Below are 57,039 nucleotides of genomic sequence, written 5' to 3' on the forward strand. Positions count from 1 at the left end.
AGCTTCTCATCCTTCCCCGTGGGGGATCTGGAAGAGTGTGCCTTAACGCCGAACCAACATACGTTGGAAATGGTGGTGCTGAACTCTGCTTCAGTGCAGGAAGGATTCACGTCGCTGCGCTCCGTGCCCTTCGGGTCAAACCTTCGAGGTCGAAGCTTCTCATCCTTCCCCGTGGGGGATCTGGAAGAGTGTGCCTTAACGCCGAACCAACATACGTTGGAAATGGTGGTGGGGGAAGGATTCGAACCTTCGAAGTCGATGACGGCAGATTTACAGTCTGCTCCCTTTGGCCGCTCGGGAACCCCACCACTGGCCTTACTGCTGCTTGCTAAAGCGGGGCGCATCATACCAAATGCTGGCACGCTGTAAAGCCCGGATTTATTGATTGCGGCGCGTTTGCCGCTTTTTTATTCTGACTGCTGCTTTGTCCGGCAAAACAGCAGTCTGTAGCGCTTACAGAATAATAGTGCGGTTGCCGTAAACAAACACGCGCTGCGCCAGCACCTGATAAAGCGCCCGACTCAACACGTTTTTCTCTACGTCGCGTCCTGCGCGCATCATATCTTCCGCCGTATAAGTATGATCCACGTGAATCACGTCCTGCATGATAATCGGGCCTTCGTCCAGATTGTCATTCACGTAGTGTGCGGTAGCGCCAATGATCTTCACGCCGCGTTCATAGGCCTGATGATAAGGGCGCGCGCCAATAAAGGCCGGCAGGAAGGAGTGATGGATGTTGATAATCTGATTCGGGTAACGCTGCACGAATGCCGGCGTCAGCACGCGCATATATTTGGCCAGCACCACATAGTCAGGCTGGAAGCGGTCAATCTCCGCCGCCATATTGTTATCGTGCTCTTCCCGCGTCAGGCCTTCGTGACTGACCAGCATAAACGGAATGTCAAAACGCTCGACCAGCGTCCGCAGCGTTTCGTGATTGCCGATCACGGCAGCGATTTCTACATCCAGCCCGCCGTAGGTGCTCTTCATCAGCAGGTCGCCCAGGCAATGGGCTTCTTTGGTGACCAGAATAACGACGCGACGGCGGCCGGCGGCGTTCAGCTCTCTGAACAAACCGGCAGGCAGAGCGCCATCCAGATCGGCCAGCAGCGTAGCGTCGTTGAAAATCCCTTCCAGCTCGGTACGCATAAAGAAGCGGCCGGTACGATGATCGACGAACTCATTGTTCTGAACAATATTCAGTTCGTGCTTGTAGCAGATGTTGGTGATTTTCGCGATCAGACCTTTGGCGTCCGGGCAGATGGTACGTAAAACTTTTCGTTGCAGTGTTTGCGCTTGCATTGCGATGGTAATCCTGTCAAAGCAATTCTGAGGAGGTGCGGAAGACCATTACTGGCCACAGCATTTTTTAAATTTTTTGCCGGAGCCGCAAGGACACCGATCGTTTCGCCCTGTTTCAGGGAAAGTTCCGTCGACATAATACCAGCGTTGCGCCAGTCGAAGAAAGCGTGAACGTTCATGAATAAAGCCGTTGCGCTGATTTTCAGAGTAACGAGCGAAGAAAGTGACGTAGCCTTCTGCATTATCTCCTGGTGCATCCGCCTCAACTATATGTAAACTAAGCCATCTGGTGACGGCGAAACTCTGTTCCAGGCTTTCGCGAAAGCGTGCGGCATCGCAGTCGGGATGCCAGGTGGCGATCAGATAGTCGGCGTCGCTTTTGGCATAGGCGGTATAGCGCGAGCGCATCAGGGCTTCTGGTGTGGGAGGTATACCTTCGCCGTTAAGCCAGGGTTGGCAACATAAGCTATACTGCAATCCGCTACAGCATGGACAGGGTTCAGACACGTTGTCTCCAGTGAAAATAGAAAGGAAGAATGAGTGTTGGGCGTCATGGTAACCGAGCCGCGTGTATGGCGCCATTGGTTCGTTAAGCAAACACCAGAGGTGGAATGAGACAGGTCAAGATTGGGCTGGCGCTGGGATCGGGCGCAGCTAAAGGGTGGGCTCATATCGGCGTGATTGAGGCGCTGGAACGAGCCGGCATCAGGATTGATGTGGTGGCAGGTTGCTCCGTGGGAGCGCTTGTCGGCGCCGCTTATGCCAGTCGTCGTCTTCACCTTCTTGCCAACTGGGTACAGGGATTCAGCTATTGGGACGTGCTTCGCCTGATGGATCTTTCCTGGCGGCGCGGCGGCCTGTTGCGCGGTGAGCGCGTATTCAATCACGTCCGTCGGCTGCTGCCGCATACCCATATAGAAGAGTGCGCTATGCCGTTCGGCGCCGTCGCCACTAATCTCAGCACCGGGCGCGAGCTCTGGCTGACGCAGGGCGATCTTCATCAGGCCATACGGGCCTCCTGCAGTATGCCAGGTTTACTTTCGCCGGTGGACTGGAACGGCTACTGGCTGGTCGACGGCGCGGTCGTCAACCCTGTCCCGGTTTCTCTGACTCGCGCGCTGGGCGCCGATATCGTGATTGCCGTCGATCTGCAGCATGACGCCCATCTGATGCAGCAAAACCTGCTTTCCGTTACGCCGCAAAGCGTCAGGTTGCCTGCCGAAGCCGACGGCTGGCGCGGCAGATTGCGGCAGAAGCTGAGCGGAGCAGGCATCAGGAAAACCAAACAAACGCCGGGAGCGATGGAAATTATGACCACCTCTATTCAGGTGTTGGAAAACAGAATCAAGCTTACCCGGATGGCAGGCGATCCGCCGGATGTGCTGATCCAGCCTTTCTGTCCGCAAATCTCCACGCTGGATTTTCATCGGGCGGAAGAGGCCATTGGGGCAGGCAGGCTTGCCGTTGAGAAAAAGATGGATGAATTGCTACCGCTGGTCCGTCAGTACGCGTTGCCGGAAGAACGATGACACGGCTTCAGGCAAATTCGAGAGGCGCAATTGTGGTTTTTGAGCCACTATTGTCTTATCTGGCGCACAAGGGGGGATAATGGAGAAACCATTAAGCGGAAAACAGATCCTGATAGTTGAAGACGAAGTCGTTTTCCGTTCTCTGCTGGATAATTATCTGAGCTCGCTGGGTGCTGCGGTGACGCTGGCCGACGACGGTATTCAGGCTCTGGAAAAGATGCGGCATCTGGCGTGCGATCTGATGATCTGCGATCTGGCTATGCCGCGTATGAACGGGATTAAACTGGTTGAACACCTTCGCAGTAGCGGCAACAGCGTACCGGTACTGGTTATTTCTGCCACAGAGAACATGTCTGATATCGCGCACGTGCTGCGTCTGGGCGTGCAGGATGTCCTGCTAAAACCATTAAAAGATCTGGAAAGGCTGCGCGAGGCGGTGTACGAATGCCTCTATCCTTCTATGTTTACCTCTAAAGTAGAAGAAGATGAGCAGCTCTTTCAGGACTGGGACGCACTGGTGCGCGATCCACAGGCGGCCGCCAAGCTGCTGAAGCAGCTGCAGCCGCCGGTTCAGCAGGAGATCGCCAACTGCCGCATCAACTATCGTCAGCTGACGATGGCGGAACAGCCTGGGCTGGTACTCGACGTTGCGGCGCTTTCCGATAAGGATCTGGCTTTTTATTGTCTGGACGTCACCCGAGCGGGCGATAATGGCGTGTTGGCCGCGCTGTTACTAAGGGCATTATTTAACGGTCTGCTTCAGGATCAACTTTCTGGCCAGGCGCAACGTCTGCCGGAGTTAAATAGTTTATTGAAGCAGGTTAATTTGCTTTTACGCCAGGCGAACCTGCAGGGGCAATTTCCTTTGCTGGTCGGCTATTATCACCAGGGATTAAAAAACCTTATCCTCGTCTCTGCTGGTTTAAACGCCACTTTGAATATTCACTCACATCAAATACAGCTAAGTAATGGCGTTCCTCTTGGTACTTTGGGCAGCACGCATCTTAATCAGATCAGCCAGCGCTGCGACGCCTGGCAGTGCCAGGTATGGGGCGCTGGCGGCAGGCTGCGCCTGATGTTGTCCACCGAATAATTGTCCCGCCTTTTTTATCGCTGCGCGCTGACGACAGGGCCAGCGATAAGCTTTACACTTAGGTAATAGTCTTAAATTGCGTGGAAATGAATGAACCAGGATAAATCCATCCGGGTTCAACTGATATACTCACTTCGTTTTTTAACTCGACATATCAAGTAATAACTTGAACGGCCCAAAGAGAGGTACTTAGATGTCTGCCTATAAGTCCAAAGTAAAAAAAGCGGTTATCCCTGTTGCTGGTCTGGGAACCCGTATGTTACCTGCCACCAAAGCTATTCCTAAAGAGATGCTGCCGCTGGTTGATAAGCCGTTAATTCAGTATGTCGTTAACGAATGTATCGCTGCCGGTATCAACGAGATCGTGCTGGTAACGCACTCATCTAAAAACTCTATCGAAAACCACTTTGATACCAGTTTCGAGCTGGAAGCGATGCTGGAAAAACGCGTTAAGCGTCAGCTGCTGGAAGAGATTCAGTCAATTTGCCCGCCTCACGTTACCATTATGCAGGTGCGTCAGGGTCTGGCGAAAGGTCTGGGCCATGCCGTCATGTGCGCTCACCCGGTGGTCGGCAATGAGCCGGTCGCGGTAATCCTGCCGGACGTGATCATCGACGAATACGAATCAAACCTGGCTCAGGAAAACCTGGCCGATATGATCCGTCGCTTTGAAGAAACCGGCCACAGCCAGATCATGGTTGAGCCAGTAGAAGACGTGACCGCTTATGGCGTGGTGGATTGCCAGGGCGCGGAACTGAAAGCGGGCGAAAGCGCGCCAATGGTCGGTGTGGTTGAGAAGCCTAAAGCGGACAAAGCGCCATCCAACCTGGCGGTAGTGGGTCGTTACGTGCTTTCTGCGGATATCTGGCCACTGCTGGCGAAAACGCCTCCGGGCGCAGGTGACGAGATTCAGCTGACCGACTCTATCGCTATGCTGATGGACAAAGAAACCGTTGAAGCTTACCACCTGAAAGGCGTGAGCCACGACTGCGGTAATAAACTGGGCTATATGCAGGCTTTCGTCGAGTACGGCGTGCGTCACAATACGCTGGGTGCGGATTTCAAAGCATGGCTTGAAAGCACCGTTGGCAATGAGAAATAAGATTAATTTTTTAACCGGGACAATTCAATGAAAGTCACCGTATTTGGTATCGGCTATGTTGGTCTGGTTCAGGCTGCTGTTCTGGCCGAAGTCGGACATGACGTTCTTTGTATCGATGTCGACGAAAAGAAAGTCGAGAATCTGAAGAAAGGGATCATTCCAATTTTTGAACCGGGCCTGACGCCGCTGGTGATGCAGAACTACGAGGCTGGCCGCCTCAAGTTCTCCACCAACGCGGAAGAGGGCGTTAACCACGGCATTATGCAGTTTATCGCCGTGGGTACGCCGCCGGATGAAGACGGCTCTGCGGATCTGAAATACGTTACCGCAGTAGCGCGCACTATTGCGCAGCACATGAACGATCACAAAGTCGTGATCGATAAGTCAACCGTTCCTGTTGGTACGGCTGACCGCGTGCGTAGCGTGATGGCGGAAACGCTGAAAGCTCGCGGCAAAGAGATCGAGTTCGACGTGGTCTCCAACCCGGAATTCCTTAAGGAAGGTGCAGCGGTCAACGACTGCATGCGTCCTGAGCGAATTGTGGTGGGTACCGACAACGACGCGGTTGTGGAACTGCTGCGCGAGCTGTATGAGCCGTTTAACCGTAATCACGATCGTATGATCCTGATGGATATCCGCAGCGCCGAGCTGACCAAGTATGCGGCTAACTGCATGCTGGCCACCAAGATCAGCTTTATGAACGAGATCTCTAACCTGGCGGAACGTCTGGGCGCGGATGTCGAGAAGGTTCGCCAGGGTATCGGTTCCGATTCCCGTATCGGCTACTCCTTCATCTATCCTGGCTGCGGCTACGGCGGCTCCTGCTTCCCGAAAGATGTGCAGGCGCTGATCCGTACCGCAGAGCAGATTGGCTATAAGCCACGTCTGCTGCAGGCGGTGGAAGACGTCAACGATTCGCAGAAGCACAAGCTGCCGGACTTCATTAAACGTCACTTCGGCGACAATCTGCAGGGCAAAACTTTTGCGCTGTGGGGACTCTCGTTCAAGCCGAACACAGACGATATGCGTGAAGCCTCCAGCCGTGTGCTGATGGAAGCGCTGTGGCAGGCGGGCGCCTCGGTTCAGGCTTTCGATCCGGAAGCGATGGACGAAGCGCAGCGTATCTACGGTCACCGCAGCGATCTTAAGCTGATGGGTACCAAAGAAGCGGCGCTGCAGGGTGCAGACGGGCTGGTGATCTGTACCGAATGGCAGAACTTCCGCGCGCCGGATTTTGACGTTATTAAAAATGCCCTGAAAGAACCCGTGATTTTTGATGGTCGTAACCTGTATGATCCAGAAAGAATCAGCAAACGCGGTTTCGTTTATTATGCAATCGGCCGCGGAGCTTCTATTCAAATTGCATAATTAAACGAGGGCAGTATGAAATATCTGGTTACCGGCGCAGCAGGATTTATAGGTTTTCACGTTGCACAACGCCTGCTAGGCGCCGGTCACCAGGTTGTCGGTCTCGACAACCTGAATGACTACTACGACGTTAAACTCAAACTTGCCCGTCTGGATTTACTTAAACCCCTCAGCAATTTCTCTTTTGTCCAGCTCGACCTTGCCGACAGAAAAGGCATGGCCGATCTCTTTGCCGCAGAGCGCTTTGACCGGGTTATCCATCTTGCCGCTCAGGCAGGCGTGCGCTACTCGCTGGAAAATCCGCTGGCCTACGCTGACGCTAACTTAATTGGGCATTTAAATATCCTGCAAGGGTGTCGACATAATAAAGTCGGTCATTTGCTTTATGCTTCCTCCAGCTCGGTTTATGGTCTGAATCGTAAAATGCCGTTCTCCACGGATGATTCGGTAGACCATCCGGTTTCCCTCTATGCGGCCACTAAAAAAGCCAACGAGCTGATGTCTCATACCTATTCCCATCTTTATGGTATTCCGACTACCGGCCTGCGCTTTTTTACCGTCTACGGCCCCTGGGGGCGTCCTGATATGGCGCTGTTTAAATTTACCCGGGCGATGATTGCGGGTGAAAAAATAGACGTTTATAACAACGGACAGATGCGTCGCGATTTTACCTATATCGACGATATAGCCGAGGCCATTATGCGTCTGCAGGATGTTATTCCTCAGCCGCAGGCTGACTGGACGGTGGAAACCGGCAGCCCGGCTAGCAGCTCGGCGCCGTATCGCGTATATAATATCGGCAACAGCAGTCCGGTGACGCTGATGGCCTATATTGAAGCGCTGGAAAAAGCGCTGGGAATGACTGCCGATAAAAATATGCTGCCGATGCAGCCGGGTGACGTGCTGGAAACCAGCGCTGATACCAGCGCGCTCTACAACGCTATTGAATTTAAGCCGCAAACCGGCGTGGAGGAGGGCGTGGCGCGTTTCGTCAGTTGGTATCGCGAGTTTTATCAGGTATAACAGCCATTAAAAAAGGAAGCGAAAGCTTCCTTTTTTATCACGCCTTTTAGCTGGCGTCGCGTCGGGGCAATTACAGCATAAAGTCTTCGAGCTTTTTACCCTGCTCTTCGATAGCTTTCTTAATTACCGCTGGCGTACGGCCCTGGCCAGTCCAGGTTTTGGTTTCGCCGTTTTCGTCCACGTATTTATACTTGGCAGGACGTGCCGCACGCTTGGTTTTGCCGGTGCTTTTCGCTGCATTCTGCGTGGAAAGAAGTTCATTAGGATCGATGCCGTCAGCAATCAGCATTTCACGATACTGCTGCAGTTTACGGGTGCGCTCTTCGATTTCCGCGCGAGCGTGACTTTCTTCTTCACGACGTTCGTGTACAACAACTTCCAGTTTCTCAAGCATCTCTTCCAGAGTTTCCAAAGAGCATTCTCTGGCCTGCGCACGCAGAGTACGGATGTTGTTCAAAATTTTAAGTGCTTCGCTCATTGTCCTGATCTCAAAAATTATAATGGGTGAATGTTCTGCCTGATAATAATAGAGCGCGTTATAATGAACTGCAATAGCTAATTTTGTAAGAAAAGGAAATGGGTTAATGTTCTACTGTTCAGAATGCATTATTAATGCCCGCGGCAAAATATTACCTGCTGAATAAAAGCGTGGCGTACCGGAACAGATAACAGCATCAGCTAACACCTGATTTCTGATTTTATAATCAGAGTTAAACTATTATCTGCGAAAGGTACGGCAGGCTAACTTGCAGAAAACGCAGTAAATAATAGCAGGAAGATCGAATTTTCTTTAATCCTTAAATGCGCTAAAAATGGCGAAAGAAACAAATCAGAGGCACAAAAAAGCGGCGGACGCGCCTGTTCCTTAGTACAGTCAGTGCTCTGGTTGCCGTGGCGGCGGGGCAGGAAAAGCCAGGCGGTTAACGCGCCTGATCCCTGTCGATATGGTACAATAATCCAAACTCATTAAACTTTAATTCGGAGCAAGGCCCGATGGCTCAGCTTTATTTTTATTATTCCGTCATGAATGCAGGTAAATCTACTGCGCTGTTACAGTCCTCTTATAACTATCATGAGCGGGGGATGCGTACGCTTGTTTATACAGCGGAAATTGACAATCGGTTTGGTACGGGCAAGGTGAGTTCACGCATTGGCCTTTCTTCTCCTGCAAAATTGTATAATAACGACACGGCACTTTTTGACGAAATTAAATCGCACCAGCAAATGGAACCGGTTCACTGCGTGCTGATTGATGAGTCGCAATTTTTGACAAGGACACAGGTAAAAGAGCTTTCTGACGTCGTCGATAATTTGGATATACCCGTACTTTGTTATGGTCTGCGTACCGATTTTCGCGGCGAATTATTTAGCGGCAGTCATTATCTGCTTGCCTGGGCTGATAAGCTGGTGGAGCTGAAAACCGTTTGCCACTGCGGCAGGAAAGCGGGAATGGTGCTGCGGGTGGATGAAAACGGCGAGCCCTATAACGAAGGCGAACAGGTCGTTATCGGCGGTAATGAGCGCTACGTTTCCGTCTGCCGTAAACACTACAAGGCGGCTATTGAGCAGCACTCTCTGGAAGCAGTCTATGGCAAAAAGGGCCGTAAGCCAGCCTGAGAAGGGCAGCAGAGCCATTTAGCCGCTGAGGGCTGCCGGTACATTAGGCCGGCTTACGGATAAAAAAAACCCGCCTTGCGGCGGGTTCTGTTTGGGACTCTATTTTTTCACTTTTTTGCGCGTATCAACCGGTTGTGCCGTTACCGCTTCGGCTACGGAAGCAAAAGGTTCTGCGTAGTCGCGGCCGTAGAAGCTGTCTAACATAATCTGTTTCAGCTCGGCAATCAGCGGATAGCGCGGGTTAGCGCCGGTACACTGGTCGTCGAAGGCATCTTCCGCCAGCTTGTCTACTTTCGCCAGGAAATCTGCTTCCTGTACGCCAGCCTCACGAATCGATTTAGGAATGCCCAGTTCGGCTTTCATGCTCTCCAGCCAGGCAAGCAGCTTCTCAATCTTCTGCGCGGTACGGTCGCCAGGCGCGCTAAGGCGCAGATGATCGGCGACTTCGGCATAGCGACGACGGGCCTGCGGACGGTCGTACTGGCTGAATGCCGTCTGCTTGGTTGGATTATCGTTGGCGTTATAGCGGATAACGTTGCTGATAAGCAGGGCATTAGCCAGACCGTGTGGAATATGGAACTCCGAACCCAGCTTGTGCGCCATTGAGTGACAGACGCCGAGGAAGGCGTTGGCAAAGGCGATACCGGCGATGGTGGCGGCATTGTGCACACGTTCACGCGCAACCGGGTTCTTCGCGCCGTCGCGATAGCTGGCTGGCAGATTCTCCTGTAGCAGCTTCAGCGCCTGCAGCGCCTGACCATCGGAATATTCATTGGCCAGCACGGAGACATAGGCTTCCAGCGCGTGAGTAACGGCGTCAAGACCACCGAAGGCGCACAGCGACTTAGGCATATTCATCACCAGGTTGGCGTCCACAATAGCCATATCCGGCGTCAGCGCATAGTCGGCCAGCGGATATTTCTGACCGGTGGCGTCATCGGTCACCACCGCGAAAGGCGTGACTTCTGAACCGGTGCCGGAGGTAGTGGTGATCGCGATCATCTTCGCTTTCACGCCCATTTTCGGGAACTTATAGATACGTTTACGGATATCCATAAAGCGCAGCGCCAGCTCTTCGAAATGGGTTTCAGGATGCTCGTACATCACCCACATAATTTTGGCCGCATCCATTGGCGAACCGCCGCCCAGCGCGATAATTACGTCCGGCTTAAAGGAGTGCATCTGCTCAGCGCCTTTGCGCACGATGCTCAGCGTAGGATCCGCTTCCACCTCGAAGAACACTTCGGTTTCCAGACCGTGAGACTTCAGCACTGAAACCACCTGATCCGCATAGCCGTTGTTGAACAGGTAGCGGTCGGTAACGATAAAGGCGCGTTTGGCCCCGTCAGTCGCTACCTCTTCCATGGCAATAGGCAGAGAACCGCGGCGGAAGTAGATAGACTTGGGAAGTTTATGCCACAACATATTTTCTGCTCGCTTAGCCACGGTTTTCTTGTTGATCAGATGTTTCGGCCCTACGTTTTCCGAGATAGAGTTGCCGCCCCAGGAGCCGCAGCCCAGCGTCAGCGATGGCGCCAGCTTAAAGTTGTAAAGGTCGCCGATACCGCCCTGTGATGCTGGCGTATTGATCAAGATACGCGCGGTTTTCATTCTGTCGCCGAAATAGTTGACGCGCTCGCGTTCGTTGTCCTGATCGGTATAGAGGCAGGATGTGTGGCCGATACCGCCCATCGCCACCAGTTTTTCCGCTTTGCTAACCGCTTCTTCAAAATCTTTTGCGCGGTACATGGCGAGCGTAGGGGAGAGTTTTTCGTGCGCGAACGGCTCGGACTCATCCACCAGTTTCACTTCGCCAATCAGAATTTTGGTGTTAGCCGGGACGCTGATACCCGCCATTTCGGCAATTTTAACCGCAGGCTGACCTACAATAGCCGCGTTCAAACCGCCATTTTTCAGGATGATATCCTGGACAGCCTTCAGCTCTTTGCCCTGCAGCAGATAGCCGCCGTGGCTGGCGAAGCGTTCGCGGACGGCTTCGTAAACGGAATCGACTACGATAACCGACTGTTCGGAAGCGCAAATGACGCCGTTATCAAAAGTTTTAGACATCAGAATTGACGCCACCGCGCGCTTAATATCCGCCGTTTCGTCAATCACCACTGGCGTATTGCCTGCGCCGACGCCGATAGCTGGCTTGCCAGAGCTGTAAGCGGCCTTAACCATGCCGGGGCCGCCGGTAGCAAGGATCAGGTTGATGTCGGGATGGTGCATCAGCTGGTTAGAAAGTTCGACGGAAGGCGCATCGATCCAGCCGATAATATCTTTTGGCGCACCTGCAGCAATGGCAGCCTGCAACACGATATCCGCCGCTTTATTGGTGGCGTCTTTCGCGCGAGGATGTGGAGAGAAAATAATGCCGTTACGGGTTTTCAGGCTAATCAGCGCTTTGAAAATTGCGGTAGAAGTCGGGTTTGTAGTAGGGACAATGCCGCAGATCAGGCCGGTAGGTTCAGCGATAGTGATAGTGCCGAAGGTATCGTCGGTTTCGAGAATACCGCAGGTTTTCTCATCTTTATAGGCGTTGTAAATATATTCAGAAGCGAAGTGGTTTTTGATGACTTTATCTTCAACAATACCCATTCCCGATTCCGCTACGGCCATTTTAGCCAGTGGAATACGGGCATCGGCGGCAGCCAGAGCGGCAGCGCGGAAAATTTTGTCGACCTGTTCCTGGGTAAAGTTAGCGTACTCTCGCTGGGCTTTTTTTACACGTTCAACCAGTGCGTTAAGCTCAGCAACGTTAGTAACGGCCATAATGCTCTCCTGATGAAAGTTAAACTCTATTAGTAAACAAGCCAGAACTGACAATTATAGACAAGCATGGTCAGGTGTTGCCGAAACGCGCTTGCTAACGTTCTACAGGTTTACTAAAAGAGTCTACGCATCGTTGCCGCTATCCTTAGCGTGTCTGCGATGAAAAGCCCGTCAACTGCCGACATAGTACGCACTGGTGCGGCAATTGATTTTGATTTAGATCAAGGTTCATCCATGCTGACACCTTTCAGCAGCGCTGTTTCGGCGGATATGCAGGATTTTCAATAGCCTGTATTTTTACGACAGGATAAATTATTAGCGCTATAGTTTGCTTATGACGTATTTATTAGCGTAATTAACTGCTTTTTATGCTCTTTAGGGACGTTTCTGAACTGCTGTCCGGCAGAAATCCTGCGGCGCCAGCAGCCTGTTTTCGATAAATTTTTTGGAGAAAAGCGTGAACCCGACCATCCTTGATCTTTCAGGCTACGTGAAATTCTTTGTCGGGCTTTTTGCGCTGGTCAACCCGGTTGGCATCATTCCGGTGTTTATCAGCATGACCAGCTACCAGCTGCCGGCGGCGCGTAACAAAACCAATCTGACCGCCAGCCTTTCCGTCGCCATTATTCTCTGGACTTCATTGTTTCTGGGCGACGCTATTCTTCATATCTTCGGCATCTCTATCGACTCTTTCCGCATCGCCGGCGGCATACTGGTGGTGACCATCGCTATGTCGATGATCAGCGGCAAGCTGGGCGAGGATAAACAGAACAAGCAGGAGAAAACGGAAACGGCGATTCGTGAAAGCGTCGGCGTAGTGCCGCTGGCGCTGCCGCTGATGGCCGGGCCAGGAGCGATCAGCTCAACCATTGTGTGGAGTACTCGTTATCACAGCTGGCAGAATTTGCTGGGTTTTAGCCTTGCCATCGCGCTTTTCGCTCTTTGCTGCTGGCTACTGTTCCGTGCTGCACCACTGATGGTCAGGGCGCTGGGGCAGACAGGCATCAACGTTATTACCCGTATCATGGGACTGTTGCTGATGGCATTAGGCATTGAATTTATTGTAACCGGCGTCAGGGCGCTGTTTCCGGGGCTGAGCGGATAACGGTTCACTGCGAAACAGGGATTCAGGCGCATAATCTGCGCTTATTTTATTCCGCTACTAAAAAGGCGCCCTAAAAAAGAGCAAATTGCGACTATTGTGCACTCTTTTGGGGCGTTTATTTCTGCTACTTAACAGAGAGGCGTCATTATTAATGTAATTACTGAAAACTACGCCTTTTTTATCAGTGTGATAGTAAATGTGAGAAAAATAACATTTAAAATCACTGTTTTGTGACTGATAACGAAAATAAAATGCTTAATTGTGAATAAAAATCCTCATATTCTGCTGCCTGAAATGGTTTACGGCACAGCAGCTGCTGTAAACAAAGAAAATGTTCGTTAAAAAGTAGTCAAAAAGGAAATTTCCAATAAAAACGATTTATATCAAAGAGTTGATCTTTATTTTTCTGTTAAAATAAGTGGCTTGCAGCGCGTTCAGTAACGAATAAAAGAGAATTGGTTAACATTTCCGTTAATTTACCTTGGCGCGAAAAGTCGGCTTCTGATAGGTTTTGCTGCAGCGGATAAAACTGGCATCAGATGTGCAAAGCCTGTCAGGCAACGCTTTTCGTCAGACATTTCGTACAGAGGTAGAAATCCTTTCATGAGAATAGTGCAGAGTTTGCCTCTGAAGCTGGCCGCCGTCACCTCGATAGCGTTAACCGCATCCAGCCTGGCCGCAGCGCCTGTCGGCGTCGAGCTGGCCCCGCAGCAGAGCATCACCATTAATAACGGTGGCGAAGTTTCAACGCTCGATCCGCAAAAAATTGAAGGCGTACCGGAAAGCAACGTGGTCATCAACCTGCTGGAAGGGCTTGTCGCTACCGACAATAACGGGCGTATTGTGCCTGGCATCGCGGAGAGCTGGCACAGCGAAGCCGATAAAGTCTGGACCTTTACGCTGCGCAAAGCGACCTGGAGCAACGGCGATCCGGTCACGGCCAGCGATTTCGTCTACAGCTGGCGGCGATTGGCCGATCCCAAAACCGCCTCGCCCTACGCGAGCTATCTGCAGTACGCGCATATTGAAAATATCGACGAGATACTGAGCGGGAAAAAGCCGCCTTCGGATCTCGGCATCCGCGCCCTTGATGAAAATCATCTGCAGGTCACGCTAAGCGAGCCGGTACCTTACTTTACTGCGCTGGCGGTCAACGCTGCGCTGAAGCCAGTAAACCGCAAAGCCGTGGAGCAGTGGGGCGACAGCTGGACGCAGCCGGCACACTACGTCAGCAACGGCGCCTATACCCTGAGCGACTGGGTGATTAACGAAAAAATCGTGCTGAAACGCAACCCAACCTACTGGAATAACGCGGGCACCACGATTGAAACGGCAACCTTTTTGCCCATCACCTCTGAAACTAGCGATGTTAATCGCTATCGCAGCGGCGAAATTGATATGACCAACAGCGTGTTGCCGCCAGAGCTGTTTCCCACGCTGAAAAAAACGCTGGGTTCGCAGGTGCGCGTCAGCCCGTTGCTGTGCACTTTTTACTATGAGCTTAACAATAAGCGACCGCCGTTCAACGATGCGCGCGTGCGCACGGCGGTAAAGCTGACGCTGGATCGCGACATTATCGCCGACAAAATCATGGGGCAGGGACAGATTCCGGCGGGCGGCTTCACGCCACCTTATATTGACGGCGCGAAGCTGCCGCCGCCGGAATGGATGAAGCTTAGCCAGCCACAGCGCAACGAGCTGGCGAAAAAGCTGCTGAACGAGGCGGGCTACAGCGCAGAGAAACCGCTGCAATTTAAGCTGCTCTACAACACCTCTGATTTAAATAAAAAGCAGGCTATTGCCGCGGCCTCCATGTGGCAAAAAAACCTGGGCGCGCGGGTCACTCTGGATAATCAGGAGTGGAAAACTATGTTGGATACCCGTCATCAGGGCGATTTCGACGTCGCTCGCGCAACCTGGTGCGCCGACTACAACGAACCTTCCACCTTCCTGAACACGATGCAAAGCCGCTCTTCCAGCAACACCGCTTTCTATCACAGCGAAAAATTTGATGCGCTGCTGGCGCAAGCGCTGGCGACATCCGATGCCGGGCAGCGCGCCGCGCTCTACCAGCAGGCGGAACAGCAGCTCGATCGTGATTCCGCCATCGTGCCGGTCTATTACCGCGTTAGCGCCAGGCTGGTAAAACCCTGGGTTGGCGGTTTTACCGGCAAAGACCCGCAGGATCAGCCGGATATAAAATATTTCTGGATTACAAAGCATTGATTTGTGAAGAAGGTAGTAACTAAAAGAGTGATAGCCGCAGGGTAAAAAAACGGCCGTAGCGCGTTCGTTCCGTGCTATGAGCCTGGGCCCGGCAAACAGGGGTAGCTAAAGCGTCCCGGTAATAATAAAAACTGGAGTAGCACAATGACCAACATCACGAAAAAGCGCCTGCTGGCGCTGGGCATCCTCAGCGCGCTGACCGGTATGGCTTCGGCGGCGACGGTGCCCGCTGGCGTGCAGCTTGCCGCTAAGCAGGAGCTGATTAAAGGCAATGGCGACGAAGTGCAGTCGCTGGATCCGCACAAAATCGAAGGTGTGCCCGAGTCCAACGTCAGTTATGACCTGTTAGAAGGGTTACTGATCAATGATGCTAACGGCCATCCGATAGCGGGCGTGGCGGAAAGCTGGGACAACAAGGATGGCAAGGTCTGGACATTCCATCTGCGCACCAACGCCAAATGGTCGAACGGCGAGCCGGTGACCGCGCAGGATTTCGTTTACAGCTGGCAGCGTCTGGCCGATCCCAAAACCGCATCGCCTTACGCCAGCTATCTGCAATATGGTCATCTGGAAAATATTGACGACATTATCGCCGGCAAGAAAAAATCCAGTGAGCTGGGCGTTAAAGCGATTGACGAGCATACGCTGCAGGTGACGCTAAGCGAGTCCGTGCCTTATTTCTATAAGCTGCTGATCCATCCTTCGATGTCGCCGGTATATAAACCCGCTATCGAAAAATTCGGCGAAAAGTGGACTCAGCCGGAAAACTGGGTTGGCAACGGCGCTTACAAGCTGCAGGAACACATTATCAACGAGCGTATCGTTGTGGTGCGCAACCCGCAGTATTGGGACAACGCCCATACCGTGCTGGAGAAAGTGACCTTTCTGCCCATTCCGTCCGAAGTTAACGACGTTAACCGCTACTTCAGCAGCAACGGCAGCGATATGACCTACACCAATCTGCCGATTGAGCTGTTTAAAAAGCTGCAAAAAGAGAACCCGAAAGAGCTGCGCGTCGATCCCTATCTCTGCACCTACTATTACGAAATCAATAACCAGAAAGCGCCTTTCAACGATCCTCGCGTGCGTACCGCGCTGAAGCTGGGGCTGGACCGCGACATTATGGTCAACAAGGTGCTGGCGCAGGGCCAGCAGCCAGCCTGGAGCTATACGCCGCCGGCGATTGATGGCGCCAGCCTGGTGAAGCCGGAATGGACGAGCTGGACGCAGGAAAAACGTAACGAAGAGGCAAAAAAACTGCTGGCGGAAGCGGGCTACAGCGCCGATAAGCCGCTGACCTTCGAACTGCTCTACAATACTTCCGACCTGCATAAAAAGCTGGCGATCGCCGCTGCCTCGATCTGGAAGAAGAACCTGGGCGTCAATATCAAACTCAATAACCAGGAGTGGAAAACCTTCCTGGATACCCGTCATCAGGGCAACTTTGATATTGCCCGTGCGGCCTGGTGCGCGGACTATAACGAACCGACTTCTTTCCTGAACACCATGCTCTCCGGCAGTAGCAATAACACTTCGCACTACAAATCGCCAGCCTTCGACAAAATTATGGCCTCGGCCACGGCGGCCAGCGACGAGGCGGCCCGCAGCAAAGCCTACACCGAGGCCGAGCAGCAGCTGGATAAAGATTCGGTTATCGCGCCGGTGTTCTACTACGCCAATACCCGTCTGGTGAAGCCTTACGTCGGCGGCTATACCGGCAAAGATCCGCTGAATTACCTGTACGATAAAAATCTCTACATCATTAAACATTAAAAAAACGGGGGAAGCATGCTTCCCCCTGAAACTCTTTTGAGCAGTGCTGAAGCACAGGCCAGCAGGTACGGGCAATGTTAAAATTTATTTTTCGTCGTTTTCTGGAAGCGATTCCGACGCTACTAATCCTGATTACTATCTCCTTCTTTATGATGCGTCTGGCGCCGGGCAGTCCCTTTACCGGCGAGCGCACGCTGTCGCCGGAAGTCATGGCGAATATTGAAGCCAAATATCATCTGAACGATCCGATCTGGAAACAGTATCTGGATTATCTCGGGCAGCTGGCACGCGGCGACTTCGGGCCATCGTTTAAATACAAAGACTATTCGGTTAACTATCTGGTTGGCCACGCCTTCCCGGTTTCCGCCAAACTCGGCCTGGCCGCTTTTATCCTGGCGATTGTGCTGGGCGTGACGGCAGGCGTGATCTCGGCATTAAAGCAGAACAGCAAATGGGACTTTCTGGTGATGGGGTTCGCCATGACCGGCGTCGTAATCCCCAGCTTTGTGGTCGCGCCGCTACTGGTGCTGGTGTTCGCGATCTCCCTGAAATGGCTGCCGGGCGGCGGCTGGAACGGCGGCGCGCTGCCGTACATGATCCTGCCGATGGTGGCGCTGTCGCTGGCCTATATCGCCAGCATCGCCCGAATCACGCGCGGCTCGATGATCGAGGTGCTGCACGCCAACTTTATTCGCACGGCGCGCGCCAAAGGGCTGCCGATGCGCCGCATTATCCTGCGTCACGCGCTGAAGCCCGCGATGCTGCCGGTGCTTTCCTATCTCGGGCCCGCTTTTGTCGGCATTATCACCGGCTCGATGGTTATCGAAACCATCTACGGTTTGCCCGGCATCGGCCAGCTGTTCGTCAACGGCGCGCTGAACCGCGACTACTCGCTGGTGCTCAGCCTGACCATTCTGGTTGGCGTGCTGACTATTCTCTTTAACGCGATCGTCGACGTGCTGTATGCGGTTATCGATCCAAAAATTCGTTACTGATTGCGGAGCTCGCCATGATACTGAGTAAGAAAAACAGCGAAGCTCTTGATACCTTCAGCGAAAAGCTGGAGATCGAAGGGCGCAGCTTATGGCAGGACGCGCGTCGTCGCTTTATTCATAACCGCGCGGCGCTGGCCAGCCTGGCCGTGCTGGTGCTGATTGCGCTGTTTGTGATCTTTGCGCCCATGCTTTCCTCGTTCACCTACGACGACACCGACTGGGGCATGATGTCGAATGCGCCGGATTTCGCTTCAAAGCACTATTTCGGCACCGACTCATCAGGACGCGACTTGCTGGTGCGCGTGGCGATCGGCGGGCGTATTTCGCTGATGGTTGGCATCGCCTCCGCGCTGGTAGCGGTGCTGGTCGGCACGCTTTACGGCTCGCTGGCAGGCTATCTGGGCGGCAAGGTCGATTCGGTGATGATGCGTCTGCTGGAGATCCTCAACTCCTTCCCCTTTATGTTCTTCGTGATCCTGCTGGTAACCTTCTTTGGCCGTAATATCCTGCTGATTTTCGTGGCGATCGGCCTGGTTTCCTGGCTGGATATGGCGCGTATCGTGCGCGGTCAGACGCTGAGCCTCAAACGCAAAGAGTTTATCGAGGCGGCCCACGTGGGCGGCGTGTCAACCGCCAGCATCGTGCTGCGTCATATCGTACCCAACGTGCTGGGCGTGGTGGTGGTTTACGCTTCGCTGCTGGTGCCGAGCATGATCCTGTTTGAATCTTTCCTCAGCTTTCTGGGGCTGGGCACTCAGGAGCCCTTGAGCAGCTGGGGCGCGCTGCTCAGCGACGGCGCCAATTCGATGGAAGTGTCGCCGTGGCTGCTGCTGTTCCCGGCCGGTTTTCTGGTCGTTACGCTGTTTTGTTTCAACTTTATCGGCGACGGCCTGCGCGACGCCCTCGACCCGAAAGATCGTTAAGGAGTTAGCCGATGAACGTCACAACACTACAGCCAGCGATGGCGAAACAGGCGGGAAGCGAACTGCTGCTGTCGGTGAAAGATCTGCGCGTCACCTTTAAAACGCCGGACGGCGACGTCACCGCGGTCAACGATCTCAATTTCGATCTGCGTGCGGGCGAAACGCTGGGCATTGTCGGCGAGTCCGGTTCCGGCAAGTCGCAAACGGCCTTTGCGCTGATGGGCCTGCTGGCCAGCAACGGCCGCATCGGCGGTTCAGCGCGCTTTCGCGGCAGTGAGATCCTCAACCTGCCTGAAAAGCAGCTTAACCGCCTGCGGGCGGAAGAGATTGCGATGATTTTTCAGGATCCGATGACCTCGCTGAATCCCTATATGCGCGTCGGCGAGCAGCTGATGGAAGTGTTACAGCTGCATAAAGGGATGAGCAGCGCGCAGGCTTTTGAAGAGTCTGTACGGATGCTTGACGCGGTGAAAATGCCCGAGGCGCGTAAGCGGATGAAGATGTATCCGCACGAATTTTCTGGCGGGATGCGCCAGCGCGTAATGATTGCCATGGCGCTGCTCTGTCGGCCTAAACTGCTGATCGCCGACGAGCCGACCACGGCGCTGGATGTGACCGTCCAGGCGCAGATAATGACGCTGCTCAACGATCTGAAAAGAGAATTCAACACCGCTATCATCATGATCACCCACGATTTAGGCGTAGTGGCGGGGATTTGCGATCGCGTGCTGGTGATGTACGCTGGCCGCACGATGGAGTATGGCAAAGCCCGCGACATCTTCTATCAGCCGACGCATCCTTATTCCATCGGCCTGTTGAACGCCGTACCGCGACTGGATGCGGAAGGCGATTCATTAACCACTATTCCCGGCAACCCGCCTAATTTGCTGCGATTGCCGAAAGGCTGTCCTTTCCAGCCGCGCTGTCCGCACGCGATGGAGATTTGCGCCACCATGCCGCCGCTGGAGCCGTTTGGTCAGGAGCGGCTGCGTGCCTGTTTTAAACCTGCGGAGGAGCTGGTATGAGCACGGCTGAAAAAAACGTTCTGTTGGAAATCGCCGATCTGAAAGTGCACTTCGCGATTAAGGATAGCGGCCAGTGGTTCTGGCAGCCGCCGAAAACCCTGAAGGCAGTGGACGGCGTCAGCCTGCGTCTCTACGAAGGGGAAACGCTGGGCGTGGTTGGCGAGTCCGGCTGCGGCAAATCGACGCTGGCCCGCGCTATTATCGGCCTGGTAAAAGCGACCCACGGTCGCGTAGCCTGGCTGGGCCGCGATCTGCTAGGACAAAGCGAAGAGGAGTGGCGTAAGGCGCGCAGCGATATCCAGATGATTTTCCAGGATCCGTTGGCCTCGCTGAACCCGCGCATGACTATCGGCGATATCATTGCTGAACCGCTGCGTACCTATCATCCCAACATGGCGCGTCAGGAGGTCAAAGAGCGGGTCAAGAATATGATGATGAAGGTGGGATTATTGCCCAACCTGATCAACCGCTATCCGCACGAATTCTCTGGCGGCCAGTGCCAGCGCATCGGCATCGCGCGGGCGCTGATTCTGGAACCTAAGCTGATTATCTGCGACGAACCGGTTTCCGCGCTGGACGTTTCCATTCAGGCGCAGGTGGTCAATCTGCTGCAACAGCTGCAGCGCGAGATGGGGCTTTCGCTGATCTTTATCGCGCACGATCTGGCGGTGGTGAAGCATATTTCCGATCGCGTGCTGGTGATGTATCTGGGCCATGCGGTAGAGCTGGGCACCTATGATGAGGTTTATCATAATCCGCAGCATCCTTACACCAGAGCGCTGATGTCGGCAGTGCCGATCCCCGATCCGGATCTGGAAAAAAACAAGGTGATACAGCTGCTGGAAGGGGAACTGCCTTCGCCGATCGATCCGCCTTCAGGCTGCGTGTTCCGCACCCGCTGCCCGATAGCCGGGCCGGAGTGCGCCAAAACCCGTCCGCTGCTGGAGGGCAGCTTCCGCCATGCGGTTTCCTGTCTGAAGGTCGATCCGTTATAGTCGCGAGAAAACCGCAGCCGGGCGCTGCGGTTTATTCAGCTATTCACGCCACAGGATATGGCAGAGCTTGTGGTCTTTTTCACGACACAGCAGCACGCGGGCGAAAATATCGGTAACCGGATCTTCCTCGCTTTCACCCAGGCCGATGACAACCTCGGCGAAGAAATCGGGATTCAGATCGAAATCCACATGCTCCGCCCAGTCTTCTGCCGGATCATGCAGCTCCGCACCGCCGCGCTCTTCGAACTGCAGATTGAACAGCAGGATATCGGCCGGATCGAGATTATCACCCGCCAGCTCCAGAAAAATATCGTAGGCCTGCTCCAGGGTTTCATCTTCGGTAAGGCGGTTATTCAAATCCATAAAATTTCCCATAATGCGCGCATAATCCCGCCCGTTTTACAGCAACGGACTGAAGAAGTAAAACAGTCGTTCAACAATCCGCTGCCACCAGGCGCGACGCGACCACTGGCGGGCATCCAGCAGCCGCGAACGGGCGATATAGTCGTCCTGTACGTGCGCCAGGTCGCTGCCGAAACCGTCGTCGTCAATCACCAGTGTGATTTCAAAATTCAGCCACAGGCTGCGCATATCCAGATTCACCGTGCCGACCAGGCTAAGCTGCCCGTCCACCAGCACGCTTTTGGTATGCAGCAGGCCGCCTTCAAACTGGTAAATTCTGACGCCCGCTTGCAGCAGCTCCGCGAAAAAGGCGCGGCTCGCCCAGCCTACCAGCAGCGAATCATTGTGTCTTGGCACGATAATACTGACTTCGACGCCGCGCTGCGCCGCCGTGCAAATCGCATGCAGCAAATCGTCGCTGGGCACGAAATAGGGCGTGGTCATAATCAGCTGCTCGCGCGCTGAGTAAACGGCGGTCAGCAGCGCCTGGTGGATCAAATCCTCCGGAAAGCCCGGCCCTGAAGCGATCACCTGAATGGTATGGCCGCTCTCCTGCTCAAAGGGCATGATGGTGCCGTCCGGCGGCGGCGGAAGAATGCGCTTGCCGGTTTCAATCTCCCAGTCGCAGGAGTAGATAATGCCCATGGTGGTCGCCACCGGGCCTTCCATGCGCGCCATGAGATCGACCCACTGACCAACGCCCGCATCCTGCTTGAAATAGCGGGGATCGACCAGGTTCATGCTGCCGGTATAGGCGATATAGTTGTCGATCAGTACCACTTTGCGATGCTGGCGCAGATCCATCCGCCGCAAAAATACGCGCAGCAGGCTGACCTTTAACGACTCCACCACGTCGATACCGGCGTTACGCATCATTGCAGGCCAGTCGCTACGGAAAAACTGCACGCTGCCGGCGGAATCCAGCATCAGCCGACAGTGAACGCCGCGCCGCGCCGCCGCCATCAGCACTTCCGCTACTTCATCCGCCATGCCGCCAGGCTGCCAGATATAGAACACCATCTCGATATTATGACGGGCCAGCTGAATATCGCGGATCAGCGCCTGCATCGTGTCGTCCGTGGAGGTCAGCAGCTGCAGCTGATTGCCTTTTACGCCAGCGATGCCCTGACGGTTTTCACAAAGCTGAAACAGTGAACGCGCCACGTCGCTATTATCGTGGGCGAAAATGGCGTGGCAGGATTTGAGATCGTTCAGCCATTTGGCGGTGGAAGGCCACATGGTGCGGGCGCGCTCGGCGCGACGTTTCCCCAAATGCAGCTCGCCAAAAGAGAGATAGGCAACGATACCCACCAGAGGCAGAATATAAATAATCAGCAGCCAGGCCATCGCGGAAGGCACCGCGCGCCGCTTCATCAGAATGCGCAGCGTGATCCCGGCAATCAGTAACCAGTAACCGAACAGCAGCAACCAGCTAATTAAAGTATAAAAAGTCGTCATAAGAGCGAAAGTCTCGTTCACCTCTGATTACAAGAGTTTACGTGCAGAACGGAGCGGGCGAAACCTTTTCCTCAAGTCATCGGACTTGGCGTGAGGGGAGAAATCTCTATAATGCGGCGCGAGTTTTGGCAAGCAAAGAGGGTAGTATGAGACGGAGTAGAAATGAAGTCGCACGCTGGCGCATGTCGCGTCAAATTCAGCGCCGCCGCGCGCGCTGGCTGGAAGGTCAGGGCAGACGTTATGGGCGTATGCACGCTATCCGCCATCAGCTGAGCCAGCAGCAGCGCCGTTCTATTCTGTTTATTACCCAACAGGTTTAAGCCAGTTAATAAAATACCCGGTCTGACGCCGGGTATTTTTTTACCGCTTTTCAGGGCGTTATGGCTCAGGCTCCCGGCATCCATGCGCCGCTGGCGATAAACCAGACCAGCAGCGTGGCGCCCGCTATGCCGACCGCAGCCGGGAAAAGATAGCCAATTTTCATCAGATTTCCGGAAACGGGATTAAAAGGTTCGTTTAAAGGGCTTAACTGCGACCTGCTTATAAACGCCAGCGGCGATATAAGGATCGTCCTGCGCCCAAGACTGCGCCTCTTCCAGCGACGGAAATTCGGCGATAATGGTGGAGCCGGAAAAGCCCGCCGCGCCGGGTTCATTGCTGTCAACCGCCGGCATCGGCCCGGCGACGATCAGACGACCCTCATCCTGCAACAGCTGCAAACGCGCCACGTGCGCGGGCCGCACCGACTGACGCTTTTCCAGTGAATCCGCGTTATCTTCTGCATAAATTACGTAGAGCACGTTAACTCCTGTCGATCGCTAATAGTTGGCGATCACGTTAAGTCATCGTTGAATTTTCTGCAAATGAAAGATGCCTGGGCGGTCATCATCCGTTTTCTGACAAAATCCTGTCGGAAAGGAGGCGAGTTGTTGAAACTGATTGCTATTTGCATTTAAACTTACGCCTCAACTTTTATCGCAGAAAGATTATGACGACGCTGACAGAAACTTCTCTTCCTCGCCGAATTTCGCTCCCGACCTTACTCTCTGTAGGGCTGCACGCCGTGGCGATCGGCGGGATACTGTATGCCTCTTTTCACCAAAGAGTGGAAGTGCCGAAAGCGTCACAGCCGATCAGCGTCTCTCTGGTCGCGCCGGAAGTGCAGCCTGAGCCACAGGCCGTAGCGCAACCCGCGCCGGAGCCGGTGGCGCAACCAGAGCCGGAACCGGAACCCGTTCCGGCGCCTGAGCCGCCGAAGGCAGAGCCGGTGCCGATTCCAAAACCCGTGCCGAAGCCAAAGCCCAAACCTAAGCCGAAAAAGGAAGTGGTCAAGCCGAAGAAAGAGGTGAAGCCTCGCGAGGAACCGCGTCAGGCCGCGCCGCTGAATAACGATCGCACGGCGACGGCCGCAAAATCTTCCACCGCGCCAAAAACCTCTTCCGCGCCGTCAACAGCTGTGTCAACAGGGCCGAAAGCGCTGAGCATAGGTAAGCCGGGCTATCCTGCTCGTGCGCAGGCTTTACGCATTGAAGGCCACGTTCGTATTCAGTTTGATATCGACGCCACAGGCAAGGTGGATAATCTGCGCATTATCGAAGCTGAACCGCGCAATATGTTTGAACGCGAGGTAAAAACCGCCGTGCGCAAATGGCGATACGAGGCGGGCAAGCCAGGGAAGCATTTGAAGATGAACATCGTCTTTAAAATCAATGGCGGCAGCAGCATCGAATAAAAAAACGGGAGCGATTATGCTCCCGTTTGTCTGCCTGCTTAGGCTTCGCTGAAATGACTTTTCTCTGGCGGAAGCGGGCGCGCTTTGCCTTCGCTGTCCACGGCAACGTAGATAAAGACCGCTTCCGTAGTGCAGTAGCGCTGGCCAATCGGCTCTGAAGAAACCTTTTTAATCCAGACTTCCACATTAATCGTGATTGAGCTGCTGCCGGTGCGAATACAGCGAGCGTGACAGCTGACCACGTCGCCAACCGCGACCGGTTTCAGAAAGGTCATGCCGTCCACTCTGACCGTTACCACACGGCCGCCGGCGATCTCTTTCGCCAGAATGGCGCCACCCATATCCATTTGCGACATCAGCCAGCCGCCGAAAATATCGCCGTTGGCGTTGGTATCCGCAGGCATAGCCAGAGTACGCAGCACCATCTCGCCCTGCGGGAGGCGTTGTTCATCGCTCATTGTTTTGCTTCCAGAATAAAAAGGTCATGATCGTATCGGGCGCTGAATTATTTCTCTTCCTGCGGCATCAGGCGATAGATATAGACGCCGCTAAGCAGGGTAAACACCAGCGTCAGGCCGGTCAGGCCGAACACCTTAAAGTTAACCCAGATATCCTGCGGCAGCCAAAACGCAACATAAATATTGGCCAGGCCGCAGGCAAGAAAGAAGATCGCCCAGGCAACGTTCAGCCGGCGCCAGGCGGCTCCCGGCAGCGTCAGCTCTTTGCCCAACATGCTCTGGATTAGCGTCTGCTTCATCCAGAACTGGCTGTAGAGCAGCGCCGCAGCGAACAGCGTGTAGATTACCGTGACTTTCCATTTGATAAATTCATCGTTATGGAAAACCAGCGTCAGCGTGCCGAAAACGGCCACCAGCACAAAAGTGACGATAGTCATCTTCTCCAGCTTGCGGTACAGCAGCCAGCTGGCGACCATTGCCAGCGCGGTGGCGACGATCAGCGCGCCGGAAGCGACGAAAATATCGTACAGCTTGTAGAAAACGAAAAAGACCACGAGAGGAAGGAAATCGAGTAACTGCTTCATAAAGGCTTCCGGTTATCAGAACAAAATATCGGCTGCGCGCCGACAGGGCGCGCAGCGGCTGATTAACGTAACAGCATATACAGGCGGCTAAGATAGATGATCAGCAGCGCCGAAACGATATTGCTCAGCGCGTTCAGCAGCACGGAGGTGACATTGGCGGGCAGGACGGTCAGCGAAGAAGCCATCAGCACCACCAGCAGTTTAGCCAGTAACCAAACCACGATAGCGGGCGCCACGACTTTGACGTGTCCCCAGACCAGCCGCGCACTGGCGCGCATTGAGGCGAAAATGCCGACTTTTTCCGAGGTGAGAATCATCGGCGACAGCGACAGAACAATCGCGAAAATAATGCCGGGCGCCATCAGCGCCATAAAGCCTAGCTGGATAATCAGCGTCAGGAAAAACACCAGCGGCAGCAGACGCAGCAGCAGCGGCGCGGAAACGCCGATAGCGCGCAGGGCGCTCACGCGTTCGCCTGCGGAAACCATCGGGATCAGGCTGAGCATCGCACCAAGCAGCAGCGTATTGCCGACCAGCGAAGCCAGCGTGCCGGCGGCGGAAGCGTGCAGCAGGACCTGCTGCTGTTCCGGCGTCATGGTGCGGATCCACTCCATCAGGCTCATGGAGCCGCTATTGCCGTCTGCCAGCGCAGAGATATCGGGCGTCAGCGCATGGCCGATCAGCACCGTAATAAAAGAGGTCAACAGCGCGATCAGAACGATAGTCATGAACTGATGGCGAAAGAAATTTCCCGTGTCACGGTATAACGAAGCCGCCGTGAATGACATGTACACTCCTTGAGAGCCGAATTTAGCGATCCGGCGATTGTACATGGTCTTAAGCCAACCTGGCACCCTGGCTTACACAACTTTCGCTTTGCCCGCTGGTCGCTTTGCACCGGTCGTTACGGCAGTGGTCGACCCATACTCTTTTTTGTGTAAAAAAAACGCAGCAGATCAATTTTAATCGTTATTTTTCTTAATGAAATAATTACTAAATTGATTTAGATCAAGTTTAAGTCAACTTACGCTTTTTCCCGTTCCGGTTTAGATGATCTTTATGAATATAAAGGTAAAATCAACGCGTTAAAAATATTGTTAACAATTTTGCGCATCTTTCTGTGGACAAAGGAGTGGTTATGAAAATTTCAGTATTGGCCTTGCTGGTTGCGGCCTGCGCGCCAGTTGTCGCTTCAGCTCATCAGGCCGGCGATTTTTTTATGCGCGCGGGATCCGCGACCGTTCGCCCAACCGGCGGCTCGGATAACGTATTAGGGTTAGGCGAATTCGACGTCAGCAATAACACACAGCTGGGGCTGACCTTTACCTATATGCTGACCGATCACGTCGGCGTTGAGCTGCTTGGCGCCACGCCGTTTCGTCATAAAGTCGGCCTGGCTTCTACCGGCACGCTGGCTACCGTACGTCAGCTGCCGCCAACGCTGATGGCGCAGTGGTACTTTATGGGTAACAACAGCAAGCTACAGCCTTATGCCGGCATTGGCGTCAATTACACCATGTTTTACGATACCGATTTCAATCAGACCGGGCGCGACGCCGGCCTGAGCAACCTGAGCGTGAAAAACAGCTGGGGCGTGGCGGGTCAGGTGGGGCTGGACTATCAGCTGACGCCGGAGTGGATGCTGAACGCCTCGCTGTGGTACATGGATATCAATACCAAAGTGCGCTTCGATGCCGCGGGTGCAGGTCGCCAGAGCATCGACACCCATATTAATCCATTCGTCTTCTTCTTCGGCGCAGGCTACCGCTTCTGATAGCCAGAATCCGGACAGCAAAAAGGCGCATCATCTGCGCCTTTTTGTCGGTAAAACAGCGGGCGTTATTTAATCTGCATATTATTCACTACCGACTTCACGCCTTTCACGCTGCGGGTCACCTGCACGGCACGGCTCGCCATCTGCGCGGAGCTGACAAAACCACTCAGCTGCACACGACCTTTAAAGGTTTCTACGTTGATTTCACGCGATTTCAGCGCTTCGTCATTCAGCAGCTGTGTTTTAACCTTCGTGGTAATAACGGTGTCATCAATATAGCCGCCAGTACCTTCCTGCTTCGCCGTCGGCGCGCACGCGCTGACTGACACAGCCACAACGGCTGCGATAACCATACCCGCCAGCATTTTAAACAGCTTCATGATCGATCTCCCTGTGATTTGCAAATGGCCTGAGCCGTGATTACAGATTCGCTCTGTAAAAGAAGCGTAGCTTTAGGCGGTGAATTTGCCACAAAGAGGCTGAAAAAGAGCAGCTTACTTATTTCGACGTGCGTCCAAAGCGCACGGGATCAGGCACCGGCCCTGACGCCGCGCTTTAGCGACAGCCCATAGCCAATAAGGGCACAGGCGGCGATCAGCCAGGGAATTAGCTTAACGCCTTCAGCATCGCTGCCGCTCAGCGATTGCAGGTTATTAATCACTAAAATAATAGTCACGCCCATGCAAAACATGGAGGCCAGCGGCGCCCAGAATACCCGGAACTGGCTGCTGCACGCCTGCTGGCGGCGGAAGAAAAAGATAACCGCGGCGGAAACGCCCAGCTGCAGAATCAAAATGCACAGCGTGGCAACAGCGGAGCCGATGGCGAAAATATGTGTCATCGGATCCAGCCCGGCGCTGCCCAGGCCTGCCAGCAGCAGAAGCGTAATGACGCTGTGAAGATGACTGGCATTATGCGGCGTGCCGTTGGTAGGATGGGTTTTACACAGCTCTTTCCAGATAAGCCCGTCGCGACTGATGCTGAAGAGATAGCGTGAAATATTGTTGTGAAAAGCCAGCGTCGCGGCAAACAGGCTGGTGATCAGCAACACGGACATCGTTTCCACCGCCCATTGACCGACATATTGACGGGTGAGGGTAAAGACGAAATTACCAGGATCTGCGCTGGCGATAGCCACAATGCGATCGAAACCGTATGCCTGCACCAGCGCCCAGCTGGTAAAGCAGAAAAAGCCGGCGATCAGCAGCAGCGCGCAGATCGTGGCGCGAGGTACGGTCTTATGCGGATCGCGGCACTCCTCAGCATAGATGGCGGTAGACTCAAAGCCGATAAAAGCGGCGATAGTAAAAATAAAAGCGATGCCGAGGTTGCCCTGCGTAAACAGCGCGGGATCGAAAGAGTGAAAATTATAGGGGCCAGCTTTTTTAATCAGCAGCATGACGTCCGTCAACAGCACGATGGCTACCTCCGCCACCATCAGCACGCCAAGCACTTTGCCGCCAACCTCGACGCGTTTAATACTCAGTATCCAGGCGGCCAGCGCAAACAGCATGCTCAGCGCCCACCAGGGCACAGCAACCTGCAGATGCGCCGTAAGGAAAAGCTGCGTAAAAAAACCGAGCATTGCAATAATCGCGATCTGGATCGCAAAGTAGGCCGTCAGCGCCACCACGGAGGCCGATGCGCCCCAGTTTTCGCCCAGTCCGGCGGAAATATAGGTATAGAAAGCGCCAGCGTTGCTGACGTAGCGGCTCATGGCGATAAATCCCACCGCAAACAGCAGCAGGATGGCGCAGCTCAACAGATAAAATACGGGGATACCGCCGCCGTTGCCGGAAATAATCGCCACCGGCAGACCGCCGACCACGCCGGTAAGCGGCGAAGCGGCGGCGACCACGAAGAAGATCAGAGAAAACAAGCCCAGACTATTTTTACGCAAACCGGTTTCATCATTCATCGCCAGCACCTTACCAGAAGAGTGAAGAAGCTCGGGGGAGAGCCCGAGCGGGTAGCGGCATCATTTCCCGGCGGGGCGACGGCGGATAGAAAAAATCGGACAGGGCAGCGGTGCAGCGGTGCACCGCGCTGGTGCTCAGTGATAGCGCAGCCGATGGGACCAGGCGTCATGGGCGAGGCGCCGCTGGAAGTCACAGGGCGTGGTGCTGACAAAACGTTTGAACTCCCGCAGAAAATGGGACTGATCGCTAAAGCCCAAATCGAAAGCCAGATCGCTGGAAGAGCAGCCGCTGCGGTGCATGGCGCCAAGCGCGGACTGGCAGCGCAGGATCCGGCTGAAAGCCTTCGGCGAAAGCCCGGTATCCTGGCGAAACTGCCGCTGAAGGGTGCGGCAGGTATAGCCGGTCAGCGCCGCCAGCTGGTCGACGCGAATATTGCCTTTGCGCTGCCGCATGGCGTGGATCGACAGCTGTGTCGCCGGCGAGGCTTTTCGCGCCAGCCGCATGGTAAAAGCGGCGTTAAACAGCGCGATCCGGCGAGGAAAAGTCTCCGCCTGCACAATCTGCTCGAAGGCCAGCCGGGCTCCGGGCACGGCCTCCAGAAAGCTGAATTCCCGATCGGGGATCTCTTCAGCCATAACATCGAGAAAATCAGGCACGACGCCCGGCGCGAAGCGCACGCCGAAATAGTGATGATTGTGCAGCATATCCGCGCCGCGCGCTTCCAGCGTGGTGCCGCAGACACGCGCCCGAGGGTTAAGCGGATCGCAGTCAAACACGATATCCACGCAGCCGTCAGGAATGGCCAGCGTCATCTCGGCGGAAGAGGCCACTTCAAAGCTGTAAAAGTGTGAAATCGCCGGATTTTCTGAAGCGATAAGCGAGTAGTGCTTCGCCGCGTTAAGCACAAACCAGGGCTGTTCCGGCTGCAAACGGGTTATTTCAGACATAGCGGGCTCCGCAAACCAATCAGGATGAAAAGGGCAATGCAAAGCCTGTGCCACGGCGCGTGTCGCAAATCTTCAATACAGCCAACTGCGGCGCGGGCTATTTCTGTTAGCGACGGCGCGGGCTGACGCTTTAGCGCTTCTCCTGATAACTGAAAGGGGCATCACGATGACTGAGAACACCCGGATCGATTTTCTCTATCTTTCCGAGCCGGACATGATCCGCGCTGGCGTAACCGATATGGCCGCCTGCGTCGACACGATGGAGGAGATGTTTGGCCTGCTCTGGCACGGTGATTACCGTATGGCAGGCGCCAATAACGACTCGCACGGCGCGATGGTGACCTTCCCGGAAAACTCGCCGTTCCCGGCCATGCCCAAACCCACCGCCGATCGTCGGCTGATGGCAATGCCCGCTTACCTTGGCGGCAGCTTTCGCACGGCGGGCGTGAAGTGGTACGGCTCCAATATCGCCAATCGCGAAAAAGGCCTGCCGCGCTCCATTTTGATGTTCACGCTCAACGATGCCGACAGCGGCGCGCCGCTGGCCCATATGTCCGCCAATCTCCTTTCGGCCTACCGCACGGGCGCGGTGCCTGGCGTGGGTGCCCGTCATCTGGCGCGCAAGGATTCGCGCGTGGTTGGCCTGTTGGGGCCGGGCGTCATGGGCAAAACGGCGCTGGCGGCTTTTATGGCCGTCTGCCCGCAAATCGATACGCTTCAGGTAAAAGGACGCGGCCAGCGTAGCCTGGACCAGTTTCTGACCTGGGTGCAGGAAACTCTGCCGCAAATCACACGCATCAGGGTTGTGGAAAGTCTGGAAGAGGTGGTGCGCGGCGCCGATATCGTCACCTATTGCAGCTCTGGCGAAGTGGGCGATCCGCAGGCTTATCCGCTGGTAAAACGCGAATGGGTGAAGCCCGGCGCTTTTCTGGCTATGCCAGCGGCATGCAGCCTCGACGCGGGAATGGAGCGGAACGACGTGCGCAAGGTGCTGGATAACACAGGCCTTTATCAGGCGTGGTTCGAGGAAGTGCCTAAACCGGCCCACCGCACTATTCCGGTTATTGGCGTGCGCTTTATGGACATGGTCGCCGAAGGCAAACTTGCGGCGAGCCAGCTGGAGGATATCGGCAAAATCGTGGCGGGTGAGGCACCGGGTCGTCAACATGACGATGAAATCATCATTATGTCTGTCGGCGGCATGCCGGTGGAAGACGTCGCCTGGGGCACCGTGATTTATCGCAACGCGCTGAAACAAGGCATTGGGCTGAACCTTAATCTGTGGGAAGCACCCGCGCTTAGCTAGTCAACTGCACAAGGAAAAGAGATGACCACTTTGATCAAGGTAAAAACCGGCTCGCCTTTTGAAGAGCAGGCCAGCTACTCGCGGCTGGTGGCGATCGACAACTGGATTTTTGTTTCGAACACCGCAGGCCGTAATCCGCAGACAAAGGCCATTCCGGGAGATCTTCGTGAGCAGATGCTACAGGTCTTCAGCAATATTGCCGCAGCGCTGGCCGCCGTCGACGCCTCGCTGCAGGACGTGGTGTGCTCGCGTGTTTTTATCCAGTCGCCTGAGGATGTGCCGACGGTGATGGCGATTATCGGCGAAAAGTTTCGCGGCGTGGATCCGGCTTCTACCGTCACCTGTCCGCCGCTTGGCTCTATGGCCTACAAGGTGGAACTGGAAGTGACGGCCTACCGCGGCGCAGGCAAAGCCGAAGTGCAAACCCTTAACGTTGCGCTATAGTCCGGGAGCAAAAGATGGCACCAGTTATTACAGCGGTTCACACGTCAGCAGAGAGGCCGTCGGCCACCACGGTGGTGATTATCGGCGGCGGGATTGTCGGGCTGACCGCCGCCTTGACGCTGGCGGAACGCAATATTCCGGTCGTGCTGCTGGAAAAAGGCCGACTCGCGGGCGAGCAATCTTCACGCAACCTCGGTTGGGTCAGGAAGACCAGCCGCGCGGCCGAGGATCTTCCGCTGGCCCAGGCAGCGGATCGGCTATGGGCGGGCATGGCCAGGCGGGTCGGTAGCGAGGTTGGCTATCGACAGGCTGGCATCATGTTCGTCGCCCGCAGCGAGGCGCAGATGGCGCAGCATGAAAGCTGGCTGAACGGCGTCAGCGCGAGCGGACTGGATACGCGCCTGCTGAGTCATACCGAAATCGGCCGTCTGGCGCCGGGCGGAGAAGGAAAGTGGGCAGGCGGCATCTATACGCCATCGGATGGCCGCGCCGAGCCGACGCTTGCCGCCAGCGCCATTGCCAAAGCCGCAATAGCGAAAGGCGCGGTGATTATTGAACGGTGCGCGGTGCGAGGCGTAACGACCCGCAATGGCAGAATCGACGGCGTGGTGACCGAATGCGGCGAAATTCGCTGCGAACAGGTGCTGCTGGCGGCGGGCGCCTGGTCGCGCCGTTTTCTGGGAAACCTGAATATAAAGCTGCCAACGCTGCCGCTGATTTGCTCGGTGCTGCGCACCAAACCGATGAACGGGCCGACGGAGGTCGCCGTGGGCGCGCCGGATTTTTCGTTCCGCAAGCATCAGGACGGCGGCTTTATCGTCACGCAGCGGGGCGCGCTGGACGCGCCGCTGACGCTGGATCATCTGCTAATTGGCGCAGGCTATTTGCCGCAGCTGCGCCACGCGCGCGACAACCTGCGAATCTCGATAGGCCGCTATTTTATACAGGATCTGGCGCTATCCCGGCGCTGGCGGACAACGCAGAAAACGCCCTTTGAACGCGTGCGCACGCTCGATCCGCAAGCCAACCCGACGCTGAACAACGAGGCGCTCGGCAACCTGCGCGCCGCCTGGCCCGTCTTTAATCAGGCGGAAGTGGCGGAAGCCTGGGCGGGCATTATTGACGTTACACCGGACTCGATGCCGGTTATCGGGCCGGTTGAAGCGCTGCCGGGCCTGATGCTGGCGACGGGATTTTCCGGACATGGTTTCGGCACTTCGCCCGCGGCTGGCGAACTGGCGGCGGATCTGCTTTGCGGTAGCACGCCGCTTGTCGATCCGACCCCCTGGCGATTTTCGCGTTTTTAGAACCCTGCCGGAACGGCAGGGCTTCAGGATGGAGAATTAACGCGTGGCGGCCTTCAGCTTCGCCACGAAAGCTTCCAGCTCGGCCAGCATAGTGGCCGGTTCATTATGGTGGCGCTCAATGATTTTCACGATAGCGGAGCCGGAAATTGCGCCGGCTGCGCCAGCCGCCAGCGCTTCTTTCACCTGGGCTGGTTCCGAGATGCCAAAGCCCTGCAGCGACGGTACGGCGTGATATTCGGTCAGCTTTTCGACCAGATGCTGCAGCGAGTGGCTGACGCCGCGGCTTTCCGTGCCGGTCACGCCTGCGCGGGAAAGCAGATAGATATAGCCGCGCCCGTGCGAGGCCAGCTCACGGAGCAGATCGTCGCTGGCGTTAGGCGGACAGATAAAAATCGGCGCGACGTTATGACGCATCGCCGACTGGCGGAACGGAGCGGACTCTTCCACCGGCACGTCCGCTACCAGGACAGAATCGACGCCCGCTTCCTGACAGCGCGCGTAGAAGTCATCGATGCCGTTGGAAAAGACCAGATTGGCGTACATCAACAGGCCGATCGGGATTTCCGGGTACTTCTGGCGCACGGCGGCCAGCAGCTCGAAGCAGTGCGCGGGCGTTACGCCAGCGGCAAAGGCGCGCAGCGTGGCGTTCTGAATGGTCGGGCCATCCGCCAGCGGATCGGAGAAAGGAATACCTAACTCCAGCGCGTCGGCACCGCCCGCGATCAGCGCATCAATAATCTGCAGGGAAAGCTCCGGCGTGGGATCGCCCAGCGTAACGAAAGGAACAAAAGCGCCTTCGTTACGCGCTTTCAGGCGCTGAAAAAGCTGGTCATAGCGTTCCATCAGATCTCTCCCTTAGCTGTCAGAATATCGTGAACGGTAAAAATATCTTTATCGCCGCGGCCGGAAAGGTTGACCACCAGCAGCTGCTCTTTATCCGGCGCGGCGCGCATCATTTTCAGCGCGTGTGCCAGCGCGTGGGAGGATTCCAGCGCGGGAATAATGCCTTCGCTGCGGCAGAGCGTTTTAAAGGCTTCCATCGCTTCGTCATCGGTGATGGAAACATAGTCGGCGCGGCCGATGCTGTTAAGGTGCGCATGCTGCGGCCCCACTGAAGGGAAATCCAGCCCGGCGGAAATTGAGTAGGACTCCTCGATCTGACCGTCTTCCGTCTGCATCATCGGCGCTTTCATACCGAAGTAGATGCCGACGCGACCATGTTTAAGCGGCGCGCCGTGCTCGCCGGTTTCAATGCCGTGCCCGGCAGGCTCGACGCCGATCAGACCCACGGAGGCTTCATCAATAAAGTCGGCGAACATGCCGATGGCGTTGGAGCCGCCGCCCACGCAGGCGATAACGGCGTCCGGCAGACGACCTTCCTGCTCCTGAATCTGCACTTTAGTCTCTTCGCCGATCATGCGCTGGAACTCACGCACTATGGTCGGGAAAGGATGCGGGCCTGCAGCCGTGCCCAACATATAGTGGGCGTTCTCGTAGCTGCCTGACCAGTCGCGCAGCGCCTCGTTACAGGCATCTTTCAGCGTGGCGGAGCCGCTGTGCACGGGAATCACTTCCGCGCCCATCAGCTTCATACGGAAAACGTTCGGCGACTGGCGCTCAATATCCTTTGCGCCCATATAGATGCGGCACTTCAGGCCGAGCAGGGCGCTGGCGAGCGCCGAAGCGACGCCGTGCTGGCCCGCGCCGGTTTCCGCGATGATTTCAGTTTTGCCCATACGCTTAGCCAGCAGCGCCTGGCCCAGCACCTGGTTGGTTTTGTGCGCGCCGCCGTGCAGCAGATCCTCACGCTTGAGATAGAGTTTGGTTTTGGTGCCTTTAGTGAGGTTTTTGCACAGCGTCAGCGCCGTAGGACGGCCAGCGTAGTTTTTCAGCAGGCCGATAAACTCCGCCTGGAATTCGGGATCGCGCTGGGCGCTGACGAAAGCTTCTTCCAGCTGCTGCAGCGCAGGCATCAGGATCTGCGGCACATACATACCGCCAAATTCGCCAAAATAGGGATTCAATAAGGTCATATCGCTTCTCTTTTCGCAATTGCGCCGCCGCGGCGACGCCAGAAGATCAGTAGGCTCTCAGGGTACGGAACACTGAGGCAATCTTGTCCGCGTCTTTCACGCCGGGCGCGCTTTCCACGCCGGAATTAAAGTCCAGACCGGCGCAGCCGAGCTGAGCGGCGCTGACGCAGTTGTCGGCGCCCAGGCCGCCTGCCAGCAGGACATTATCCAGCTGTTGGTCTTTCAGCAGCGACCAGTCAAACTGGACACCGCTGCCACCGTTGCCGCTGTCGAAGACATAGCGATCGACATGTGGCCAGTCGCGCGCGGGCAGCGCGGATTGAATGCTGAACGCCTTCCAGATTTTCACTTCCTCAGGCAGCTGGCGGCGTAACTCAGCTACATACTCTTTATCTTCGTCGCCGTGCAGCTGAACGGCATAAAGCCCCAGCTTATTACTAAGCGTGACAACGTCACTGATGGCGCTGTTGCGGAACACGCCAACATACTTTAGCGCAGCACCGGCCATTACCACTTTTGCCTGTTCAGCGCTGACTTTACGCGGCGAACCTTCGGCGAATATCAGCCCGCCGTAAACTGCGCCTGCCAGCAACGCGCTCTGCGCATCTTCGGCGCGGGTTAGTCCGCACACCTTGTTATCGCCAATCACCACGCGGCGTACGGCGGCGGAAAGATCCGCTTCCGACATCAGCGCGGAACCAATCAGAAAGCCGTTGGCGAAATGGCTCAGCTCGCGCACCTGGGCGTAGCTGTTGATGCCGGACTCGCTGATGACCGTTACGCCATGCGCCACCTTCGGCGCCAGGCGACGAGTGCGGTCGAGATCGATAGAGAGATCGCGCAGATCGCGGTTATTGATACCGATCACCTTCGCGCCCAGCGCGGTGGCGCGCTCCAGCTCTTCATCGCTGATCACTTCAGTCAGCACGCCCATATTCAGGCTGTGCGCTACCGCGGCCAGCTGGCGATACTGCTCGTCGTTCACCACCGAAAGCATCAGCAGGATAGCGTCCGCCTGATAGTAGCGCGCCAGATAGATCTGATAGGGATCGATAATAAAATCTTTGCACAGCACAGGCTGGGTAATGGCCGCGCTGACGATGGGCAGGAAATCGAAGCTGCCCTGAAAATATTTCTCATCGGTTAACACCGATACGGCGGAAGCGTGATCTTTATAGACGCCTGCGATGGTAGCCGGATCGAAATCTTCCCGAATCAGCCCTTTGGAGGGCGAAGCCTTTTTGCATTCCAGAATAAATACGGTTCTGGCGCCCGACAGCGCGTGATAAAAGCTGCGGCTGGCCGGCTCGATCTGGTTCTGAAACGAAGCCAGCGGCTGCTGCTGCTGACGTTCTGCCAGCCAGATCGCCTTGTCCTCAACGATTTTGCTCAGTACGGTTTCCATATTATCCTCTTGCTGCCAGCGCAACGACGCGCTCATAAGCCTGGCCGCTGCGGATGGCGTTCAGCGCCGTTTGGGCGTTCTCGCGTAAATCCTCATGGCCGAAAATCTTCAGCAGCAGCGCGACGTTAACGGCGACTGCCTCTTCGTGCGCCTGCTCGCCTTTACCCTGGAGCAATCGCGTCAGAATGTCACGGTTTTCTTCCGGCGAGCCGCCCGCCAGGGCTTCCTGAGGATGGAAGCTCAGACCGAAATCCTCCGGCGTCAGCTGATAGCTGGTAATTTCACCGTCCCGCAGCTCCGCCACATGCGTCGCGCTGTGCAGCGCCACCTCATCCATTCCGCCGCCATGCACTACCGCCGCGCGCTGGTAGCCCAGTACTTTCAGCGTCTGCGCAATCGGCAGCACCAGCTCAGGGCTGTAAACGCCAATCACCGCCAGCGGCGGCCGCGCCGGGTTGATCAGCGGGCCGAGCACGTTAAACAGCGTGCGGGTTTTCAGCTGCTGACGAACAGGCATCGCGTGACGAAAACCGGTATGGTACTGCGGCGCAAACAGGAAGCAGACGTTGAGATCGTCCAGCGCCTGGCGTGCCTCTTCAGCGGGCATATCCAGATTGATGCCAAAAGCTGCCAGCAGATCGGACGAACCGGATTTACTGGAAACGCTGCGGTTGCCGTGCTTGGCGACTTTCAGTCCGCAGGCCGCCGCCACAAAGGCGCTGGCGGTGGAAATATTGATGCTGTTGCTGCCGTCGCCGCCGGTGCCCACGATATCGGCAAAGGCATAGTCGGGGCGCGGAAAAGGTTTGGCGTCCGCCAGCAGCGCCGTCGCGGCGCCGGCAATCTCTTCAGGGCGTTCGCCGCGGATCTTCATGGCGATCAGCGCGCCCGCCAGCTGCGTCGGTTCCAGCTGGCCGGTAACGATAGCGGAGAAAAGCTGATGGCTCTCTTCGCGGCTCAGGGTCTGTGCCTGGTAAAGTTTTTCCAGTATAGCGTTCATGATGCTCTCCTTATTTCGCCAGTGCCCAGGCCAGAGTTTGTTCGAGCAGGCGCGCGCCCTGCGTGGTCAGAATCGATTCCGGATGAAACTGGTAGCCGCAGACGCGGTCGGCGTCGTGACGCACCGCCATGACCATGCCGTTAAAAGTGGCATTAACCGTCAGATCGGCGGGTACGTTGCTGCCGACCAGCGAGTGATAGCGCGCAACGGGCAGCGGATTGCTCAGACCTTCGAACATGCCGCTTTCATCGTGGGTAATGGCAGAGGCTTTACCATGCAGGATTTCGCCTGCCTGGCCGACGTGGCCGCCATAGGCTTCAACAATCGCCTGATGGCCCAGGCAGATGCCGATAATCGGCAGCTTGCCGCGCAGGCGCTGCAGCAGTTCCGGCATACAGCCCGCATCTTTCGGCGCGCCCGGGCCAGGCGACAGCAGCAGTACCGGGTTCGCCATCTCCTGCAGACGAGCGATCAGCGTGTCCGCAGGTACGTTGTTGCGATAGATCACCACGTTGTGGCCGAAAGCGCGCAACTGGTCGACGAGGTTGTAAGTAAAAGAGTCGATATTGTCGAGCAGCAGAATATCAGCCATCAGAAAATCTCCTTGCAGTGATGAGCAGTGGCGATGGCGCGCAGCACCGCGCGGGCTTTATTGCGGCTCTCATCGGCTTCCGCCTGCGGGTTGGAATCCAGCACCACGCCGGCGCCAGCCTGAACCGTAGCAACGCCGTCCTCAACGTAAGCCGAACGGATCACGATACAGGTATCCAGATCGCCGCTGGCGGTAAAGTAACCGACCGCGCCGCCGTAGCTGCCGCGACGCGTCCCTTCCGCTTCGGCAATCAGCCGCATGGCGCGGACTTTTGGCGCGCCGCTCAGCGTGCCCATATTCATACAGGCGCGATAGGCGTGCAGCACATCCAGATCCTCACGCAGTTTGCCGACCACCCGCGAAACCAGGTGCATCACAAAAGAGTAGCGATCCACTTTGGTTAAATCGGCAACGTAGCGGCTGCCCGGCTCGCAGATGCGTGCCAGATCGTTGCGCGCCAGATCGACCAGCATCAGATGTTCCGCCAACTCTTTATGATCGGTACGCATCTCCAGCTCAATGCGGCTGTCCAGATCGCGATCCAGCGAGCCATCGGCGTGACGACCGCGCGGGCGAGTACCGGCAATCGGGTAGATTTCAATCTGGCGGCTGGCGGCGGAATATTTCAGCGAGCTCTCCGGCGAGGCGCCGAACAGGCTGAAATCCTGATCCTGCATAAAGAACATATAGGGGCTTGGATTGCTGTTCTTTAAGGTGTCGTAAGCGGCCAGCGGCGACGGGCAGGGCAGCGAAAAACGGCGCGACGGCACTACCTGAAAAATTTCGCCGCTGCGAATGGCCGCCTGCATCTCACGCACCACAGCGCAATACTCTTCGTCGCTCTGGCTGACCGCCAGCGACATCGTTTCCAGCGGCTGCACCGGAATAGCTGGCGCAGGCTGCAGCATCTGGCTGTGCAGCTGCTCGATACGGCGCTGCAGGCGCAAAAATTCGCCGGGAGCCGCAGTAAACAGGCTGGCCTGCAGGCGCGCGCGCTGGCTCTGATGGTCGATCACCAGTAGGGTTTCGGCCAGATAGAAACAGTAATCGGGGCAGCGCTGATCCTGGGAGAGCTGCGGTAAATCTTCAAATCCGGCCACCAGATCGTAAGCGAACAGGCCGCCAAGCAGCATCGCTTCGCGCTCGTCCGCCGGGCTTTTCAACAGATGCGGGATCAGGCGCAGCGCGTCGAAGACCGACAGCGTCTTCAGGCGAGAATCTTCATCCTGTACCGCGGCTTCCTGCGGGAATTGCAGCTCACGGCCATCGGGGCGTACGGTATTGATAACCGTATCGGGCAGCGCGGCGTCCAGCAGCGGCAGCAGCGCGCGGCCATTTTCCGACAGCGCCTGAATAGTCACGGTATCGTTCAGCGCTTTGATTCGCAGCGCGCTGTCGATAACCAACAGGCTTTTCAGATTGCGCTTGCTGTCGATATCCGCTGATTCCAGCAGCAGCGTCGCGGGACGAGCGCCGCAAAGCTGATGAAAAAGGGCCGCCGGATCCTCACGGTAAGGCGCGTCGCCGGTAATCAACTTCACTGTAGACGGATTTTGCATAAGGTCGGTTCTCGAAATTAGCTAAAAAAAAAGCCCGCTTGCGGCGGGCCTGGGTAGCGTTACAGCGATTGCTGCGTGCACGACTCCTTCGCCCGTTCAGGGAGAAGTACGCCACCAGCCGTTCGTTGCCATTTTGATTGTCATTTTCCGCTACCTCAGTGAGTGAACTTGCGTACTAGTTAACGGGTTCGCCGCGAAAAAGTCAATACTCTTTTTCTCTTAACTTCGATTACAGGTATCATGCTGCGACCTTTTTAGCGCTTTCCGGAGTCGTTTTGTCTGCAACCCCATCCACTTCCTGGCCCATCTACGATTTACACAGCCATACCCGCGCTTCGGATGGCCTGCTGACGCCAGAGGAGCTGGTGCTCAGAGCCGTGCAGCATCGCGTCGGCGTACTCGCCATCACCGACCACGATTCGGTCGACGGCATCGATCCCGCACGCGAAGCGATTATCCGGCATCAGCTGCCTTTGCGGCTGATTGCCGGCGTGGAAGTCTCTTCGCTGTGGGAAAATCATGAAATTCACATTGTTGGCCTGGGCGTGGATAATCAGCATCCGGTTCTGACGCAGTTTCTGCAGGAGCAGAGCGATCGCCGTATGGCTCGCGCGCAGCTGATCGCCGAACGGCTGGAGAAAGCGCGCATTCCCGGCGCGCTGGAAGGCGCGCTGGCGCTGGCAGAGGGCGGCGCGATCACGCGCGGCCACTTCGCTCGCTTTCTGATTGCTCAGGGCAAAGCCGATAATATGGCGCAGGTGTTTAAAAATTATCTGGCGCGTGGCAAAACCGGCTACGTGCCGCCGCAGTGGTGTACAATTAAACAAGCCATTGATGCCATTCATCATTCCGGTGGTCGCGCCGTGCTGGCCCATCCAGGCCGCTACGGGCTTTCCGCCAAATGGCTGAAGCGTTTGATCGCCCACTTTAAAGAAGAAGGTGGCGACGCAATGGAGGTCGCACAGTGTCAGCAGGCGCCCAATGAACGGACGCAGCTGGCGCGTTACGCGCAGGATTACCAGCTGGCCGCGTCGCAGGGCTCCGATTTCCACCAGCCCTGCGCCTGGATAGAGCTGGGAAAAAAGCTATGGCTTCCGGCAGGTGTGGAAGCCGTCTGGCTGCGCTTCCCTGAAATTTAATCCGGTCGCCCGTCGCGCGACGGATAAGAGGTTACTAATGAGTCAGTTTTTTTATATACACCCGGAAAACCCGCAGCCACGCCTGATCAAGCAGGCCGTCGAGCTGCTGAATAAAGGCGCCGTTATCGTCTATCCTACCGACTCCGGCTACGCGCTGGGCTGCAGGCTGGAGGATAAAAACGCCATGGAACGCATCTGCCGCATCAGGCAGCTCGACAGCGACCATAATTTTACGCTGGTCTGCCGCGATCTCTCGGAGCTCTCCACCTACGCTTACGTGGATAACACCGCGTTCCGCCTGATGAAAAACAATACGCCTGGCAGCTATACCTTTATTCTGAAAGCGACTAAAGAAGTGCCGCGTCGTCTGATGAACGACAAGCGTAAGACGATTGGCCTGCGCGTGCCTTCCAATCCGGTGGCGCTGGCGCTGCTGGAAGCGCTGAACGAGCCGTTGATGTCCACCTCGCTGATGCTGCCCGGCAACGACTTTACCGAGTCGGATCCGGAAGCGATTCAGGAAGAGATCGGCAAACAGGTCGATTTAATTTTGAATGGCGGCTACCTGGGACAGCAGCCTACAACGGTGATCGATTTAACCGAAAATACGCCGCAGGTAGTACGCGAAGGCGTGGGCGACGTTAAACCTTTTCTCTAAAAATGCGCGGCTCGCCGATATATGGGCGAGCCTTAAATAAACATTTATTTTTCGCCTGAGTGTTTTCTTAAGGTAAAACTAATATTCAATCAGGACGTGGTTTTTTGTAGCCACTCTTTAAAGTCCTGGTAAGGAATATAGAGCGAAACATCTTTTAACGGTACGCCAGCTTTGTGGCGTTTAATTTCGTTAGTAAAGCCAACAATAACACCGCCGATAGTGTCGTCACCGTTATACACCGCGCCGCCCGACATGCCTTTCACCACGCCCGCGTTGGACGCCATCGCCACGCAGGGGCGTTTGTTCCACTCATTGCGAATGCCGGTTAGCGCCAGGTTGATACCGGAAGATTCTACCGGCATGGCGGTAATAAAGCTGTAGCCGTACATTTTCACCGGTGCGCCAATGTCGCCTTCGCGGAATTTCGGCAGGGTTTTAATATCGTTTTTATGATAGATAATCGCCAGATCGCAGTAAGGATGGTAAGCCTTAACGCGCTGCACGGAGAGTTTCGCCACGTGGGCGGCGGTGAGGCTATACTCCGGCGTGATCGGAATGCTGGTGCCCAGCGAGCCGATGCCCAGAACGGTAGGGATGCCGGTAAAGTTCATATCGACACGTTTCAGGGCTTCGCTGCTGTACTCATATTTGCCTACAGAGCAGCCGGTCAGCGTCAGCAAAGCCAACGCCGCTAAAGGCATTATTCTTTTCATGATAGTTACACTTTGTCGGACACGTCAGAAAATCCCTGGTGAAGATTGATGACGTGTAAGGCCGATGCCGATTAAAACCGGCGTTATTCAGGGAGTCGTGCTCCCCATGTTTTTAAACTAATGTTTACTGCAAAAATAATTTCTGACTTAACTTAAATTTAGTTATGACTGTTTAACAGTTCATTTGGCAGGCTCTTTGTTGGCCTGAATGAATTCTACACAATCAGATTAATCTGGCAAATAGATAAACAGAGAAAAAATAATGAAAGGCGGAAATTAAGTGAACTAACTCAATCTGGAAAATTGTTCAGCTTGTTATTTAAGGGTTCATTTTGTCCTTTCACCGTAAATTTGAGTTAGCGTGCGATTAGTCACTGCCTTTTTGCAAAAGTCTGGTTTTAACATTTGGAAAACATTTTGCTTAAAGGATTCAACTTCTGTCGCGGGCAGAATTTTGCCTTATTCAGGGTTAACCCCGCGGGCGGCGCAGTATCGGCAATAATAATCTTAACTTTAATTTCCCTTAAATTATTATATTATTATTTAATAGTACGGTAACATTTGCCTTAATTGTCACTGGCGTCGCGTGGAAGAAATTGGCTTAGGAAGCGTGCTTTGGTAAGCGCGGGAAATGATTGGTCGACAGAGGCGACGGCCCGCATTCCCGCTTTTTGCTTAACAACACTTTTCCCCGTTCATTGGCCCGGTAGCGTTATCAATAGTAGATAACTTAGTGTAGAATGCGCTTCCCCTGAAAATGGGGCGGGCATCGCGCGCATGAAGTTGCAAAAACCCGCCTCCTGAGTAATGGCCCATTCATTTAATGACGCCTGGGAAGGCGACAAAGAGGCAGCGCCATGAGCGAAAAATTACAGAAAGTCTTAGCGCGCGCCGGGCACGGTTCCCGCCGCGAAATTGAAAGCATGATTTCTGCCGGACGCGTCAGCGTGGACGGCAAAATGGCCACGCTGGGCGACCGCGTAGAGCCGAGCAAAGCACTGAAAATCCGTATCGACGGCCACCTGGTGTCGGTAGCGGAATCCACCACCGAAGTTTGCCGCGTGCTGGCTTATTACAAGCCCGAAGGCGAACTTTGCACCCGTAACGATCCCGAAGGTCGTCCGACCGTATTCGACCGTCTGCCTAAGCTGCGCGGCGCACGCTGGATCGCCGTTGGGCGTCTGGATGTGAACACTTGCGGCCTGCTGCTGTTTACCACCGATGGCGAGCTGGCTAACCGCCTGATGCACCCGAGCCGTGAAGTGGAAAGGGAATATGCAGTGCGTGTCTTTGGGCAGGTAGATGACGAGAAACTCAAACAGCTGAGCCGTGGCGTGCAGCTGGAAGATGGCCCGGCGTCATTTAAAACGCTAAAGTTCACCGGCGGCGAGGGTATCAACCAGTGGTACAGCGTAACGCTGACCGAGGGACGCAACCGTGAAGTGCGCCGTCTGTGGGAGTCCGTTGGCGTACAGGTCAGTCGTCTGATCCGTACCCGCTACGGCGACATCACGCTGCCGAAAGGCCTGCCGCGCGGCGGCTGGACGGAGCTGGAGCTGGGGCCGACCAACTATCTGCGCGAGCTGGTTGGACTGCCGCCGGAAACCACCAGCAAAGTCGCGCTGGAGAAAGATCGCCGTCGCACCAAGGCGAACCAGATCCGTCGCGCCGTCAAGCGCCACACTCAGGTCAGCGGCAATCGCCGCCCGGCCAGCAAACGTTAATCAGTAAGGGCGAAGCGATTCGCCCTTTTTTACGTTCATTTACCAGTCGATACCCTGTTGCGCCTGAATGCCCGCGTCAAAAGCATGCTTGTGCGGACGCATTTCGGTAACGGTATCCGCCAGATCCAGCAGCTCGCGATGGCAGCCGCGTCCGGTGATAATCACGCTCTGATGAGGCGGACGATGGCGCAGCGCCGCGACCACTTCCTCCAGCGGCAGATAGTCAAAACTCACCATATAGGTCAGCTCATCCAGCACCACCAGATCCAGCGTCGGATCGGCCAGCATCCGTTTGCCGTGCTGCCAGACTTCAAGACAGGCCACCGTATCGGTTTCGCGATTTTGCGTATCCCAGGTAAAACCTGTCGCCATCACCTGAAACTCCACGCCATGCGGCTCCAGTAGATTACGCTCGCCGTTAGGCCATTCGCCTTTGATAAACTGGATCACGCCCACGCGCTTTTGATGGCCTACCGCGCGCGCGGCCGTACCGAAAGCGGCGGTAGTTTTGCCTTTGCCGTTGCCGGTAAAGACCATCAGAATGCCGCGCGTTTCGGTCGCTGCGGCAATGCGGGCATCCACTTTCTCTTTCAGCTTTTGCTGACGTTGCTGGTGGCGATCGGCGCTCATTATTCCGCTGGCCCCGCTTTACGTCCCGGCTGGGCGTCAAAGCTGTGACCCGTTTCCCGACAGTCGGCGCCCATTGCATACAGATAGACAGGCATGATATCCGCCGGCGTCTTCAGCTTGTCGGCGTTTTCCTGAGGAAAAGCGCTGGCGCGCATTTTGGTGCGCGTGCCGCCGGGATTGATGCAGTTAACGCGCAGCCGATCGCGATACTCTTCGGCGAACACCTGCATCATGCCTTCGGTGGCGAATTTGGAAACCGAGTAAGCGCCCCAGCCCGCGCGGCCCTGACGGCCAACGCTGGAAGAGGTGAAGACCAGCGATCCGTCCGACGACTTCAGCAGCAGCGGCAGCAGCGCCTGGGTAAGGAAAAAGGTAGCGTCAACGTTGACGCGCATCACCTGCTGCCAGACGGCGGGATCCTGCTGCGCCATCGGCACCACGTCGCCCAGCAGCCCGGCGTTATGCAGGACGCCGTCCAGCCGATCGATATGTTGGGCAAGCTCATCGGCCAGCTGGCGGCAGGCTTCCGGCGTGGCGCTGTCCAAATCCAGCGTAAAGGCGAGCGGGGCAGTTTGGCCGCCTGCGGCGATCTCATCCGCGACGGTTTGCAGCTTTTGTGCGTTACGCCCCAGCAGGATCACCTGAGCGCCATAGCGGGCATAGGTGACAGCAGCCTCGCGACCAATGCCGTCGCTGGCGCCGGTGACGAGAATAATACGATCGTTCAGCAAATTGCTGGCAGGTTGATAATCCATTGATACGCCTCTGGTGATGCTTAAATGCGAAAGGGCGACAGGGTAACGCCGCTAATCCGTTGACCGCAACAGCAAATCGTTTTTCTGCCTGGCGTCCGCACGATATTATCGTCTTGCCGGTAGCGGTTCCGGGCGACGACGGTCGCCGACTCGGCTACACTGGTCACTGATTTAATTGGATGTTAAATAAGGCGGAATGCGTGGAACTACTCTCTTATTATGGACTATTTCTGGCCAAGACGGTCACGGTGGTGGTGGCGATCGCGGCGATCGCTATTTTGATTACGCATCTGGCCACGCGCAAACGCGCTCAGGGCGGTCAGCTGCGCCTGACGCGGCTGAATGAAGCGTACCAGGAGATAAAAGATGAAATGTTGCTGGCGGGCATGAAGCCGCACGATAAAAAACGCTGGCATAAAGAGCAGAAGAAAAAGGAGAAGCTGGAGGCGAAAAACGCCAAAGCCGAGGCGAAACAGGGTATTAAGCCAGCCGAAAGCAAGCCCACGCTTTATGTTATGGATTTCAAAGGCAGCATGGACGCGCATGAAGTCGCCTCGCTGCGTGAAGAGATCTCGGCGGTAATGGCCGTGGCCCGTCCGCAGGATGAAGTCCTGCTGCGACTGGAAAGCCCAGGCGGCGTGGTGCATGGCTACGGCCTGGCCTCTTCACAGCTGCAGCGACTGCGTGACAAAAACATTCGCCTGACCGTGGCGGTAGATAAAGTGGCCGCCAGCGGCGGTTATATGATGGCCTGCGTCGCCGACCGCATCGTCGCCGCGCCGTTTTCCATTATCGGCTCAATCGGCGTGGTTGCGCAGATCCCTAACTTCAATCGCCTGCTGAAGCGCAACGAAATCGACGTCGAGCTGCATACGGCGGGCGAGTACAAGCGTACGCTGACGCTGTTCGGCGAAAACACCGAGCAGGGCCGCGAAAAATTCCGTGAGGATCTCAACGAAACGCATCAGCTGTTTAAAGAGTTCGTCCATCAAATGCGCCCAACGCTGGATATCGACAGCGTGGCCACCGGCGAGCACTGGTTCGGCACTCAGGCGCTGGAGAAAGGGCTGATTGACGCTATCGGCACCAGCGACGACCTGATTATCGATCGGATGAAAGAGCACGAAGTGGTCGCGGTACACTACGTCAGGCGCAAAAAGATGATGGATCGCTTCACCCAGAGCGCCAGCGTAAGCATCGAGCGTCTGCTGCTGCGTCTCTGGCAGCGTGGCGAGAAGCCGCTGCTCTGAATCCCGCCAGCGCCCGTTTGACGGGCGCTACCCCTGCAGATGGTAAAGCGGCGACAGCTCTGTCGCTAAGAACTTGAAAACGTTAAATACCACGGTGCTTTTTGCGCCCGGCAATCCCTGTTCATCCAGAAAATAGTCGCCGCGAAAAACCAGCACTTCACCTTTTTGCTCCACGTCGGTGGCGCTCAGGCCGGGGAAAAAATCCTCGTGGCCGGCAATCATCTCATTCGCTTTTTGCAACAGGGCAGCCTTATCGATAGCCTGAGTCTGCTTCACAGAATTCTCTCCTTTATAGAGCCGATAAGTGAGCAGTATATTACGCCGCTGCGGAACAAAAATTCAATGGCGCAGCAGGCTTGCCCGCCAGCCTACTTTTTTCCGACTTTCTGGCGTAAATCCCTTGCGGATGCTAATTAAGTTGCGTATCAGATTTTATCAGGTAGAGTGTGGGCGTTTCGGGTTCCGGGCGTAAAACTGGCTTTACGCTCTGTTATTGTTTCGCTTAACAGGTTGTAAAAGGTGTCGTTAATCAGTGAGTTGGCTTCCTGAACGGGAAGCGCTAACAGGGAAAGTGCCCGGCTCTGCCGTCGGCCATGAAGGTTTTAACGCGCTGGATTGCCCGCAGGCTTTCGGCACAATTTACTCTCGGATGTTTTAATCAGGTAAAGGTAAATATGGGTAAAGCTCTCGTAATAGTTGAGTCCCCGGCAAAAGCCAAAACAATCAATAAATATCTCGGAAACGACTACGTGGTGAAATCCAGCGTCGGTCATATTCGCGATTTGCCGACCAGTGGATCAACAGTTAAAAAGAGCGCTGACTCTACAACCAGTAAAACCACTAAAAAGGTGAAAAAGGACGAAAAATCGGCGCTGGTCAGCCGCATGGGCGTCGATCCTTATCACGGCTGGGAGGCGAACTATCAGATCCTGCCCGGCAAAGAAAAAGTGGTTTCCGAGCTGAAGGCGCTGGCGCAGAACGCCGACCACGTCTATCTCGCAACCGACCTTGACCGCGAGGGGGAAGCCATCGCCTGGCACCTGCGGGAAGTGATCGGCGGCGACGACTCGCGTTTCAGCCGCGTGGTGTTTAATGAAATCACCAAAAATGCGATTCGTCAGGCTTTCGAAAAGCCGGGCGAACTGAATATCGACAGGGTTAACGCTCAGCAGGCGCGCCGCTTTATGGACCGCGTGGTCGGCTATATGGTATCGCCGCTGCTGTGGAAAAAAATCGCCCGTGGTCTTTCCGCAGGCCGCGTGCAGTCGGTCGCCGTACGCCTGGTGGTCGAGCGCGAGCGTGAAATCAAAGCGTTCGTGCCGGAAGAGTACTGGGAGCTGCATGCCGATCTGAATACGCCGGACGGCACGCTGCTGCCGATGGAAGTGACCCATCAGCACGACAAGCCTTTCCGCCCGGTCAACGGCGAACAGACTCAGGCCGCCGTCAGCCTGCTGGAAAAAGCGCGCTATCAGGTGGTGGATCGTGAAGACAAGCCGACCAGCAGCAAGCCCGGCGCGCCTTTTATCACCTCCACGCTACAGCAGGCGGCCAGCACCCGCCTGGGCTTCGGCGTGAAAAAAACCATGATGATGGCGCAGCGCCTGTATGAAGCGGGCCACATCACCTATATGCGTACCGACTCCACTAATCTGAGTCAGGACGCGGTTAGCATGGTGCGCGGCTTTATTGAAAGCGAGTTTGGCGACAGGTATCTGCCGAAAGCGGCCAACACCTACGCCAGCAAAGATAACTCCCAGGAAGCGCACGAAGCGATCCGTCCTTCGGATGTGGCGGTGCAGGCCGAGCAGCTCAAGGATATGGAAACCGATGCGCAGAAGCTCTATCAACTGATCTGGCGTCAGTTCGTCGCCTGTCAGATGATGCCGGCGCAATATGATTCCACCACGCTGACCGTCGCCGCTGGCGATTTCAAACTCAAAGCGAAAGGCCGTACGCTGCGCTTTGACGGCTGGACTCGCGTGATGCCTGCGCTGCGCAAAGGTGATGAAGATCGCACGCTGCCGCCGGTTGAAGTGGGCAAAGAGCTGGCGTTGCAGCAGCTGAAGCCAAGCCAGCACTTCACCAAACCGCCGGCGCGTTTCAGCGAAGCTTCGCTGGTGCGCGAGCTGGAAAAACGCGGTATTGGTCGTCCTTCGACCTACGCATCTATTATCTCCACCATCCAGGATCGCGGCTATGTTCGCGTGGAAAGCCGTCGTTTCTATGCGGAGAAAATGGGTGAGATCGTCACTGACCGGCTGGAGGAAAACTTCCGCGAGCTGATGAACTACGATTTCACCGCGCATATGGAAAACAGTCTGGATCAGGTCGCCAACAACGAGGCGCAGTGGAAAAGCGTGCTGGACAAATTCTTCGCCGACTTCAGCCAGCAGCTGGAAAAAGCGGATAAGGATCCGGAAGAAGGCGGGATGCAGCCGAACCAGATGGTCTTGACCTCCATCGATTGCCCGACCTGCGGTCGTAAGATGGGCATTCGCACCGCCAGCACCGGCGTGTTCCTCGGCTGTTCCGGCTATGCGCTGCCGCCGAAAGAGCGCTGCAAGCAGACCATCAATCTGATCCCGGAGAATGAGGTTCTTAACATTCTCGAAGGTGAAGACGCGGAAACCAATGCGCTGCGCGCTCGTCGTCGCTGCGGCAAGTGCGGCACCGCAATGGACAGCTATCTGATTGATAACCAGCGCAAGCTGCACGTTTGCGGTAATAACCCGAGCTGCGACGGTTACGAGATCGAGCAGGGCGAATTCCGCATCAAGGGTTATGACGGCCCGATCGTAGAGTGTGAAAAGTGCGGTTCGGAAATGCACCTGAAAATGGGGCGTTTCGGCAAATATATGGCCTGCACCAACGACGAGTGTAAAAACACTCGTAAAATTCTGCGCAACGGCGACGTGGCGCCGCCGAAAGAGGATCCGGTGCCGCTGCCGGAACTGCCGTGCGAGAAGTCGGACGCTTACTTTGTGCTGCGCGACGGCGCCGCGGGCGTCTTCCTGGCCGCGAACACTTTCCCTAAATCCAGGGAAACGCGTGCGCCGCTGGTGGAAGAGCTGCAGCGCTTCCGCGATCGTCTGCCGGAGAAGCTGCGCTATCTGGCAGATGCGCCGGTCGCTGACGATGAAGGCAACAAGACGATAGTGCGCTTTAGTCGCAAAACTAAGCAGCAGTACGTCAGCACGGAAAAAGAGGGTAAAGCCACGGGCTGGACAGCGTTCTGGGTCGACGGCGAATGGCAGGTCACCGAGAAAGCGACGGCCAAAGCCAGTAAAAAATAGTGCTCCGGGCCGACAGTCGTCGGCCCGTTTTTTCTCTCCTCGCATATACATTCCAGACAGCTTTGGTATGATTGTTATAGATATACCTTTCCTTATTATAAAATCGCATTAGACCGACATGCCGTGCGCTTCTTTGCGCGGTCGTCGGCGCGCGGCGCCAAACTGGACGGATCAACTATGAAATTGCAGCAGCTGCGTTATATCGTCGAAGTGGTCAATCATAACCTTAACGTCTCCTCAACGGCCGAGGGGCTTTACACTTCGCAACCCGGGATCAGTAAACAGGTTCGTATGCTGGAAGACGAACTGGGCATTCAGATTTTCGCCCGCAGCGGCAAGCACCTGACGCAGGTGACGCCTGCCGGACAGGAGATTATCCGTATTGCCAGGGAAGTCCTGTCGAAAGTGGAAGCCATCAAGTCGGTCGCGGGCGAACATACCTGGCCGGATAAAGGCTCGCTGTATGTCGCTACTACTCATACCCAGGCTCGCTATGCGCTGCCAAACGTCATCAAAGGCTTTATCGAACGCTATCCGCGAGTTTCCCTGCACATGCATCAGGGCTCGCCTACGCAGATTGCGGAAGCGGTTTCCAAAGGCAATGCGGATTTCGCCATCGCTACTGAAGCGCTGCATCTCTACGACGATTTGATTATGCTGCCTTGTTACCACTGGAATCGCGCTATCGTGGTCACGCCGGATCATCCGCTGGCGGGGAAAGAGAAAGTGTCTATCGAAGAGCTGGCCGAGTATCCGCTGGTCACCTACACCTTCGGTTTTACCGGACGTTCTGAGCTGGATACGGCGTTTAATCGCGCCGGACTGTCGCCGCGTATCGTTTTCACCGCTACGGATGCCGACGTCATCAAAACTTATGTACGCCTGGGGCTGGGCGTGGGCGTTATCGCCAGCATGGCGGTCGATCCGCATTCCGACCCGGATCTGGTACGTATCGAAGCCACAGACGTTTTCAGCTACAGCACGACCAAAATCGGTTTCCGCCGCAGCACTTTTTTACGCAGCTATATGTATGATTTTATTCAGCGCTTTGCGCCGCACCTGACGCGCGACGTGGTCGATACCGCTGTTGGCCTGCGGTCTAATGAAGATATTGAAGCAATGTTTAAAGATATTAAATTACCTGCCAAATAATCCCTCCCCTGATTATCCCCCGGCAGAGCCGTTACGCGGCTCTGCGATAATCATTGGTCCTGCCTGTTACTGCGATTGATTAAATCTTTTTATTCTTTTCCGTAAATGACACCTTCATCACAGGTTTTTCCATTGTTATTCATTAAATGCGAAACAGTACACATTTTTTAGTGGGCGACTTTGCACCCCTCCAGGAAGATTCTCATACTCTGATTATCAACGCGCTACAGGGCGCGACTGGCGGGAGGTTTCCGGTAAATGCTGATTTATCAATGGTGCGAAAAAAGCGTTGCTGACAGCAGATTTGTCTTAAGGAATAAATTGTTATCAGAATTTTGGTTAAGTACGAACGACAAGTTTCATAAACTTTAATGAATACTATTAATCGTTCTGCGTAATAAAAATAGCTGGATTTCGCGCCATAAAGTGTTTAGGATTCCTCCTAATTTCTGATTGCTCAAAACAATCGTTTCAATGAGAGTGATTATCAAAAACTATGGCTAGCAGAATTACAGTAGAAACAGACTTCGGTCACAAAGCTCTGAAGGTTCAGCGTAACAGCAATCTGAGACGTAAAGCCTGGTTAGCGGTATTTGCCGGTTCGGCGTTGTTTTGGGGAGCTGTTGCAGTCGTGATTTGGCATATATGGGGGTAACGATGTACCTGCAGTATTTGAATCAAAAAACACAGCAAGCTGGAAAAATGAAGAAAGTACAGTGCAAGAGCAAAGCGAAGGAAGTCATCATCCCTGAAAGCTGGGGCCTGAGCGAAGTACAGCGCAACTTTATCGATTTAATGACGGACAAGAGTAGTAAAGCTTAAGCCTGACACCGCTATCCGTTAGTTTTATTAACCATGACAAATATAAATAAATACATTATTTAACAGACCAGCCATTTCTGGTCAGGGAACCTGCGGCCCAACTGTAGGAAGTCATTAATAACGGTAAAACCAGCTCGCTGCGGCGTAAGGTTTTGATGTAATACGTTTTGGTCATATAAGACCTGAGTGAGGGCAAAAATGAATTTAACTCAAATGACATGGTTCAGCGCCTGGACGTTATCCGCTTTATTCTGGACCAGCCTGCTATGGCTTGGCATGGTAATGCATTAATAATGCATAGCTAAACAAAAATTAATGACGCCTCGCTGCTAAAACAGCGGGGCGTTTTTCTTTTCACTATTCTGCGATGTTATCAAAACGTTACACTGAGTTTGTACTATCTTTAAATCAAACCCTGCATTTACTCAGGTTATGAAAAGATAAACAGAGGAGGAGTAATGTCGTCTACCCTACGTGAAATAACAAAAGACGCGCTGGACGTAAAAGGTCAACGTTATCACTATTACAGCCTGACCAAAGCTGCCGAACAGCTTGGCGATCTCTCCCGCCTGCCTAAATCCCTGAAAGTTCTGATGGAAAATCTGCTGCGCTGGCAGGATGAAGACTCCGTGACCGCCGAAGATATTAAGGCACTCGCCGGCTGGCTGGCGAATGCCCACGCCGAGCGGGAAATCGCCTATCGGCCCGCCCGCGTGCTGATGCAGGATTTTACCGGCGTGCCCGCGGTTGTCGACCTCGCCGCTATGCGCGAAGCCGTTAAACGCCTGGGCGGCGATGTGGCCAAAGTCAATCCGCTTTCGCCGGTCGATCTGGTTATCGACCATTCCGTTACGGTTGACCGTTTTGGCGACGACGACGCTTTTGAAGAGAACGTGCGTCTGGAAATGGAGCGTAATCACGAACGCTACGTTTTTCTGCGCTGGGGTCAAAAAGCCTTTAACAAATTTAGCGTGGTACCGCCCGGCACCGGCATCTGTCACCAGGTTAATCTGGAATATCTAGGCCAGGCAGTCTGGCATGAATCGCTGGAGGGTGAAGAGATCGCTTATCCCGACACGCTGGTAGGCACGGACTCGCACACCACCATGATCAACGCGCTGGGCGTATTGGGCTGGGGCGTTGGCGGTATTGAAGCCGAAGCGGCGATGCTGGGCCAGCCGGTTTCCATGCTGATCCCGGACGTGGTCGGCTTTAAGCTCACCGGCAAACTCAATCCCGGCATTACCGCTACGGATCTGGTGCTTACGGTTACGCAGATGCTGCGTAAGCATGGCGTGGTCGGCAAATTTGTTGAGTTTTACGGCGATGGCCTGGACGATCTGCCGCTGGCGGATCGCGCCACTATCGCCAATATGGCGCCGGAATATGGCGCGACCTGCGGCTTCTTCCCGCTGGACGAGGTAACGGTAGGCTATATGAAGCTGACCGGACGCAGCACGGAACAGGTAGCGCTGGTGGAAGCCTATGCCAAAGCGCAGGGACTGTGGCGCAATACCGGCGACGAACCGGTCTTCACCAGCTCGCTGGCGCTGGATATGGGCACCGTCGAAGCGAGCGTGGCCGGGCCAAAGCGGCCGCAGGATCGCGTTTCACTTGGCGAAGTGCCGCAGGCTTTCCAGGCCAGCAACGAGCTGGAAGTCAATCAGGCGCAAAAACAGCATAAACCGATTAGCTATAGCGACCGGGCAACGGGTCAGCAGCATCAGCTGGAGGATGGCGCTGTGGTTATCTCAGCCATCACCTCCTGCACCAATACTTCCAATGCCAGCATTCTGATGGCAGCGGGTTTGCTGGCAAAAAACGCGGTAACGCTGGGGCTGGATCGCAAACCCTGGGTAAAAGCTTCGCTGGCGCCGGGATCTAAAGTGGTTTCAGACTATCTGGCTGCGGCGCGCCTGACGCCTTACCTCGACAAACTGGGCTTCAACCTGGTTGGCTACGGCTGCACTACCTGTATCGGCAACTCCGGGCCGCTGCCGGATGAGATTGAAGGCGCTATTAAGCAGGGCGATCTGACCGTTGGCGCCGTGCTCTCCGGTAACCGTAACTTTGAGGGCCGTATCCATCCCTACGTGAAAACCAACTGGCTGGCGTCGCCGCCGCTGGTGGTTGCCTATGCGCTGGCGGGCAATATGAATATCAATCTGGAAACGGATCCGCTGGGCAATGACAAAACCGGCAAGCCGGTCTACCTGAAAGATATCTGGCCTTCGCCGGAAGCCATTGCGGAAGCGGTACAGCTGGTTTCAACGGATATGTTCCATAAAGAGTATGCCGAAGTGTTCGAAGGCACGCCGGACTGGCAGGCTATCAGCGTCAGCGAAGCGGCGACTTACGACTGGGACGAAGGTTCAACCTATATCCGTCTTTCGCCGTTTTTTGACGATATGGAGAAAGAGCCAAAACCGGTTGCCGATATCAAAGGCGCCAGAATCCTGGCGATGCTGGGCGATTCCGTAACGACCGACCATATTTCGCCTGCCGGCAGCATCAAGGCGGAAAGCCCGGCCGGACGCTACCTGCTTTCGCACGGCGTGGAGCGGGGCGATTTTAACTCCTATGGTTCACGCCGCGGCAATCACGAAGTGATGATGCGCGGCACCTTCGCCAATATTCGTATCCGCAATGAAATGGTGCCGGGCGTGGAAGGTGGCTATACGCGCTTTGTACCAGGCGACGAGCAGCTGGCCATCTACGATGCGGCCATGAAATATCAGCAGCAGGGCACCCCGCTGGCCGTGATCGCAGGGAAAGAGTACGGTTCCGGCTCCAGCCGTGACTGGGCAGCGAAAGGGCCGCGTCTGCTGGGCGTGCGCGTAGTTATTGCCGAATCATTTGAACGTATCCACCGCTCAAACCTGATTGGAATGGGTATCCTGCCGCTGGAGTTCCCGCAGGGCGTCACGCGTAAAACGCTGGGGCTGACTGGCGACGAGCAGATTGATGTGGATAACCTGAACCAGCTCAAACCAGGCGGCACGGTAACAGTAACGCTGACGCGCGCGGACGGCAGTCAGGAAACGCTGCAAACCCGCTGCCGTATCGATACAGGCAACGAGCTGACCTATTACCGTAACGATGGCATTCTGCACTATGTTATTCGTAATATGCTGGTGGAAAGCTAAAGAGCGGTAGACTAACCAGAGCAGAACAACGCCCCTTCCCGGGGCGTTTTTCTTTTCAGGTAAGCGTATTTTCTGTGCTGCTTGTGCGGCAATGAACTGTTGCGAACAGCATCGGCAACGTGTTCGTCGTTTCTAAGCTACCTGTGCGGCAGTGAACTTTGGCGACGCGGTTTATGAGCTTGTCACCATTTTCTAAGCTGCCTGTGCGGCAGTGAACGGTATGAAGCGTCACGTCACAAAGCGCGTACTTTTCTAAGCTGCCTGTGCGGCAGTGAACTCCTCTTTTAAACCAGCCATTTACCGATTGAGTTTCTAAGCTGCCTGTGCGGCAGTGAACCGCTGCTGCCATTATTGCCTCACTATGCTGTATTTCTAAGCTGCCTGTGCGGCAGTGAACGCGTCATGCTGCTAAATGCTGACACGTCGGTCTTTCTAAGCTGCCTGTGCGGCAGTGAACATTCAGGCCGGAGTGCCGTTATCGACGCTGCATTTCTAAGCTGCCTGTGCGGCAGTGAACCTGTCAGCCAAGCGGGTGCGGCACTGCCGGTTTTTCTAAGCTGCCTGTGCGGCAGTGAACTCTATGGCACAAAACATGCGGCGATATTTGAGTTTCTAAGCTGCCTGTGCGGCAGTGCACGATGAATCTGTAGGCTCTGATGATATTGAAGATTTCTAAGCTGCCTGTGCGGCAGTGCACACAGGCATCAGCTCGTTAATAGCAAAGACGCGTTTCTAAGCTGCCTGTGCGGCAGTGAACGATACGCGACCGTGAAACCCTGGACGTCATGCTTTCTAAGCTGCCTGTGCGGCAGTGAACAGAAAATTTAATCAATAGGATAAATGGTTCAGTTTCTAAGCTGCCTGTGCGGCAGTGAACGGGACAATGTGGACATTGCCAGGGCAGCGCACTTTCTAAGCTGCCTGTGCGGCAGTGAACCTGATGATGTCGTTCAAGCGGGCGCGGTATCATTTCTAAGCTGCCTGTGCGGCAGTGAACTCAATTTGCCAACACCTCACCGCTCCGCGCATTTTCTAAGCTGCCTGTGCGGCAGTGAACAAAGATCCGGAGACGGGGAAGACATGCGTAGTTTTCTAAGCTGCCTGTGCGGCAGTGAACTTCAGCCGCCAGCGCGTTCACCTGCTGCTGAATTTCTAAGCTGCCTGTGCGGCAGTGAACAACCACGGCCACGGCGATGACGTGCTATGTCTTTTCTAAGCTGCCTGTGCGGCAGTGAACTGTTGCGGGGTTACTCTAACAGCCTCTCCTGCCTGAAATTTTGATCAAAACAGGCGAAAAACCCTTTTTTCTGCAAGCTAAAATCGGCTATTACAAATCAACAAGTTAGCTTAGCGACTAAAAAAAGGGTTTCAGTTATCCTGAGAGTCGACGCGCACTACTTTAATACGCGCAGCCAGCGCACGCTCAATCGCTTTACGGTGAAAAGGCGACAGCTTGCGCCACTCTCTGGTTTCAGCGCGTGTACGTCCACAGCCCTGGCACCAGCCTGTACGGCCATCAAATATACAAAGATCGATACAGGGTGATTTCACGGACATCATGACTCCTTAACTATTTTCAGGCCATCGTTGTTGGCCACTGCTGGACTGTCTGCCTCAATCGCCTGCAAGGCGAAGTCGACCAGGTAAAATCGTTAACAGCTTGCACGGCATTATGCGTTCTCATTATACTATACCCCAGTATAGGATAATAAGAGGAGGTCTCTTATGGCGCATACGCAAAAAAACCGGAAGAGTCTGCTGACCAGGGTTCGTCGTATTAAAGGGCAGGTCGCCTCGCTGGAAGGCGCACTGGAATCCGATGAAGAGTGCCTCAAAGTACTCCAACAGGTCGCGGCCGTTCGCGGCGCAATCAATGGGCTGATGAGCGAGTTAATGGAAGGGCATATTCGCGAACACCTGATGAATGAGCAGGCTTCAGCGGATGAACGCGCTAACGACCTGGAAGAGATCGTGGGCGTTATT

51 protein-coding genes, 1 tRNA gene, 1 pseudogene, 1 CRISPR repeat array and 1 other annotated feature (1 of these 55 only partly in view) are annotated in these 57,039 nt (G+C 55.3%); of the genes and pseudogenes, 28 read left to right on the forward strand and 25 right to left on the reverse strand.

The window, feature by feature from the left end:
* Nucleotides 1-223: 223 nt before the first annotated feature.
* From MKZ79_RS03540 to MKZ79_RS03550, 3 genes are all read right to left on the reverse strand, one after another.
* Nucleotides 224-308 (reverse strand) — tRNA-Tyr (locus MKZ79_RS03540).
* A 145-nt stretch (nt 309-453) separates the two neighbouring features.
* Nucleotides 454-1,302 (reverse strand): formyltetrahydrofolate deformylase, encoded by an 849-nt coding sequence (gene purU / locus MKZ79_RS03545; RefSeq protein WP_336140211.1) that lies wholly within the window; start codon nt 1,300-1,302, stop codon nt 454-456.
* 48 nt (nt 1,303-1,350) lie between these two features.
* The gene (locus tag MKZ79_RS03550) at nt 1,351-1,809 is read right to left on the reverse strand and encodes a YchJ family protein (RefSeq protein WP_336140212.1); all 459 of its coding nucleotides are present in this window, start codon (nt 1,807-1,809) and stop codon (nt 1,351-1,353) included.
* Nucleotides 1,810-1,913: 104 nt separating this feature from the next.
* Between MKZ79_RS03550 and rssA the strand changes: the two genes are divergently transcribed.
* From rssA to MKZ79_RS03575, 5 genes are all read left to right on the forward strand, one after another.
* Nucleotides 1,914-2,831 (forward strand): patatin-like phospholipase RssA, encoded by a 918-nt coding sequence (gene rssA, locus MKZ79_RS03555; protein ID WP_336140213.1) that lies wholly within the window; start codon nt 1,914-1,916, stop codon nt 2,829-2,831.
* Between the two features lie 79 nt (nt 2,832-2,910).
* The gene (gene rssB / locus MKZ79_RS03560) at nt 2,911-3,924 is read left to right on the forward strand and encodes a two-component system response regulator RssB (RefSeq protein WP_336140214.1); all 1,014 of its coding nucleotides are present in this window, start codon (nt 2,911-2,913) and stop codon (nt 3,922-3,924) included.
* Nucleotides 3,925-4,117: 193 nt separating this feature from the next.
* Nucleotides 4,118-5,026, forward strand: coding sequence for a UTP--glucose-1-phosphate uridylyltransferase GalU (gene galU / locus MKZ79_RS03565; protein WP_336140215.1), 909 nt, complete (start codon nt 4,118-4,120; stop codon nt 5,024-5,026).
* 27 nt (nt 5,027-5,053) lie between these two features.
* Nucleotides 5,054-6,394 (forward strand): UDP-glucose dehydrogenase family protein, encoded by a 1,341-nt coding sequence (locus MKZ79_RS03570; RefSeq protein WP_336140216.1) that lies wholly within the window; start codon nt 5,054-5,056, stop codon nt 6,392-6,394.
* Between the two features lie 15 nt (nt 6,395-6,409).
* Nucleotides 6,410-7,417 carry an NAD-dependent epimerase gene (locus MKZ79_RS03575; RefSeq protein ID WP_336140217.1) on the forward strand — a complete coding sequence of 336 codons (1,008 nt, stop codon included), beginning with the start codon at nt 6,410-6,412 and terminating at the stop codon, nt 7,415-7,417.
* 70 nt (nt 7,418-7,487) lie between these two features.
* Here MKZ79_RS03575 and hns read toward each other — a convergent pair whose 3' ends face one another.
* A complete protein-coding gene (gene hns, locus MKZ79_RS03580) occupies nt 7,488-7,895 on the reverse strand; it encodes a histone-like nucleoid-structuring protein H-NS (RefSeq protein ID WP_336140219.1) in 408 nt (135 codons plus the stop codon).
* Nucleotides 7,896-8,410: 515 nt separating this feature from the next.
* Here hns and tdk point away from each other — a divergent pair.
* A complete protein-coding gene (tdk, locus tag MKZ79_RS03585; RefSeq protein WP_336140220.1) occupies nt 8,411-9,034 on the forward strand; it encodes a thymidine kinase in 624 nt (207 codons plus the stop codon).
* Between the two features lie 99 nt (nt 9,035-9,133).
* On the opposite strand, the gene adhE is transcribed toward tdk, so the two are convergent.
* On the reverse strand, nt 9,134-11,809 hold the full coding sequence (gene adhE, locus MKZ79_RS03590) for a bifunctional acetaldehyde-CoA/alcohol dehydrogenase (protein WP_336140221.1): 2,676 nt from the start codon (nt 11,807-11,809) through the stop codon (nt 9,134-9,136).
* A 457-nt stretch (nt 11,810-12,266) separates the two neighbouring features.
* Here adhE and MKZ79_RS03595 point away from each other — a divergent pair, with 457 nt between their 5' ends.
* The 7 genes from MKZ79_RS03595 to oppF all read left to right on the forward strand — a co-directional run bounded on the left by MKZ79_RS03595 (nt 12,267) and on the right by oppF (nt 20,851).
* Nucleotides 12,267-12,914 (forward strand): YchE family NAAT transporter, encoded by a 648-nt coding sequence (locus MKZ79_RS03595; RefSeq protein ID WP_336140222.1) that lies wholly within the window; start codon nt 12,267-12,269, stop codon nt 12,912-12,914.
* Nucleotides 12,915-13,517: 603 nt separating this feature from the next.
* Nucleotides 13,518-15,140: an ABC transporter substrate-binding protein gene (locus MKZ79_RS03600; protein WP_336140223.1), complete on the forward strand. Its 1,623-nt coding sequence runs from the start codon at nt 13,518-13,520 to the stop codon at nt 15,138-15,140.
* 144 nt (nt 15,141-15,284) lie between these two features.
* Nucleotides 15,285-16,913, forward strand: coding sequence for an oligopeptide ABC transporter substrate-binding protein OppA (oppA, locus tag MKZ79_RS03605; RefSeq protein WP_336140224.1), 1,629 nt, complete (start codon nt 15,285-15,287; stop codon nt 16,911-16,913).
* Between the two features lie 74 nt (nt 16,914-16,987).
* Nucleotides 16,988-17,908, forward strand: coding sequence for an oligopeptide ABC transporter permease OppB (gene oppB / locus MKZ79_RS03610; protein ID WP_336140225.1), 921 nt, complete (start codon nt 16,988-16,990; stop codon nt 17,906-17,908).
* Nucleotides 17,909-17,922: 14 nt separating this feature from the next.
* Nucleotides 17,923-18,831: an oligopeptide ABC transporter permease OppC gene (oppC, locus tag MKZ79_RS03615; protein WP_336140226.1), complete on the forward strand. Its 909-nt coding sequence runs from the start codon at nt 17,923-17,925 to the stop codon at nt 18,829-18,831.
* An 11-nt stretch (nt 18,832-18,842) separates the two neighbouring features.
* Nucleotides 18,843-19,856 (forward strand): ABC transporter ATP-binding protein, encoded by a 1,014-nt coding sequence (locus MKZ79_RS03620; protein WP_336140227.1) that lies wholly within the window; start codon nt 18,843-18,845, stop codon nt 19,854-19,856.
* Nucleotides 19,853-20,851: a murein tripeptide/oligopeptide ABC transporter ATP binding protein OppF gene (oppF, locus tag MKZ79_RS03625; RefSeq protein WP_336140228.1), complete on the forward strand. Its 999-nt coding sequence runs from the start codon at nt 19,853-19,855 to the stop codon at nt 20,849-20,851. The genes MKZ79_RS03620 and oppF overlap by 4 nt, the downstream gene beginning before the upstream one ends.
* A 39-nt stretch (nt 20,852-20,890) precedes the next feature.
* On the opposite strand, the gene MKZ79_RS03630 is transcribed toward oppF, so the two are convergent.
* Nucleotides 20,891-21,214, reverse strand: coding sequence for an HI1450 family dsDNA-mimic protein (locus MKZ79_RS03630; RefSeq protein WP_336140229.1), 324 nt, complete (start codon nt 21,212-21,214; stop codon nt 20,891-20,893).
* A gap of 36 nt (nt 21,215-21,250) precedes the next feature.
* Complete coding sequence (cls, locus tag MKZ79_RS03635) at nt 21,251-22,711, reverse strand: cardiolipin synthase (protein WP_336140230.1); 1,461 nt, start codon at nt 22,709-22,711, stop codon at nt 21,251-21,253.
* 146 nt (nt 22,712-22,857) lie between these two features.
* Here cls and MKZ79_RS03640 point away from each other — a divergent pair, with 146 nt between their 5' ends.
* Nucleotides 22,858-23,031, forward strand: coding sequence for a YciY family protein (locus MKZ79_RS03640; protein WP_336140231.1), 174 nt, complete (start codon nt 22,858-22,860; stop codon nt 23,029-23,031).
* Nucleotides 23,032-23,096: 65 nt separating this feature from the next.
* On the opposite strand, the gene MKZ79_RS03645 is transcribed toward MKZ79_RS03640, so the two are convergent.
* Nucleotides 23,097-23,195 carry a YoaK family small membrane protein gene (locus MKZ79_RS03645; RefSeq protein WP_336140232.1) on the reverse strand — a complete coding sequence of 33 codons (99 nt, stop codon included), beginning with the start codon at nt 23,193-23,195 and terminating at the stop codon, nt 23,097-23,099.
* A gap of 19 nt (nt 23,196-23,214) precedes the next feature.
* A complete protein-coding gene (locus MKZ79_RS03650; protein WP_336140233.1) occupies nt 23,215-23,511 on the reverse strand; it encodes a YciI family protein in 297 nt (98 codons plus the stop codon).
* A 188-nt stretch (nt 23,512-23,699) separates the two neighbouring features.
* Here MKZ79_RS03650 and tonB point away from each other — a divergent pair, with 188 nt between their 5' ends.
* Nucleotides 23,700-24,443 carry a TonB system transport protein TonB gene (tonB, locus tag MKZ79_RS03655; RefSeq protein WP_336140234.1) on the forward strand — a complete coding sequence of 248 codons (744 nt, stop codon included), beginning with the start codon at nt 23,700-23,702 and terminating at the stop codon, nt 24,441-24,443.
* Nucleotides 24,444-24,481: 38 nt separating this feature from the next.
* Here the strand turns inward: tonB and yciA are convergent, their stop codons facing one another.
* The 3 genes from yciA to MKZ79_RS03670 form a co-directional block, all read right to left on the reverse strand.
* Nucleotides 24,482-24,901: an acyl-CoA thioester hydrolase YciA gene (gene yciA / locus MKZ79_RS03660; protein WP_336140235.1), complete on the reverse strand. Its 420-nt coding sequence runs from the start codon at nt 24,899-24,901 to the stop codon at nt 24,482-24,484.
* Between the two features lie 47 nt (nt 24,902-24,948).
* Nucleotides 24,949-25,485 carry a septation protein A gene (locus MKZ79_RS03665; RefSeq protein ID WP_336140236.1) on the reverse strand — a complete coding sequence of 179 codons (537 nt, stop codon included), beginning with the start codon at nt 25,483-25,485 and terminating at the stop codon, nt 24,949-24,951.
* Between the two features lie 62 nt (nt 25,486-25,547).
* Nucleotides 25,548-26,273 carry a YciC family protein gene (locus tag MKZ79_RS03670; RefSeq protein WP_336140237.1) on the reverse strand — a complete coding sequence of 242 codons (726 nt, stop codon included), beginning with the start codon at nt 26,271-26,273 and terminating at the stop codon, nt 25,548-25,550.
* 350 nt (nt 26,274-26,623) lie between these two features.
* Between MKZ79_RS03670 and ompW the strand changes: the two genes are divergently transcribed.
* A complete protein-coding gene (ompW, locus tag MKZ79_RS03675; protein WP_336140239.1) occupies nt 26,624-27,259 on the forward strand; it encodes an outer membrane protein OmpW in 636 nt (211 codons plus the stop codon).
* A gap of 65 nt (nt 27,260-27,324) precedes the next feature.
* Here ompW and MKZ79_RS03680 read toward each other — a convergent pair whose 3' ends face one another.
* From MKZ79_RS03680 to MKZ79_RS03690, 3 genes are all read right to left on the reverse strand, one after another.
* Nucleotides 27,325-27,639: a BON domain-containing protein gene (locus tag MKZ79_RS03680; protein ID WP_336140240.1), complete on the reverse strand. Its 315-nt coding sequence runs from the start codon at nt 27,637-27,639 to the stop codon at nt 27,325-27,327.
* Nucleotides 27,640-27,788: 149 nt separating this feature from the next.
* Nucleotides 27,789-29,177, reverse strand: coding sequence for an APC family permease (locus tag MKZ79_RS03685; protein WP_336140241.1), 1,389 nt, complete (start codon nt 29,175-29,177; stop codon nt 27,789-27,791).
* 135 nt (nt 29,178-29,312) lie between these two features.
* Nucleotides 29,313-30,125: an AraC family transcriptional regulator gene (locus tag MKZ79_RS03690; RefSeq protein WP_336140242.1), complete on the reverse strand. Its 813-nt coding sequence runs from the start codon at nt 30,123-30,125 to the stop codon at nt 29,313-29,315.
* A gap of 166 nt (nt 30,126-30,291) precedes the next feature.
* Here MKZ79_RS03690 and MKZ79_RS03695 point away from each other — a divergent pair, with 166 nt between their 5' ends.
* From MKZ79_RS03695 to MKZ79_RS03705, 3 genes are read left to right on the forward strand one after another with little or no spacing between them, the layout of a single operon-like run.
* Entirely contained in the window at nt 30,292-31,431 is a 1,140-nt protein-coding gene (locus MKZ79_RS03695) for a tyramine oxidase subunit B (RefSeq protein ID WP_336140243.1), read from the forward strand.
* A 21-nt stretch (nt 31,432-31,452) separates the two neighbouring features.
* Nucleotides 31,453-31,875 (forward strand): Rid family hydrolase, encoded by a 423-nt coding sequence (locus tag MKZ79_RS03700; RefSeq protein WP_336140244.1) that lies wholly within the window; start codon nt 31,453-31,455, stop codon nt 31,873-31,875.
* Nucleotides 31,876-31,889: 14 nt separating this feature from the next.
* Entirely contained in the window at nt 31,890-33,182 is a 1,293-nt protein-coding gene (locus MKZ79_RS03705; RefSeq protein WP_336140245.1) for an NAD(P)/FAD-dependent oxidoreductase, read from the forward strand.
* Between the two features lie 36 nt (nt 33,183-33,218).
* Here MKZ79_RS03705 and trpA read toward each other — a convergent pair whose 3' ends face one another.
* The 5 genes and pseudogenes from trpA to MKZ79_RS03730 form a co-directional block, all read right to left on the reverse strand.
* Nucleotides 33,219-34,025 carry a tryptophan synthase subunit alpha gene (gene trpA, locus MKZ79_RS03710; protein WP_336140246.1) on the reverse strand — a complete coding sequence of 269 codons (807 nt, stop codon included), beginning with the start codon at nt 34,023-34,025 and terminating at the stop codon, nt 33,219-33,221.
* A complete protein-coding gene (gene trpB, locus MKZ79_RS03715) occupies nt 34,025-35,215 on the reverse strand; it encodes a tryptophan synthase subunit beta (protein ID WP_336140247.1) in 1,191 nt (396 codons plus the stop codon). Before trpB ends, trpA begins: the two co-directional genes overlap by 1 nt.
* A 46-nt stretch (nt 35,216-35,261) precedes the next feature.
* Nucleotides 35,262-36,620, reverse strand: a complete 1,359-nt coding sequence (trpCF, locus tag MKZ79_RS03720; RefSeq protein WP_336140248.1) for a bifunctional indole-3-glycerol-phosphate synthase TrpC/phosphoribosylanthranilate isomerase TrpF — start codon at nt 36,618-36,620, stop codon at nt 35,262-35,264.
* A gap of 1 nt (nt 36,621) precedes the next feature.
* A pseudogene (gene trpD, locus MKZ79_RS03725) lies at nt 36,622-38,212 on the reverse strand (bifunctional anthranilate synthase glutamate amidotransferase component TrpG/anthranilate phosphoribosyltransferase TrpD).
* Complete coding sequence (locus MKZ79_RS03730) at nt 38,212-39,771, reverse strand: anthranilate synthase component 1 (RefSeq protein ID WP_336140249.1); 1,560 nt, start codon at nt 39,769-39,771, stop codon at nt 38,212-38,214. Before MKZ79_RS03730 ends, trpD begins: the two are co-directional and overlap by 1 nt.
* Nucleotides 39,772-39,795: 24 nt before the next feature.
* Nucleotides 39,796-39,894 (reverse strand) — a sequence feature (Trp leader region).
* A 152-nt stretch (nt 39,895-40,046) separates the two neighbouring features.
* Between MKZ79_RS03730 and rnm the strand changes: the two genes are divergently transcribed.
* Nucleotides 40,047-40,910 carry an RNase RNM gene (gene rnm / locus MKZ79_RS03735; protein WP_336140250.1) on the forward strand — a complete coding sequence of 288 codons (864 nt, stop codon included), beginning with the start codon at nt 40,047-40,049 and terminating at the stop codon, nt 40,908-40,910.
* 37 nt (nt 40,911-40,947) lie between these two features.
* The gene (locus MKZ79_RS03740; RefSeq protein ID WP_336140251.1) at nt 40,948-41,568 is read left to right on the forward strand and encodes an L-threonylcarbamoyladenylate synthase; all 621 of its coding nucleotides are present in this window, start codon (nt 40,948-40,950) and stop codon (nt 41,566-41,568) included.
* A gap of 89 nt (nt 41,569-41,657) precedes the next feature.
* On the opposite strand, the gene MKZ79_RS03745 is transcribed toward MKZ79_RS03740, so the two are convergent.
* A complete protein-coding gene (locus MKZ79_RS03745) occupies nt 41,658-42,281 on the reverse strand; it encodes a serine protease (RefSeq protein WP_336140253.1) in 624 nt (207 codons plus the stop codon).
* Between the two features lie 857 nt (nt 42,282-43,138).
* On the opposite strand from MKZ79_RS03745, the gene rluB reads away from it, so the two are divergent.
* Nucleotides 43,139-44,005, forward strand: coding sequence for a 23S rRNA pseudouridine(2605) synthase RluB (gene rluB / locus MKZ79_RS03750; protein ID WP_336140254.1), 867 nt, complete (start codon nt 43,139-43,141; stop codon nt 44,003-44,005).
* A gap of 39 nt (nt 44,006-44,044) precedes the next feature.
* On the opposite strand, the gene cobO is transcribed toward rluB, so the two are convergent.
* Both cobO and MKZ79_RS03760 read right to left on the reverse strand, forming a co-directional pair.
* A complete protein-coding gene (gene cobO, locus MKZ79_RS03755; protein ID WP_336140255.1) occupies nt 44,045-44,635 on the reverse strand; it encodes a cob(I)yrinic acid a,c-diamide adenosyltransferase in 591 nt (196 codons plus the stop codon).
* Nucleotides 44,635-45,390, reverse strand: a complete 756-nt coding sequence (locus MKZ79_RS03760; protein WP_336140256.1) for a YciK family oxidoreductase — start codon at nt 45,388-45,390, stop codon at nt 44,635-44,637. Before MKZ79_RS03760 ends, cobO begins: the two co-directional genes overlap by 1 nt.
* A 200-nt stretch (nt 45,391-45,590) precedes the next feature.
* Here MKZ79_RS03760 and sohB point away from each other — a divergent pair, with 200 nt between their 5' ends.
* On the forward strand, nt 45,591-46,640 hold the full coding sequence (gene sohB / locus MKZ79_RS03765) for a protease SohB (RefSeq protein WP_336140257.1): 1,050 nt from the start codon (nt 45,591-45,593) through the stop codon (nt 46,638-46,640).
* A 27-nt stretch (nt 46,641-46,667) separates the two neighbouring features.
* Here the strand turns inward: sohB and MKZ79_RS03770 are convergent, their stop codons facing one another.
* Nucleotides 46,668-46,916 carry a DUF2498 family protein gene (locus MKZ79_RS03770; RefSeq protein WP_336140258.1) on the reverse strand — a complete coding sequence of 83 codons (249 nt, stop codon included), beginning with the start codon at nt 46,914-46,916 and terminating at the stop codon, nt 46,668-46,670.
* Between the two features lie 398 nt (nt 46,917-47,314).
* On the opposite strand from MKZ79_RS03770, the gene topA reads away from it, so the two are divergent.
* The 4 genes from topA to acnA all read left to right on the forward strand — a co-directional run bounded on the left by topA (nt 47,315) and on the right by acnA (nt 55,056).
* Complete coding sequence (topA, locus tag MKZ79_RS03775) at nt 47,315-49,936, forward strand: type I DNA topoisomerase (RefSeq protein WP_336140259.1); 2,622 nt, start codon at nt 47,315-47,317, stop codon at nt 49,934-49,936.
* A 177-nt stretch (nt 49,937-50,113) separates the two neighbouring features.
* Nucleotides 50,114-51,088: an HTH-type transcriptional regulator CysB gene (gene cysB, locus MKZ79_RS03780; protein ID WP_336140261.1), complete on the forward strand. Its 975-nt coding sequence runs from the start codon at nt 50,114-50,116 to the stop codon at nt 51,086-51,088.
* A 496-nt stretch (nt 51,089-51,584) separates the two neighbouring features.
* Nucleotides 51,585-51,743 (forward strand): YmiA family putative membrane protein, encoded by a 159-nt coding sequence (locus MKZ79_RS03785; RefSeq protein WP_336140262.1) that lies wholly within the window; start codon nt 51,585-51,587, stop codon nt 51,741-51,743.
* A 625-nt stretch (nt 51,744-52,368) separates the two neighbouring features.
* Nucleotides 52,369-55,056, forward strand: coding sequence for an aconitate hydratase AcnA (gene acnA / locus MKZ79_RS03790; RefSeq protein ID WP_336140263.1), 2,688 nt, complete (start codon nt 52,369-52,371; stop codon nt 55,054-55,056).
* Nucleotides 55,057-55,125: 69 nt separating this feature from the next.
* Nucleotides 55,126-56,293: a CRISPR direct-repeat array (repeat unit 28 nt; unit sequence TTTCTAAGCTGCCTGTGCGGCAGTGAAC).
* A gap of 131 nt (nt 56,294-56,424) precedes the next feature.
* Here acnA and MKZ79_RS03795 read toward each other — a convergent pair.
* On the reverse strand, nt 56,425-56,613 hold the full coding sequence (locus MKZ79_RS03795; protein WP_336140264.1) for a DUF1289 domain-containing protein: 189 nt from the start codon (nt 56,611-56,613) through the stop codon (nt 56,425-56,427).
* A 168-nt stretch (nt 56,614-56,781) separates the two neighbouring features.
* Between MKZ79_RS03795 and MKZ79_RS03800 the strand changes: the two genes are divergently transcribed.
* On the forward strand, nt 56,782-57,039 hold the 5' portion of the coding sequence (locus MKZ79_RS03800; RefSeq protein ID WP_336140265.1) for a metal/formaldehyde-sensitive transcriptional repressor. The gene runs 18 nt beyond the window's last position; the window shows 258 of its 276 coding nt (coding positions 1-258); the start codon lies at nt 56,782-56,784; its stop codon lies off the right edge, out of view.

This window comes from Erwinia sp. CGal63 (assembly GCF_037026505.1).
Classification (GTDB): domain Bacteria; phylum Pseudomonadota; class Gammaproteobacteria; order Enterobacterales; family Enterobacteriaceae; genus Erwinia.

Bases quoted from the DNA above. Each gene is read 5' to 3' on its own strand.
- purU (WP_336140211.1), bottom strand. From the start codon at position 1,302: ATGCAAGCGCAAACACTGCAACGAAAAGTTTTACGTACCATCTGCCCG.
- rssA (WP_336140213.1), top strand. From the start codon at position 1,914: ATGAGACAGGTCAAGATTGGGCTGGCGCTGGGATCGGGCGCAGCTAAA.
- rssB (WP_336140214.1), top strand. From the start codon at position 2,911: ATGGAGAAACCATTAAGCGGAAAACAGATCCTGATAGTTGAAGACGAA.
- galU (WP_336140215.1), top strand. From the start codon at position 4,118: ATGTCTGCCTATAAGTCCAAAGTAAAAAAAGCGGTTATCCCTGTTGCT.
- MKZ79_RS03570 (WP_336140216.1), top strand. From the start codon at position 5,054: ATGAAAGTCACCGTATTTGGTATCGGCTATGTTGGTCTGGTTCAGGCT.
- MKZ79_RS03575 (WP_336140217.1), top strand. From the start codon at position 6,410: ATGAAATATCTGGTTACCGGCGCAGCAGGATTTATAGGTTTTCACGTT.
- hns (WP_336140219.1), bottom strand. From the start codon at position 7,895: ATGAGCGAAGCACTTAAAATTTTGAACAACATCCGTACTCTGCGTGCG.
- tdk (WP_336140220.1), top strand. From the start codon at position 8,411: ATGGCTCAGCTTTATTTTTATTATTCCGTCATGAATGCAGGTAAATCT.
- adhE (WP_336140221.1), bottom strand. From the start codon at position 11,809: ATGGCCGTTACTAACGTTGCTGAGCTTAACGCACTGGTTGAACGTGTA.
- MKZ79_RS03600 (WP_336140223.1), top strand. From the start codon at position 13,518: ATGAGAATAGTGCAGAGTTTGCCTCTGAAGCTGGCCGCCGTCACCTCG.
- oppA (WP_336140224.1), top strand. From the start codon at position 15,285: ATGACCAACATCACGAAAAAGCGCCTGCTGGCGCTGGGCATCCTCAGC.
- oppB (WP_336140225.1), top strand. From the start codon at position 16,988: ATGTTAAAATTTATTTTTCGTCGTTTTCTGGAAGCGATTCCGACGCTA.
- oppC (WP_336140226.1), top strand. From the start codon at position 17,923: ATGATACTGAGTAAGAAAAACAGCGAAGCTCTTGATACCTTCAGCGAA.
- MKZ79_RS03620 (WP_336140227.1), top strand. From the start codon at position 18,843: ATGAACGTCACAACACTACAGCCAGCGATGGCGAAACAGGCGGGAAGC.
- oppF (WP_336140228.1), top strand. From the start codon at position 19,853: ATGAGCACGGCTGAAAAAAACGTTCTGTTGGAAATCGCCGATCTGAAA.
- MKZ79_RS03630 (WP_336140229.1), bottom strand. From the start codon at position 21,214: ATGGATTTGAATAACCGCCTTACCGAAGATGAAACCCTGGAGCAGGCC.
- cls (WP_336140230.1), bottom strand. From the start codon at position 22,711: ATGACGACTTTTTATACTTTAATTAGCTGGTTGCTGCTGTTCGGTTAC.
- MKZ79_RS03640 (WP_336140231.1), top strand. From the start codon at position 22,858: ATGAGACGGAGTAGAAATGAAGTCGCACGCTGGCGCATGTCGCGTCAA.
- MKZ79_RS03645 (WP_336140232.1), bottom strand. From the start codon at position 23,195: ATGAAAATTGGCTATCTTTTCCCGGCTGCGGTCGGCATAGCGGGCGCC.
- tonB (WP_336140234.1), top strand. From the start codon at position 23,700: ATGACGACGCTGACAGAAACTTCTCTTCCTCGCCGAATTTCGCTCCCG.
- yciA (WP_336140235.1), bottom strand. From the start codon at position 24,901: ATGAGCGATGAACAACGCCTCCCGCAGGGCGAGATGGTGCTGCGTACT.
- MKZ79_RS03665 (WP_336140236.1), bottom strand. From the start codon at position 25,485: ATGAAGCAGTTACTCGATTTCCTTCCTCTCGTGGTCTTTTTCGTTTTC.
- MKZ79_RS03670 (WP_336140237.1), bottom strand. From the start codon at position 26,273: ATGTCATTCACGGCGGCTTCGTTATACCGTGACACGGGAAATTTCTTT.
- ompW (WP_336140239.1), top strand. From the start codon at position 26,624: ATGAAAATTTCAGTATTGGCCTTGCTGGTTGCGGCCTGCGCGCCAGTT.
- MKZ79_RS03680 (WP_336140240.1), bottom strand. From the start codon at position 27,639: ATGAAGCTGTTTAAAATGCTGGCGGGTATGGTTATCGCAGCCGTTGTG.
- MKZ79_RS03685 (WP_336140241.1), bottom strand. From the start codon at position 29,177: ATGAATGATGAAACCGGTTTGCGTAAAAATAGTCTGGGCTTGTTTTCT.
- MKZ79_RS03690 (WP_336140242.1), bottom strand. From the start codon at position 30,125: ATGTCTGAAATAACCCGTTTGCAGCCGGAACAGCCCTGGTTTGTGCTT.
- MKZ79_RS03695 (WP_336140243.1), top strand. From the start codon at position 30,292: ATGACTGAGAACACCCGGATCGATTTTCTCTATCTTTCCGAGCCGGAC.
- MKZ79_RS03700 (WP_336140244.1), top strand. From the start codon at position 31,453: ATGACCACTTTGATCAAGGTAAAAACCGGCTCGCCTTTTGAAGAGCAG.
- MKZ79_RS03705 (WP_336140245.1), top strand. From the start codon at position 31,890: ATGGCACCAGTTATTACAGCGGTTCACACGTCAGCAGAGAGGCCGTCG.
- trpA (WP_336140246.1), bottom strand. From the start codon at position 34,025: ATGGAACGCTATGACCAGCTTTTTCAGCGCCTGAAAGCGCGTAACGAA.
- trpB (WP_336140247.1), bottom strand. From the start codon at position 35,215: ATGACCTTATTGAATCCCTATTTTGGCGAATTTGGCGGTATGTATGTG.
- trpCF (WP_336140248.1), bottom strand. From the start codon at position 36,620: ATGGAAACCGTACTGAGCAAAATCGTTGAGGACAAGGCGATCTGGCTG.
- MKZ79_RS03730 (WP_336140249.1), bottom strand. From the start codon at position 39,771: ATGCAAAATCCGTCTACAGTGAAGTTGATTACCGGCGACGCGCCTTAC.
- MKZ79_RS03740 (WP_336140251.1), top strand. From the start codon at position 40,948: ATGAGTCAGTTTTTTTATATACACCCGGAAAACCCGCAGCCACGCCTG.
- MKZ79_RS03745 (WP_336140253.1), bottom strand. From the start codon at position 42,281: ATGAAAAGAATAATGCCTTTAGCGGCGTTGGCTTTGCTGACGCTGACC.
- rluB (WP_336140254.1), top strand. From the start codon at position 43,139: ATGAGCGAAAAATTACAGAAAGTCTTAGCGCGCGCCGGGCACGGTTCC.
- cobO (WP_336140255.1), bottom strand. From the start codon at position 44,635: ATGAGCGCCGATCGCCACCAGCAACGTCAGCAAAAGCTGAAAGAGAAA.
- MKZ79_RS03760 (WP_336140256.1), bottom strand. From the start codon at position 45,390: ATGGATTATCAACCTGCCAGCAATTTGCTGAACGATCGTATTATTCTC.
- topA (WP_336140259.1), top strand. From the start codon at position 47,315: ATGGGTAAAGCTCTCGTAATAGTTGAGTCCCCGGCAAAAGCCAAAACA.
- cysB (WP_336140261.1), top strand. From the start codon at position 50,114: ATGAAATTGCAGCAGCTGCGTTATATCGTCGAAGTGGTCAATCATAAC.
- MKZ79_RS03785 (WP_336140262.1), top strand. From the start codon at position 51,585: ATGGCTAGCAGAATTACAGTAGAAACAGACTTCGGTCACAAAGCTCTG.
- acnA (WP_336140263.1), top strand. From the start codon at position 52,369: ATGTCGTCTACCCTACGTGAAATAACAAAAGACGCGCTGGACGTAAAA.
- MKZ79_RS03795 (WP_336140264.1), bottom strand. From the start codon at position 56,613: ATGTCCGTGAAATCACCCTGTATCGATCTTTGTATATTTGATGGCCGT.